Annotated in this window: 60 protein-coding genes and 1 CRISPR repeat array (1 of these 61 running past the window's edge); of the genes, 46 read left to right on the forward strand and 14 right to left on the reverse strand. The window is 56.9% G+C overall.

What is annotated here, in order from left to right; genetic code table 11:
• The first annotated feature begins 269 nt into the window (after window positions 1-269).
• The 4 genes from EPN93_16725 (at window position 270) to EPN93_16740 (ending at window position 2369) form a co-directional block, all read left to right on the forward strand.
• Window positions 270-1049 (forward strand): cyclase family protein, encoded by a 780-nt coding sequence (locus tag EPN93_16725; GenBank protein ID TAL31729.1) that lies wholly within the window; start codon window positions 270-272, stop codon window positions 1047-1049.
• A complete protein-coding gene (locus EPN93_16730) occupies window positions 1046-1498 on the forward strand; it encodes a DUF1801 domain-containing protein (protein ID TAL31730.1) in 453 nt (150 codons plus the stop codon). The genes EPN93_16725 and EPN93_16730 overlap by 4 nt, the downstream gene beginning before the upstream one ends.
• Before the next feature lie 191 nt (window positions 1499-1689).
• A complete protein-coding gene (locus EPN93_16735) occupies window positions 1690-2043 on the forward strand; it encodes an addiction module toxin RelE (protein TAL31731.1) in 354 nt (117 codons plus the stop codon).
• Window positions 2040-2369 (forward strand): helix-turn-helix domain-containing protein, encoded by a 330-nt coding sequence (locus EPN93_16740; GenBank protein ID TAL31732.1) that lies wholly within the window; start codon window positions 2040-2042, stop codon window positions 2367-2369. The genes EPN93_16735 and EPN93_16740 overlap by 4 nt, the downstream gene beginning before the upstream one ends.
• 98 nt (window positions 2370-2467) lie before the next feature.
• Here EPN93_16740 and EPN93_16745 read toward each other — a convergent pair whose 3' ends face one another.
• Window positions 2468-3592 (reverse strand): hypothetical protein, encoded by a 1125-nt coding sequence (locus tag EPN93_16745; GenBank protein ID TAL31733.1) that lies wholly within the window; start codon window positions 3590-3592, stop codon window positions 2468-2470.
• 294 nt (window positions 3593-3886) lie between these two features.
• On the opposite strand from EPN93_16745, the gene EPN93_16750 reads away from it, so the two are divergent.
• Together EPN93_16750 and EPN93_16755 are read left to right on the forward strand one after the other, a co-directional pair.
• Window positions 3887-4192 carry a hypothetical protein gene (locus tag EPN93_16750; protein TAL31734.1) on the forward strand — a complete coding sequence of 102 codons (306 nt, stop codon included), beginning with the start codon at window positions 3887-3889 and terminating at the stop codon, window positions 4190-4192.
• Window positions 4193-4285: 93 nt separating this feature from the next.
• The gene (locus tag EPN93_16755) at window positions 4286-5509 is read left to right on the forward strand and encodes an MFS transporter (protein TAL31735.1); all 1224 of its coding nucleotides are present in this window, start codon (window positions 4286-4288) and stop codon (window positions 5507-5509) included.
• Window positions 5510-5555: 46 nt separating this feature from the next.
• On the opposite strand, the gene EPN93_16760 is transcribed toward EPN93_16755, so the two are convergent.
• Together EPN93_16760 and EPN93_16765 are read right to left on the reverse strand one after the other, a co-directional pair.
• Window positions 5556-6980: an NAD-dependent succinate-semialdehyde dehydrogenase gene (locus EPN93_16760; GenBank protein ID TAL31736.1), complete on the reverse strand. Its 1425-nt coding sequence runs from the start codon at window positions 6978-6980 to the stop codon at window positions 5556-5558.
• 50 nt (window positions 6981-7030) lie between these two features.
• Window positions 7031-7384 (reverse strand): hypothetical protein, encoded by a 354-nt coding sequence (locus EPN93_16765; GenBank protein ID TAL31737.1) that lies wholly within the window; start codon window positions 7382-7384, stop codon window positions 7031-7033.
• A 158-nt stretch (window positions 7385-7542) separates the two neighbouring features.
• Between EPN93_16765 and EPN93_16770 the strand changes: the two genes are divergently transcribed.
• The 4 genes from EPN93_16770 to EPN93_16785 all read left to right on the forward strand — a co-directional run bounded on the left by EPN93_16770 (window position 7543) and on the right by EPN93_16785 (window position 11918).
• Window positions 7543-9288: a D-aminoacylase gene (locus EPN93_16770; GenBank protein ID TAL31738.1), complete on the forward strand. Its 1746-nt coding sequence runs from the start codon at window positions 7543-7545 to the stop codon at window positions 9286-9288.
• Window positions 9289-9351: 63 nt separating this feature from the next.
• A complete protein-coding gene (locus tag EPN93_16775; protein TAL31739.1) occupies window positions 9352-10101 on the forward strand; it encodes a hypothetical protein in 750 nt (249 codons plus the stop codon).
• A 10-nt stretch (window positions 10102-10111) separates the two neighbouring features.
• A complete protein-coding gene (locus tag EPN93_16780; protein ID TAL31740.1) occupies window positions 10112-11230 on the forward strand; it encodes a DUF1624 domain-containing protein in 1119 nt (372 codons plus the stop codon).
• Window positions 11193-11918, forward strand: a complete 726-nt coding sequence (locus EPN93_16785) for a lysine transporter LysE (GenBank protein ID TAL31741.1) — start codon at window positions 11193-11195, stop codon at window positions 11916-11918. Before EPN93_16780 ends, EPN93_16785 begins: the two co-directional genes overlap by 38 nt.
• 34 nt (window positions 11919-11952) lie before the next feature.
• Here EPN93_16785 and EPN93_16790 read toward each other — a convergent pair whose 3' ends face one another.
• The 3 genes from EPN93_16790 to EPN93_16800 all read right to left on the reverse strand — a co-directional run bounded on the left by EPN93_16790 (window position 11953) and on the right by EPN93_16800 (window position 17359).
• The gene (locus EPN93_16790; protein TAL31806.1) at window positions 11953-13434 is read right to left on the reverse strand and encodes a glycosidase; all 1482 of its coding nucleotides are present in this window, start codon (window positions 13432-13434) and stop codon (window positions 11953-11955) included.
• A 28-nt stretch (window positions 13435-13462) separates the two neighbouring features.
• A complete protein-coding gene (locus tag EPN93_16795) occupies window positions 13463-15745 on the reverse strand; it encodes a glycosyltransferase (GenBank protein TAL31742.1) in 2283 nt (760 codons plus the stop codon).
• 633 nt (window positions 15746-16378) lie between these two features.
• Window positions 16379-17359 (reverse strand): WYL domain-containing protein, encoded by a 981-nt coding sequence (locus tag EPN93_16800; GenBank protein TAL31743.1) that lies wholly within the window; start codon window positions 17357-17359, stop codon window positions 16379-16381.
• Window positions 17360-17564: 205 nt separating this feature from the next.
• On the opposite strand from EPN93_16800, the gene EPN93_16805 reads away from it, so the two are divergent.
• The 14 genes from EPN93_16805 to EPN93_16870 all read left to right on the forward strand — a co-directional run bounded on the left by EPN93_16805 (window position 17565) and on the right by EPN93_16870 (window position 30532).
• Window positions 17565-17945 carry a GIY-YIG nuclease family protein gene (locus EPN93_16805; GenBank protein ID TAL31807.1) on the forward strand — a complete coding sequence of 127 codons (381 nt, stop codon included), beginning with the start codon at window positions 17565-17567 and terminating at the stop codon, window positions 17943-17945.
• A 275-nt stretch (window positions 17946-18220) separates the two neighbouring features.
• A complete protein-coding gene (locus EPN93_16810) occupies window positions 18221-20587 on the forward strand; it encodes a CRISPR-associated endonuclease Cas3'' (protein ID TAL31744.1) in 2367 nt (788 codons plus the stop codon).
• Window positions 20577-21335, forward strand: coding sequence for a type I-C CRISPR-associated protein Cas5 (gene cas5c / locus EPN93_16815; protein ID TAL31745.1), 759 nt, complete (start codon window positions 20577-20579; stop codon window positions 21333-21335). Before EPN93_16810 ends, cas5c begins: the two co-directional genes overlap by 11 nt.
• Window positions 21332-23074, forward strand: a complete 1743-nt coding sequence (cas8c, locus tag EPN93_16820) for a type I-C CRISPR-associated protein Cas8c/Csd1 (GenBank protein TAL31746.1) — start codon at window positions 21332-21334, stop codon at window positions 23072-23074. The genes cas5c and cas8c overlap by 4 nt, the downstream gene beginning before the upstream one ends.
• An 18-nt stretch (window positions 23075-23092) precedes the next feature.
• Entirely contained in the window at window positions 23093-24004 is a 912-nt protein-coding gene (gene cas7c / locus EPN93_16825; GenBank protein ID TAL31747.1) for a type I-C CRISPR-associated protein Cas7/Csd2, read from the forward strand.
• A gap of 264 nt (window positions 24005-24268) precedes the next feature.
• Window positions 24269-24538, forward strand: coding sequence for a DUF4160 domain-containing protein (locus tag EPN93_16830; protein TAL31808.1), 270 nt, complete (start codon window positions 24269-24271; stop codon window positions 24536-24538).
• A gap of 15 nt (window positions 24539-24553) precedes the next feature.
• Window positions 24554-24820, forward strand: coding sequence for a DUF2442 domain-containing protein (locus tag EPN93_16835; GenBank protein ID TAL31748.1), 267 nt, complete (start codon window positions 24554-24556; stop codon window positions 24818-24820).
• A gap of 69 nt (window positions 24821-24889) precedes the next feature.
• A complete protein-coding gene (cas4, locus tag EPN93_16840; GenBank protein ID TAL31809.1) occupies window positions 24890-25525 on the forward strand; it encodes a CRISPR-associated protein Cas4 in 636 nt (211 codons plus the stop codon).
• Window positions 25509-26537 carry a type I-C CRISPR-associated endonuclease Cas1 gene (cas1c, locus tag EPN93_16845; GenBank protein ID TAL31749.1) on the forward strand — a complete coding sequence of 343 codons (1029 nt, stop codon included), beginning with the start codon at window positions 25509-25511 and terminating at the stop codon, window positions 26535-26537. Before cas4 ends, cas1c begins: the two co-directional genes overlap by 17 nt.
• A gap of 11 nt (window positions 26538-26548) precedes the next feature.
• Window positions 26549-26839: a CRISPR-associated endonuclease Cas2 gene (gene cas2 / locus EPN93_16850; GenBank protein ID TAL31750.1), complete on the forward strand. Its 291-nt coding sequence runs from the start codon at window positions 26549-26551 to the stop codon at window positions 26837-26839.
• 167 nt (window positions 26840-27006) lie between these two features.
• A CRISPR array of direct repeats spans window positions 27007-28230; the repeat unit is 32 nt; unit sequence GTCGCGCCCCTCGCGGGCGCGTGGATTGAAAC.
• A gap of 269 nt (window positions 28231-28499) precedes the next feature.
• Entirely contained in the window at window positions 28500-28742 is a 243-nt protein-coding gene (locus EPN93_16855; protein ID TAL31751.1) for a type II toxin-antitoxin system HicB family antitoxin, read from the forward strand.
• A gap of 449 nt (window positions 28743-29191) precedes the next feature.
• Window positions 29192-29536, forward strand: a complete 345-nt coding sequence (locus EPN93_16860; GenBank protein ID TAL31752.1) for a hypothetical protein — start codon at window positions 29192-29194, stop codon at window positions 29534-29536.
• The gene (locus EPN93_16865) at window positions 29533-30225 is read left to right on the forward strand and encodes a branched-chain amino acid ABC transporter permease (protein TAL31753.1); all 693 of its coding nucleotides are present in this window, start codon (window positions 29533-29535) and stop codon (window positions 30223-30225) included. The genes EPN93_16860 and EPN93_16865 overlap by 4 nt, the downstream gene beginning before the upstream one ends.
• A gap of 1 nt (window position 30226) precedes the next feature.
• A complete protein-coding gene (locus EPN93_16870; protein ID TAL31754.1) occupies window positions 30227-30532 on the forward strand; it encodes an AzlD domain-containing protein in 306 nt (101 codons plus the stop codon).
• Window positions 30533-30586: 54 nt separating this feature from the next.
• Here the strand turns inward: EPN93_16870 and EPN93_16875 are convergent, their stop codons facing one another.
• Window positions 30587-31429 (reverse strand): gamma-glutamyl-gamma-aminobutyrate hydrolase family protein, encoded by an 843-nt coding sequence (locus tag EPN93_16875; GenBank protein ID TAL31755.1) that lies wholly within the window; start codon window positions 31427-31429, stop codon window positions 30587-30589.
• 489 nt (window positions 31430-31918) lie between these two features.
• Here EPN93_16875 and EPN93_16880 point away from each other — a divergent pair, with 489 nt between their 5' ends.
• The 11 genes from EPN93_16880 to rseP all read left to right on the forward strand — a co-directional run bounded on the left by EPN93_16880 (window position 31919) and on the right by rseP (window position 41381).
• A complete protein-coding gene (locus EPN93_16880; protein TAL31756.1) occupies window positions 31919-33034 on the forward strand; it encodes an ImmA/IrrE family metallo-endopeptidase in 1116 nt (371 codons plus the stop codon).
• A complete protein-coding gene (locus EPN93_16885; GenBank protein TAL31757.1) occupies window positions 33031-33528 on the forward strand; it encodes a hypothetical protein in 498 nt (165 codons plus the stop codon). The genes EPN93_16880 and EPN93_16885 overlap by 4 nt, the downstream gene beginning before the upstream one ends.
• A gap of 85 nt (window positions 33529-33613) precedes the next feature.
• Window positions 33614-33850, forward strand: a complete 237-nt coding sequence (locus tag EPN93_16890) for a hypothetical protein (GenBank protein ID TAL31758.1) — start codon at window positions 33614-33616, stop codon at window positions 33848-33850.
• 306 nt (window positions 33851-34156) lie between these two features.
• Window positions 34157-35032: a 30S ribosomal protein S2 gene (gene rpsB, locus EPN93_16895; GenBank protein ID TAL31759.1), complete on the forward strand. Its 876-nt coding sequence runs from the start codon at window positions 34157-34159 to the stop codon at window positions 35030-35032.
• An 81-nt stretch (window positions 35033-35113) separates the two neighbouring features.
• Window positions 35114-35689 (forward strand): translation elongation factor Ts, encoded by a 576-nt coding sequence (gene tsf / locus EPN93_16900; GenBank protein ID TAL31810.1) that lies wholly within the window; start codon window positions 35114-35116, stop codon window positions 35687-35689.
• Between the two features lies 1 nt (window position 35690).
• Window positions 35691-36422: a UMP kinase gene (locus EPN93_16905; protein TAL31760.1), complete on the forward strand. Its 732-nt coding sequence runs from the start codon at window positions 35691-35693 to the stop codon at window positions 36420-36422.
• 25 nt (window positions 36423-36447) lie between these two features.
• Window positions 36448-37002, forward strand: a complete 555-nt coding sequence (locus EPN93_16910) for a ribosome recycling factor (protein ID TAL31811.1) — start codon at window positions 36448-36450, stop codon at window positions 37000-37002.
• A gap of 9 nt (window positions 37003-37011) precedes the next feature.
• The gene (gene uppS, locus EPN93_16915; GenBank protein TAL31761.1) at window positions 37012-37767 is read left to right on the forward strand and encodes a di-trans,poly-cis-decaprenylcistransferase; all 756 of its coding nucleotides are present in this window, start codon (window positions 37012-37014) and stop codon (window positions 37765-37767) included.
• Complete coding sequence (locus tag EPN93_16920) at window positions 37644-38639, forward strand: hypothetical protein (protein TAL31762.1); 996 nt, start codon at window positions 37644-37646, stop codon at window positions 38637-38639. The genes uppS and EPN93_16920 overlap by 124 nt, the downstream gene beginning before the upstream one ends.
• A 9-nt stretch (window positions 38640-38648) precedes the next feature.
• A complete protein-coding gene (locus EPN93_16925; protein ID TAL31763.1) occupies window positions 38649-39809 on the forward strand; it encodes a 1-deoxy-D-xylulose-5-phosphate reductoisomerase in 1161 nt (386 codons plus the stop codon).
• A 3-nt stretch (window positions 39810-39812) separates the two neighbouring features.
• The gene (gene rseP, locus EPN93_16930) at window positions 39813-41381 is read left to right on the forward strand and encodes an RIP metalloprotease RseP (GenBank protein TAL31764.1); all 1569 of its coding nucleotides are present in this window, start codon (window positions 39813-39815) and stop codon (window positions 41379-41381) included.
• 67 nt (window positions 41382-41448) lie between these two features.
• Here the strand turns inward: rseP and EPN93_16935 are convergent, their stop codons facing one another.
• The 4 genes from EPN93_16935 to EPN93_16950 form a co-directional block, all read right to left on the reverse strand.
• On the reverse strand, window positions 41449-42192 hold the full coding sequence (locus tag EPN93_16935; GenBank protein ID TAL31765.1) for a hypothetical protein: 744 nt from the start codon (window positions 42190-42192) through the stop codon (window positions 41449-41451).
• 102 nt (window positions 42193-42294) lie between these two features.
• Entirely contained in the window at window positions 42295-42906 is a 612-nt protein-coding gene (locus tag EPN93_16940; protein ID TAL31766.1) for a hypothetical protein, read from the reverse strand.
• The gene (locus EPN93_16945) at window positions 42885-43682 is read right to left on the reverse strand and encodes a 1,4-dihydroxy-6-naphthoate synthase (GenBank protein ID TAL31767.1); all 798 of its coding nucleotides are present in this window, start codon (window positions 43680-43682) and stop codon (window positions 42885-42887) included. Before EPN93_16945 ends, EPN93_16940 begins: the two co-directional genes overlap by 22 nt.
• Before the next feature lie 8 nt (window positions 43683-43690).
• A complete protein-coding gene (locus EPN93_16950) occupies window positions 43691-44377 on the reverse strand; it encodes a hypothetical protein (GenBank protein ID TAL31768.1) in 687 nt (228 codons plus the stop codon).
• A 218-nt stretch (window positions 44378-44595) separates the two neighbouring features.
• Between EPN93_16950 and EPN93_16955 the strand changes: the two genes are divergently transcribed.
• Entirely contained in the window at window positions 44596-46035 is a 1440-nt protein-coding gene (locus tag EPN93_16955) for an MATE family efflux transporter (protein ID TAL31769.1), read from the forward strand.
• Between the two features lie 371 nt (window positions 46036-46406).
• The gene (locus tag EPN93_16960; protein TAL31770.1) at window positions 46407-47612 is read left to right on the forward strand and encodes an ROK family protein; all 1206 of its coding nucleotides are present in this window, start codon (window positions 46407-46409) and stop codon (window positions 47610-47612) included.
• 5 nt (window positions 47613-47617) lie between these two features.
• Here the strand turns inward: EPN93_16960 and EPN93_16965 are convergent, their stop codons facing one another.
• Entirely contained in the window at window positions 47618-48142 is a 525-nt protein-coding gene (locus EPN93_16965; GenBank protein TAL31771.1) for an SET domain-containing protein-lysine N-methyltransferase, read from the reverse strand.
• A gap of 228 nt (window positions 48143-48370) precedes the next feature.
• On the opposite strand from EPN93_16965, the gene EPN93_16970 reads away from it, so the two are divergent.
• Entirely contained in the window at window positions 48371-49048 is a 678-nt protein-coding gene (locus tag EPN93_16970) for a hypothetical protein (GenBank protein TAL31772.1), read from the forward strand.
• A 26-nt stretch (window positions 49049-49074) separates the two neighbouring features.
• On the opposite strand, the gene EPN93_16975 is transcribed toward EPN93_16970, so the two are convergent.
• Both EPN93_16975 and EPN93_16980 read right to left on the reverse strand, forming a co-directional pair.
• Complete coding sequence (locus EPN93_16975) at window positions 49075-49692, reverse strand: aminoacyl-tRNA hydrolase (protein ID TAL31773.1); 618 nt, start codon at window positions 49690-49692, stop codon at window positions 49075-49077.
• A complete protein-coding gene (locus EPN93_16980; GenBank protein ID TAL31774.1) occupies window positions 49670-50047 on the reverse strand; it encodes an anti-sigma factor antagonist in 378 nt (125 codons plus the stop codon). Before EPN93_16980 ends, EPN93_16975 begins: the two co-directional genes overlap by 23 nt.
• A gap of 216 nt (window positions 50048-50263) precedes the next feature.
• Between EPN93_16980 and EPN93_16985 the strand changes: the two genes are divergently transcribed.
• From EPN93_16985 to EPN93_17020, 8 genes are all read left to right on the forward strand, one after another.
• Window positions 50264-51214 (forward strand): hypothetical protein, encoded by a 951-nt coding sequence (locus tag EPN93_16985; protein TAL31775.1) that lies wholly within the window; start codon window positions 50264-50266, stop codon window positions 51212-51214.
• Window positions 51215-51228: 14 nt separating this feature from the next.
• The gene (locus EPN93_16990) at window positions 51229-51693 is read left to right on the forward strand and encodes a hypothetical protein (GenBank protein TAL31776.1); all 465 of its coding nucleotides are present in this window, start codon (window positions 51229-51231) and stop codon (window positions 51691-51693) included.
• Between the two features lie 8 nt (window positions 51694-51701).
• The gene (locus EPN93_16995) at window positions 51702-52946 is read left to right on the forward strand and encodes a glycosyltransferase family 1 protein (GenBank protein ID TAL31777.1); all 1245 of its coding nucleotides are present in this window, start codon (window positions 51702-51704) and stop codon (window positions 52944-52946) included.
• The gene (locus tag EPN93_17000; GenBank protein TAL31778.1) at window positions 52943-54181 is read left to right on the forward strand and encodes a glycosyltransferase family 1 protein; all 1239 of its coding nucleotides are present in this window, start codon (window positions 52943-52945) and stop codon (window positions 54179-54181) included. Before EPN93_16995 ends, EPN93_17000 begins: the two co-directional genes overlap by 4 nt.
• The gene (locus EPN93_17005) at window positions 54168-54872 is read left to right on the forward strand and encodes a class I SAM-dependent methyltransferase (protein TAL31779.1); all 705 of its coding nucleotides are present in this window, start codon (window positions 54168-54170) and stop codon (window positions 54870-54872) included. The genes EPN93_17000 and EPN93_17005 overlap by 14 nt, the downstream gene beginning before the upstream one ends.
• Before the next feature lie 104 nt (window positions 54873-54976).
• Complete coding sequence (locus EPN93_17010) at window positions 54977-55183, forward strand: hypothetical protein (protein TAL31780.1); 207 nt, start codon at window positions 54977-54979, stop codon at window positions 55181-55183.
• Entirely contained in the window at window positions 55141-55416 is a 276-nt protein-coding gene (locus EPN93_17015; protein TAL31781.1) for a type II toxin-antitoxin system RelE/ParE family toxin, read from the forward strand. The genes EPN93_17010 and EPN93_17015 overlap by 43 nt, the downstream gene beginning before the upstream one ends.
• Before the next feature lie 5 nt (window positions 55417-55421).
• Window positions 55422-56240: the 5' portion of a methyltransferase domain-containing protein gene (locus tag EPN93_17020; protein TAL31782.1), read on the forward strand. It continues 135 nt past the right edge of the window; 819 of the gene's 954 nt are visible here — the first part of the coding sequence; the start codon lies at window positions 55422-55424; its stop codon lies off the right edge, out of view.

The following is a 56240-nucleotide window of genomic DNA, read 5'->3' on the forward strand; positions in this document are numbered from 1 at the left end:
GATGCTTATCTTAAAGAAGATATCGTTTCTCATGTTGATGCTCGTTCGCAGCATTCCGTATCCTCCGGAGAAAACGTGGAGCGTATGAAATGAATACGAAGGAGGGACGAAAATAAGAACATTTTCTCGTATTTTCATTGCGAAACGTCAGAAATCTGTTCAACCCGTGAAGGCGAATCGGCGGCTCCAGGTTTTAATTTGACTTTTCCGGAAGTATCCATTATTCAAGGAGTCGCGGACGCGCCAGCCTTTTCCGTGTGGAGGAGCAAATGTCAAAGAGACTCGTCGACCTCTCAATCGCGATCGAAAACGATATTCCATCGGACCCCCCCATGATGATTCCGAAAATCCAGTATGTATCTCACGACGAGGGGGCGGACCAGATGGGGTTTTTTTTCCCGGGCATCGATAAGCAAAAGGACCTTCCGGAGGGGAAGGGCTGGGCGATGGAGTTCGTGACCCTCTCGACGCACTCGGGGACGCACCTGGACGCGCCGTGGCACTACCACCCGAAAATGAGCGGGGGGCTCGATGCGCTAACGATCGACCAAGTGCCGCTCGAGTGGTGCGTGGGCAACGGCGTGAAGCTCGATTTCCGCGGTTTTTCCGACGGCCACCTGGTGACCGCCGCCGACATGGAGCGCGCGTTCACGGCGATGGACTACACGCTTCGCGAGGGGGACATCGTGCTCGTGAACACCGGCGCCGACAAGTACTGGGGGAAGCCGGAATACCTTGTCAAGGGATGCGGGATGGGCCGCGAGGCCACGCTGTGGCTGTGCGACCGCGGCGTACGGGTCGTGGGCACCGACGCCTGGAGCTGGGACCGTCCCCTTCCCCTGATCGCCGAGGATTTCAAGAACAGCCACGATTCGTCTATCATCTGGGAGGGGCATTTCGCGAGTATCGAGAAGGGCTACTGCCATATCGAGAAGCTCACGAACCTGGAAACGCTTCCGTCTAACGGCTTCACCTTTTTCTGCTTCCCGGTGAAGATCAGGAACGCGAGCGCGGGATGGATACGCGCGGTGGCGCTTGTTGATGAGTGATGCTACCCGGCCGATGCCGGCTCATGAAAGAAGCACGTTTCGCGGAGGAAAATAAGATGACCAAAAGCAAACCTGATTCCATCGAACCGGGTGGAGTCGATGAATACATAGCACAACACCCGGAAGAAGTTCGGGACAAATTGAATGAAATTAGGTCTGCAATCCAGGAAGTAGCGCCTGATGCTACTGAAACGGTTAGTTATTTCCAAATGCCAGGATATTCCTATAAAGGTTATGATTATAACGGAATGTTTGCTTGGTTCAGCTATAAGAAACCTAATGTGCGTTTGCATGTTCGTCCTCCAGTGATAGAAAATCACAAAAAGGAACTTACGGACTATACTACGACTAAAGCCATTGTTAGTTTTTCAGTAGACAAAGGGATACCAAAAGCATTGGTGAACAAACTAGTGAAAGCAAGCATAAAGGAAATGAAGGACAGGAAATAGTAATAATGATTTTCTTCCCTAACATTATATCGTAGAAGAAAAGACTGGTATCCCGCCGAACACCTCAGCCTCTATCTCTTCCATCGCCTTTTTTTCATCTCCCCATTTCCCATGAAAGACGCACGCACTGGAAGTATTCTGGGGTGGCTTTTTGCTTGACACCCTATCCAGTAGGGCGTATTCTTGCTTATATGGAACGCATATTTATCTTATTGCCTGAATTTGATAAAGCTTGTAAGCATATTGGAATTACAGATGAAATCATAAGAGAAATCGAAGAATATCTTTGCATTCATCCTGAATCCGGCAGTATAATTCAAGGAACAGGCGGGATTCGAAAACTCAGATGGGCTCTTCCTGGAAAAGGTAAAAGTGGTGGAGCAAGAATCATTTATATCGATTTTATAATACACAAGAAAATATATTTTATAACGGCCTACAGAAAGAATGACAAGGAAAACCTAACTAAAGATGACCGTAATATTCTAAAATCACTTATTGCAATCCTTGAAGAAGAACTATCGAAGAAAAAGGATAAGTCATGAAAAACCAGTCGCTTTTTAAAAGTATATCGAAGGGAATGAATGAGGCAATATCATATGAAAAAGGGAAAAAATTGAAAAATCTCTCTATTCATAAAGTTTCAATTGCTCCATTAACACCGATTTCAGCTAATAAAATCAGGCTATTAAGAATAAAACTAGGCATATCTCAAAATATATTTGCAAATATACTAGGTGTATCTATTAAAACAATTGAGGCATGGGAATCGGGAAGAAATATTCCCAATGGAACCGCTCAACGATTTTTAAATCTCATCGAAAAGGACAATAAATTCCTGGAGAAGTATGGAATTTTATCCATAAAATAGTACGCCCAGCCGTTATCTCTTCTATCGCCTTTCTTTATCCCCCCATCTCCACGAGAGGCGCACGCACTGGAAGCATCCTCCCAGTGCATGCATTATTCTCATTTCACGTCAAACTTGGTATATATCCCGAAATGATCGCTCGTATGGACACCGTCCACGATCTCATCCAGCACAACCCGGCTCTCGCGGGGAACCAGAACCGGCTTCACGCCGCCGCGCAACAGGATGTGGTCGATGCGCCGCTGCGCGTGATCCTCCCAGAACGAAAACTCGTCCATGAGCGACGGATTTTTGGGACGCGCGGCGTAGTGTTTCTTCTGGTTTTCGTTACGGACCGGGTCCCAGGTGAAGCCGGGCTTCCCGGGGTTGAGAGCGCCAAAGGTGTTCACGAAGCCTCCTTTTTCAAGGAGCTTCAATTCGGGCAGTTCGGCGATCGAGTTGAAGTCCCCGATGATGAGCGCGGTTGTGCCGGTCGCGAGCTCGTCCGCGAGGGCGAGCGTCTTTACCGCTTCGTCCATCCTCCAGGCTGCGCCCGCATCAATCTCCGCGATCGCGGATTTATACTCTTCGTCGGGGGATTTCATGGACGCCCTGAGCTCCGCGAGCTTCGCGCGCACGTCGGGGGCGTCCAGCGGCGACGCGTGCCAGTGCGTGGAGAATACGTACACCGGGCTACCCTTCACGGTTATCCGCGCCGCGATCACCTGGGTCGCGTCCTCGAAGTGGAAGGTGAAAAAATTTCCCACCGGGCCGCCGGAGAGCTGCAGGCGCTTCACGCATTCGAGCCTGAGTCCCTTCTTCGCGAGGAGGGCGTCCCCTTCGCGCAGGTTCCACGGGAGTCCCACCGCGCCCGCGCGCACGCCGCCCACGCCTACGTGCCAGATCGCGTCGCAGTCCAGGTCGCGCGCGAGGCGGTCGATATAGGCGGGAAGCTTGTTCGCCTCGTGCACCCCGATGACGTCCGGGTCGAGCGCCCTCACCTGTTTCAAAAGCGCCTGGTAGCGGACCTCGCGCGTCTCCGGGCTCTCGTATTCGCCCATGGTCACGTTGCCCTTGTAGTCGAGCCCCGACCAGATATTGATGTCGAGCACGCCGAGCGACGGCCTGTCCCATGCGGGACTTTCGGCCGCGCGCGAGCATGCGATCGAAACGACGCACAGCGCGAGCGCGAGCAGCGCGGGATGAAGGAATAACGCAAACAGTTTGTGATTGCCGAGTATCATTGCACGGTCCTCCCCGTATCTGGAATTGCGGCGGTGCCCGGATCTCGTCTCGCGGGCGGAATCGATCCTATGCGCACGCCCGTCGATTGTCAACTCAATACTGAGCATACGCTCAGTGGCGGGAGGGGAAAATCGGCGTCGCGCGGTGCGTCCTGGCGTCACCGTGCATGGATTTTTCGGGGACCGATACCGCGAGCTGCAGGACGGGCGTATCGGCCCCCCGCGATTCTTAAAACATATCCTTGATGAAAAAAGGCGTGACGGGAGGCGGGAGGCACGCTCCAATGAGGCGCCATGGACCCCGAATCCCAGTACCGAAAAACCCTCGCCGGCTTCTGCCGGGAGTTCGCTGTCACGGTCTTCGACTGGCCCGAATTCGGGCGCGAGAACGCCCTCATGCACGAGCTGGTGAGCGAGATCATGATGAGCGGGATTGTAGAGCGCGCGCTGGTGCTCAAGATGGGCGAGGCCGTTGCGCGATACGCCGCGAGGGTCGCCGCGCTCTATTCCCGCGACCCGCACAATTCGTTCCTGGGGGTGCTCAACCAGCGTATCATGAACCTGCAGGACCTTATCCGGACGCACCTGGCGGATTCGTAGAGGCGCGCCGGCGGCACGCCTCTATGAGCCGGGGTATGCTTTTTCTATTTCCCCTCCCTCGACGGGAGGGGCCGGGGGAGGGTGAAGCGCGTAATGGATGAAGCGTACATTATTCCCAACGCTGAAAAGATAATCGAGGAGCGTATGGCCCCTGAACGAAGAACATTCCTGCAGCTCCTTGTTTTTTCTAGCGGACTTTTCGCGGTCCAGACCTTCTGGGGCTTCAATTCGGCGACATTTCCCCTGTATCTCAACGAACTGACCGGGTCAAAGACGCTTACGGGCCTGGCCCTTTCCATAGGCGGCGTGTTCGGCGCGGTGATGCCCGTGATCGTCGGGGGCTTTTCCGACAGGACGCATACGCGGTGGGGAAAGAGAAAGCCGTTCATACTGGCGGGATGGGTGACGGTGCTGCTGTCCCTGGCGCTCCTGTACATGACGACGAGTATCGGCGCGGCGATGCTGCTCTCGCTCTTCCTGTACGCGGGGTTTTTTACGGCTATCGGCCCGTATTTTGCGCTCCTGCCCGACCTGACGCCGCCGGGGCAGCGAGGGATCGCGGCGGGGATGATGTTTTTAATGGGAGGAGTGGGCATACTCTCCTTCATGTTTTTCGGCGCGAGGAACTGGGACACGGCGCGCCACCTGCCGTTCGTCTGGGCCGCGATGGGAATCTCCGTATCGGCGGGCGTGATGATCGTGGGGACGCGCGAGCCCCCGGCCGGCGCGCCGTCCGTATTTGCCGAAGGGCTCCTGGGGGAAGCGTTCCGCAATCGCCCCGTCCTGATTTTTCTCGCCGCGATGACAAGCTGGTGGACGGGACTGTGGATGGTGATGGTGTTCTTCGTGATCGCCGTCAGGGACATGCTCCACGTCGATACCGGGGACGCGGTGATAAAACTGCTCTTCTTGATCGCCGTGTATGTGGCGTGCGCGCTGCCCGCGGGCATGATGGGGGATCGATTGGGCCACAGGCGCGTCACCGCCGCGGGCCTGGTCGTACTGGCGCTCTCGATGGCGATCATGGGATTTACCCGTTCCGTCTCATTGGTCTGGATCCTGCTTTTTTTCGCAGGCGGCGGGTATGCCGTCGTCCTCACCGTCGCGTATACGTACTATTTAAGGCTGATACCCGCGGACAGGACCGCGGGATACATGGGGCTTTACATGGCCTGTCAGAACGGCGCACTGCTCGCGGGCCCGGCCGCCGCGGGGCTGGTTATCGATACGATGGGCCCGCGGGCCATGTTCATCTGCGCGGCCGGTTTCATCGCGGCGGGACTGGCACTGTTCGTGATACGGAAGCCGCGCCAATAGGGCAACACCGACAAATGCAAACAATCCCGAGAGGCGATTCCCCGGGTCAGATATTCCCTATGGATATGTGCTTGGTTTCAAGAAACGCGTCGAGCCCTTCGCTGCCGAGTTCGCGGCCCCAGCCGCTCTGCTTGAATCCGCCAAAGGGGCAGTTGCTTGTCGTTGGCACCGCATCGTTCAGGCCGATTGATCCCGCTTCGAGCTTCTCGGCCAGGCGAATCGCCCTGTTTAAATTGCTCGTATAGGCGTACGCGGCAAGGCCAAATTCCGTGGCATTGGCCTTTTCGATCGCCTCGTTCTCGGAATCGAAGGGATATACCGCCGCCACCGGCGCGAAAATTTCCTCCCGCGCGCACAGGGCGCTGTCGGGTACGTCCGCGATGACCGTGGGTTCCAGGAAATTTCCCCGGGAGCCCCATCGCGCGCCCCCGCATACGACCCGCGCTCCACGGTTCTTCGCGTCTTCGATCAACCGAAGGGCGTTATCGACTCCTTCTTTATTAATGAGCGCGCCGATATCGACCCCCGCGTCCAGGCCGTTGCCCACCTTGAGACCCCTGGTTTTAGCCGCAAACGATTCGAGGAATCTTTCATAGACGGGACGCTCCACGTAAATCCTGTTCGCCGCGATGCACGATTGCCCGTTATTCCTGAACTTGGTTGTCATGGCCCCTTCGACGGCGCGATCGAAATCCGAATCGGCGAATATGATGAGCGGCGCGTTTCCCCCCAGTTCCAGGGAAAGCCTGGTGCATGTCGTCGATGCGCCCTGGATGAGCCTTTTCCCCACCTCCGTCGACCCGGTAAAGCTGATCTTTTTGCAAATGGGATTTTCCAGCATCTCGTCGCCGATCTCCGAGGCCTTTCCCACGACGACCTGGAACGCCCCCGCCGGGACGCCCGCCGCTTCCATGCATTTCGCCAGTTCGATCGCGCAGAGAGGGGTTTGGCTCGCCGGCTTGAGGAGGACGGCGCACCCTGCCGCGAGGGCGGGTGCGACTTTTCTCGCCGCGAGCACGAGCGGGAAGTTCCACGGGGATATGCATCCCACGACGCCGACCGGCTGCCTGATGACGATATTGCGCTTCCCGTCGGCCTGGTGCGGCACCACCCGCCCGTATCCGCGGCGCGCCTCCTCGGCGAACCAGCGGAAATGGTCGACGGTCATGGCCACCTCGGCCCTGCCCTGGGCCAGGGGCTTTCCGTTCTCCATGGTGATGACGCGGGCGATCGCGTCCGATCGCCTTTCGAGCTCGGACGCTACGGCCGACAGGAACGCCCCCCGCGCCAGCCCCGTAAGCGCGCTCCAGGCATGAAACGCCTTTTCCGCGATTTCCAGCGCGCCCCTGACGGCGGCGCGATCGATCGTCGCCACTTCCGCGAACGGTTCATTCGTCGCGGGGTTGATTATCGAAAGCTTGTTCGTCGAATCGATCCACGTCCCGCCTATAAATGGTCTATACGTTTCCATATGCTCCCCCTGGACTCATGACATCCTGAGTATCGGTGAAAATATATTCTTCATGCCCGCCCGTTTCTCCCGAACGCATACCGGAGGCTCGCGTAGAGCCTTCGCCGGGCGAGGTAGTCGGGATCGTATTCGTGCGCATATGCCTCGCGTTCAAAGAGTACCCGCATGTATGCCGCCATGAAATTCTTCCTTCTAATAATGTTCCAAAGGAAGGAACAAAGGTAGATAAAATAGAAAATCACTACCAGCATCTCGAGCTGCTGGCGCAGGTGGATGCGCTCGTGGTTGATCACCACCCGGTTTCCGTGCATTTCGGGCACGATGAATATGAAGGGGAAAAGGGTGATGCCCACGGCCTTGCCGAGGGTGAACACGTTAACCAAGAAACGGCTGTAAATGATCATGTGTGACTTCCCGCTCAGACCTATCGCGCGGGGAGCGTCGAATAGCAAGCCCTATTCCACGGGCGCAAATTAATTTGACTGGGCGGCGGTGGAGGCGTTATACAGGGGCAACACATCCCTCGGTTCGCGGGGGGACACGGACAATCGGAGGTATCGCGATGCTCGATCTGATTATTAGAAATGCAAGAATCGTGGACGGGACAGGCGCGCCTTCGTTTCCCGGCGATATCGGCGTGTCCCATGGGCGCATCGAGGAAATCGGGCCTCTTCAAGACGCGATCGCGGAGCGGGAAATAGACGCGCGCGGCGCTGTCGCGGCGCCGGGCTTTATCGATATCCACTCCCACGCGGACCTCGCGGTCCACCTTGACTCGCATGCCGATTTACTGGAGCCGCTCGTCATGCAGGGCATCACCACCTTCGTGGGGGGCAATTGCGGCTTTTCGGGCTCGCTGGCCGCGGGTCCTCACCGGGACAAACTCCTCACCTATCTGGAAAACCTTTCGGGACTCAAGATGGGGAATTCCGTCGGCTGGGAAAACCCTGCCGGGTTCATGTCGGCGATGGAATCGCGCGGCATGCTGCTCAACATGGCGCTCCTCGCGGGACACGGCACGCTGCGCATCGCCGCGAGTGGCCTGGTGACGAGGCTCCTTGAAGACGCCGAACAGCGGGCGATGGAGCGCTACCTGGAGGAATCGCTCGAGCAGGGATGCCTGGGGATGAGCACGGGGCTCCAGTATTTCCCCGGGCTGGAGAGCGACGCGGCGGAGCTCGACGGGTGCGGGAAGGTGCTCGCGCGCTACGGCGGGGTTTTCACCTCGCACCTGCGCAGTTACGCGCACACGATCGACCTCGCGCTGGACGAGGTCTTCGCGGTGGGAAGGAACCACGGCGTTCCCATCCAGGTCTCGCACCTCTACTGGCAGCCGTATACGAAGGGGATGGGCGCGCTCACGCGCGCCTTCGCGCGCGCGGGCTCGTTCGCGTACAACCGCCTTCACATTCCCATACCCATAGAGAAGACCCTGGAGGCCAAGCTCAAGCGATTCGACGAAGCCGAGCGCGAGGGCGTGCGCGTCCATTTCGATCTTGTCCCCACCGCACAGGGCTTCACCGAGCTCTTCGCCTTTCTCCCGCCGTACGTATCGGAGGGCGGCAAGGAGCAGGCGCTCGCGCGCCTCGCCGATAAAGCCTTCCGCGTACGCGTGAAGCGCGATATCGCGCGCACGGAACCCGCGTGGCCGCACCGCGACGGCGCGACCTGGTCCTTCAACTACATCAAGATGACGGGCTGGTCGGGACTGCGCGTCATGGCCGTCGCGGGCGAGGCGAACCGCTGGATGGAGGGGAAGACCTTCCCCGAGATCGGGGCCGCGACGAAGAGGCATGCCTTTGACGCACTGTGCGATCTGCTCATCGCGGAGCGCGGGGAGGTCATGGTGTTCCACACACCCACCGTGCCCGACGATCCCTTCATCTTCCGTTCGATGCGCTCCGGGTTCACGCACCCGCGCTCGGTGCCCGCGACCGACACGATCCTGCGTCCGTCGGGAAGGCCCGCGCATATTTTCTACGACTGCTTCCCGCGTTTCCTGCAGGTGTTCACGAGGGAAACGGGGCTCCTGTCGCTCGAGGAGGCCGTGCGCAAGTGCACCTCGCTTCCCGCCGCGTGCATGAATATCCCCGGGCGTGGAATTCTCAAAAAGAATTTTGCGGCCGATATCGTCGTCTTCGATCCGGACGCGATCGCCACGGACGCGGACTTCTATCGTCCGCGCGTGCATCCGCGCGGGATAGGGCACGTGTTCATCAACGGGACGCAGGTCGTATCGGACGGGAAGCCGGTGAAAAACGCGCTCCCGGGAAACATTATCCGGAGGGGCCAGGCGGCGCGTGCGTGATTTGGTTGACGATATCGGACCCCCGTGCTATTCGTGCGCATCAAAGGATTCGGGTGCCGATACATGAACAACGAGTTATCACTGCTGCTTGCGACCGCGGGCTCACTGGGCTTCATCCACACGATACTGGGGCCCGACCACTATATTCCCTTCATTATGATGGCGCAGGCGCGCGCATGGTCCGTGTCGCGGACCATGTGGATCACGCTCCTGTGCGGGATCGGGCACATCGCGGGCTCGGTGGTGCTGGGCGTGCTGGGGATCAGCCTGGGGCTCGCCCTCTCGGGGATCGAACAGTTCGAGGAGGCGCGCGGGAACATCGCGGCGTGGCTGCTCATCGCGTTCGGGTTCGCCTATCTCCTCTACGGGCTCAAGGCGGCGTACCGGCACCGCACCCACCGGCACGCGCACGAGCACGATCCCGGTCACGATCATAACGGCGCCGGCCACGATCACGGTCACGCGCACCTCCACCCGCATTCCCACGAGGGCGGGCACCTCCACGTCCATGACGCGGAAGGGAAGAAAAAGAACATCACGCCCTGGCTCCTCTTCACGATCTTCGTGTTCGGGCCCTGCGAATCGCTCATCCCCATCCTCATGTACCCGGCCGCGACGCGGAGCGGCACGAGCGTCGCCCTGGTGGCGCTCGTGTTCGGCGGCGCGACGATCCTCACGATGATGGGCGTGGTGCTCGTTTCGCTCTACGGCATTACGCTCCTCCCCGTGAAGAAATTCGAGCGCTACACGCACGCCCTCGCCGGCTTCTCGATCCTGCTCTGCGGACTGGCGATCCGCTTCCTGGGGCTCTAGGGCCCGTCCGGTGGACGCGCGCGGCAAAACCCCGCGGCTTCGTTCCCTGGACCTCCTGCGCGGCGCCGCGCTCGCGGGGATGCTCGTCGTGAACAACCAGGGGGACTGGGCGCACGTCGCCATGCCCGTGCGGCACGCCGCCTGGCACGGCATGACCCCCGCCGATCTCGTGTTCCCCTTCTTCCTGTTCTCGATGGGCATGGCAATACCGCTCGCGTCCGGCGCGACGGGCGGGAGAGTATCGGCCCCCCGAATCCTGAAAGTGCTCCGGAGGGCGGCGCTCATTTTCCTGCTGGGAATGTCGCTCAACGCGATGTCCGCACTTTCGCTGGACGCGATTCGCATTCCCGGCGTGCTCCAGCGCATCGCGGTCTGTTACCTTGCCGCGTCGCTCATCTACATGAAATTTTCCGCGAGGGCCGTGTGGGGCATGTGCGCGGGGACGCTCGCGTTGCACGGCGCCGTGCTGCTCTTCGCGCCGGTGCCTGGGTACGGCGCGGGGGAGCTCGATCCGCTGGGGAATATCTGCCGGTGGGCGGACATGCAGCTCCTCGCGGGTCACACCTACGGGGGGTCCATCGCGCCCGGCATGGACCCCGAGGGAATCGTGGGCACGCTTGGCGCGCTGGGGACGACGCTGCTGGGCGTGATCGCGGCGGGCATGGCGGGCGCCGATACGCGCAAGGCGGTACGGAAGCTCCTCATCACGGGGAAGCTCCTCGTGGTCGCGGGACTCGTGCTCTCCCTCCTGGTGCCGCTCAACAAGCAGATGTGGACGCCCACCTTCGCCCTCGTGACCGGCGGCATCGCCTTCATCGTGCTCGCCGGCTTCCAGCTTTTCGCGAATACGGAAACCCCGCGCGCGTGGGAAACGCCGCTTCTGGCCCTGGGGACGAACCCGCTTGCGGCCTACGTCATGTCCTCGGTGTCGGGCGCGCTCAGCGTGAAGATCGCGCTCGCGGGCGCGGGGGGCGCGCCCGTCCCGCTCAAGGCGATGGCGTATAACGCTCTATTCGCCTCCTGGATGGAACCGTTCGCCGCGTCGCTCGCGTACTCCGTGTGTTTCATGCTCTTGTGGACAGGGGTGATGCATGTATTGTACAGGAAGCGCATCTTTATTCGTCTTTAATGGAAGGTGTGTGACTTCAATGGAAACCGGGACGTCAAAAAAACCGCACCCTTCTTCGCAGAGGAACGCGATCCTTAAAATAGTGCTCAGCGGTGTAGGTTTCGGGATGGTCATTCAACTGGCCATAGGGCCCGTCTGCCTGTACGTGTTCCAGGGGGGAACCGACCGCGGGTTCTGGTATGCCGAGCGCATCGTGCTCGCGGTGGCGCTGGTGGACGCCCTGTATATCGTCGCGGCGCTCGCGGGAATCTCGATTCTCTTGCAGGGGCCAAGGACCGGGAAGATGCTCAGGGCGCTTGGGTCCCTGGTGGTATTTATCTTTGGATTGAATATCGTCGTATCCGAACTCTTCGCAATGAATATCCTTCCGGCGATCGGCGTCTTTGGCGGCGCCCTGACCGGGAACCCGTTCTATAACGGTTTGATCATCACCGCATCGAACCCCCTGACCATCCTGTTCTGGTCGGGCGTGTTTTCTTCCAGGGTGTCGGAGGGCGGGTATTCCCGGAGCGAAACCGTTTACTTTTCGGCGGGATGCATCCTGGCGACGCTGCTGTTCCTGACGGGAGTGGCGTTCGCTTCAAGTATGGTTAAATCTTTTCTGCCCAATGCCGCTGTCACGTATCTGAATATCGCGATGGGAATCGTGCTCCTGGTTTATGCGGTGAAGATGCTCGCGAAAAAGTGATGCCCATATGCAGTGGCACGTCCTGGCGCCCTCCTCATTCCATCGCCCCCAGGAGCTCGGCCAGCCTTACGGTCGCGAAGCTGGTGGCATAGTCGCTCATCGCATAGGGGATGACGAGCTCCCGGCCGTGCAGAAGCGCCCCGCACGTATACACGACATTCGGGACGTAGCCCTCGCGTTCGGCCTCGTTCGGGGCCAGCAGCGGTTCCCGGAGGCGGCCTATTACCCGCGAGGGGTCCTCGAGGTCCAGCAGGAACGCGCCCAGGCAGTACTTCCGCATGGGGCCCACGCCGTGGCTCAGCACCAGCCATCCCGCCTCCGTCTCAATGGGAGAGCCGCAGGTGCCGATCTTCACAAACTCCCATGGCTGCTCGGGACGGAGCAGCGGCAGGGGCGTCTGCCAGAAGTGGATGTTGTCGGAGTACATCAGCAGAATGTTCTCGTCGTCCTGGCGCGAAAGCATCGCGTAAAGGCCGTCGATTTTGCGCGGGAACAGGGCCATGCCCTTGTTCTGCACGGCGGGACCGTTTAGCGTGATGAACTTGAATCGGACGAAGTCCTTGGTCTCGAGGAGCTGCGGGATGGTGATCCTGCCGTCGTACGCGGTGTAGGTCGCGTAATAGGTGTAACCGCCGTCGTCGTCGCGGAACCGGACGAATCGCGCGTCCTCGATGCCGTTGCTCTGGCTTGGAACCGAAGGGAAGAGGACGCGCTGCGAAACCTGGCTGCCGGGATCGAAGCTTACCTCGTAGTTCGATTCGGCCAGCAGGAGTATGCCGCGGGCGGCGACGTCGGCCGGGCCGTCGAACGCGCCCGAGCGCCGGCGCTCCGCTTCCGTCAGGACACGGCGCAGGTCGTCCAGGACGAAGGTCTCGCCGAGCTGGTCAAGCACGCGCCGGCAGAATTCATTGTGCATGCCGGCTTCCTGGAGCTTGCGGGCGAACAGAGGTTTCTCGTAGGGCGCCTTAAGCACCCGCTCCGGCTCTGCGACGAACGGAACGGAGGGGGTAAGGGTGATGCGATGCCGCGCGCTCACGGTGCCGGTGCGGAAGGTGATCGAGGAGATATGTCCCTCGCCGGTGGCCCTGAGGCTCAGGATGAAACGGAGTGAGCCCGGGGGAAGCCCCGACTGGTCGGGATGCGGTACGATGGAAGGATTGAACAGCGCCGCGGACTCCGGGGAATACTCGTGGGAGAAATAGGAACCGATAAGCGCCTGGCGTTCGGGGGAAATAGCCTGCCCCGACCCCAGGAGCCCGCTCACCTGCGCGAAACGGTGTCGAAAAATCCGCTCCACGCTTTCATGCCGGTTTTCAAACTCGCCCAGCACCTGTTCGAGCAGCCGGACCGCTTCCTCTTCAGTGAGGGCCATGACGCGGGCGACGATCCTTCGCGCGATGTCATCCCTAACCGGGAAAAAGGGGCGCATGAGCACCCGGGACCGGTCAGGGGTCAGGGTCGGTCCGATACGCTGTGCGTGAACGGTGCGGGAAGCCGCCGATTCCGTACCATCCATTTCACCCGTGGTATATGCCTTGTTCATTTTATGCGCCCGGGGTTTCCTTGAAGCTGGTGAGCGCGCCCTGGAGCGTCTGCATTTCCGCAAGCGCGAGCAGGAAGGCAAGGGTCGATTCGGCCCCCTGGTTCTGGCTCACCCGGTCCACATGCAGGCCGTCGCGGCAGCCCCCCGTGCTCGGATCGTACAGGGCAAGCCCCAGGTCATTGCGTCCCAGAAACCATTCGAAGGCCCGGCGCGCTTCATCCGCCCAGAACGAATCGCCAGTGGCGTAATAGGCCTCGATGCAGGCCGATACGGTGGCCTGAGCCTCGATGGGCTGCTGGTCGAAGAGAGCGCGTTCCTGGCCCCGGGGGAAAAATCCGTTCGACCCCACCGCGCGGAACGAACCGGCATCGGATGTTTGTATCCCGATAAGCCAGCGCAGCGTGGAAAGGCCGGTTTTCAGCGTCGCCGTGTCCTCCATTGATCGCCCGCTGAGAATGAGCGCGTGGGAAAGCCTGGCGTTCGCATAGGTAACCGTGTCCTCGAACCAGTCCCAGGCCCCCGTTGCCGCGTCCGCGTGGCGCTGCATCAGCTTCATGGTGAGCGTTTCCCGTATCTGCTCGGCGCGTCGGTCGCCGCTCAGCCGCCTGAGATATTCGTCGATACCGATAAGCGCATACGCCCACGCGCGCGGCGAGGTGAACCCGGGCGCGGGGGGAAGGGCCTGTTCGAAAAGTTCCGCCGCGAGCATATGGAGCCCGCTCTGGGCGGCATGTCCCATACAAAGTCCCAGCGCCCAGAGGGCGTGGCCGTGGCAATCCTCCGACCCGGTTTCATCGAGCCATTGGCGGTCGAAGCTCATGAAATTACGGAATCGTCGGCTCTTCCGGTCGAAGGCATGATTCAAATACGCCGCATAGGTCGCGGCGAGCTCGCTCACGCGCGGGGAGCCGTGACCCGAGCCCTGCAGCAGCAGGGCAAGCACCAGCGCGCGCGCGTTATCGTCCGTACAGTAGCCTTCGGAGAAATTCGGAACGGTGAAGCTGGCGTGCTGGAATATTCCGGTAGAATCGCTCATGCGAAACAGGTGGTCGAGCTTCAGGGGAGGCAGCTGGCCCGGCTGCTCGTCAAGGGTTTTTATAGGGGATGATTTCCGCCCGATGAAGCTGTGATCCTGACCCGCCTGGTGAAAGGACTGCATATAAAGCTGGGCGACACGGCTCCACACCATGTCGCGCCCCATTCGGTAGGCGTTTTTCCGCATCGAATGGCGCAGCGGCTCGTCGTGGAGAAGGTCGATGACGGCGCGCGCGATTGCCTCCGGGTCCCGAAACGGCACCAGCTTGCCGCGATCCTCGGCAAGCAGTTCCGTCGCGTGCCAGTAGGGCGTCGATACGACCGCGTTGCCGGCGCCGAACGCATACGCCAGCGTGCCCGAGGTTATTTGCGTTTCGGTAAGATAGGGCGTAATGTAGATGTCCGCCGCGCCGATAAAGCGCATCAGCTCATCCAGCTCCACGAAGCGGTTGAAAAAAACGACATGCTTCGACACGCCAAGGTCCTTGGCCATCCGCTCCAGGCTCAACCGGTACGATTCGCCTTCGTCGCGCAGGAGGTTCGGGTGCGTCTGGCCCACCACGATGAACACCGTACGGGGAAATTCGGCGATAATGGCCGGCAGCGCGCGAAGGGCGTACTCGATGCCCTTGTTCGGCGAGAGAAGGCCGAAGGTGAGCAGTACCTGCCTGCCCGCCACGCCGAACTCGTCCTTGAAAAAATTGGGGTCGGCGAAGGGCATGTCGGGGATGCCGTGCGGAATAAGGTCAATCTTGTGCGCCGGCGTCTCGTACACGTCGAGCAGAAAGCGCCGGCCCTTATCGGCCATGACGATGAGCCGCGTCGAAAGCCTGATCAGTTCGTGCATGACCCGCCGCTGGTCGGGGTTGGGGTCGCGCAGGATCGTGTGAAGCGTGGTCACGATGGGCATATGCAGCTCGTGGAGCAGGGCGAGCAGGTGGCTTCCCGCCACCCCGCCGTAGATACCAAACTCGTGCTCGACACAGAGAACGTCCACATCGGTGATGTTGAGGAAATCCGCCGCGCGCAGGTAGGACGGCAGCTCCTGTTCGGCGATCTCGAAGCGCACCTCGGGAGGATAGTCGTATCCGCCCTCGATGTCGTTGACCGGTACGACGAGGCACTGCGCGGACGGGTACTCCCGGGCGACCGCCGTGCGCAGATCCGTCGTGAAGGTGGCTATACCGCATTTCCTGGGGAGATAATCTCCCAGGAAGGCTATTTTACGAATGTCCGATGATTTTTGCATTATTCGAATGCCGTCCTTTGCCGGTTGCTAATCGCCTGCAGTGCTGTCAGGAAAAGCTGGGTTGGGGAATGGAATAATTAGTTACCTTCTTCGGTCGCGATACGTGAGACAAACTTCCAAAGGTCATAGATTCTTGTTATTCTATATTCCCCGTTCGGCCGAACGAGGGTCCTGCCTGTTCAAAAATCGTTTCCTTCCGGTATTTTGAATATAAGCTGGAGATGGTTGTAAGTCAACGCATAATTTTATCAGATCCAGATACCGTGTAATGACACGAAGGCGCGGAGTTGGGCGGGATGAAATGAATACGCGCGAAAATACGGCCGTTTCTCGTATACAGGACATACCCTCCACACTTTCCATGGGCCTCCGTGATGACCGAACGGACATATCGGGGGAGGCTCACAGCGATATCATGCTTCATGGTAGCGGTACCTGCCATTTCTCTATTGATGTATCACTAAGAACTGCTGACACCTATTAGTACGAGCGAAGGGTGAAAAACAACGATAGAATTTTTCTCCGGGAAGGATGTTTTCTCCAGCACCGGCCGTGATGATCCGCAGGATGGGTGCATCGAAGAGGAGAATAAGCAGATGAACGGAGCAAAAGAAACGCCTTGGCGGACCCTCATTATCCGTAGCTTCCAAGCGATTTCATCAGCTCCGCTTTAATGCTCGCTGCAAGTTTCTCAGGTTCGATCGCACGGGCATCGGCTCCCCAGGAGAGTACCCAGCGCTTGACTTCGAAAAGCGATGTGGCGGGAAAAGAGAGCACGAGGCTGCCGTCCGCGCGAAGGTCCACCTCCTGTCTGGGATGCCAATTCCGTTCTTGTACGTACGGAGATTGCGAGGAGTTGAACAGAACGCGCACGGTGAAGGGCTCGCCCTCGTCCATTATGCCGAAGCTTTCCCCAAGAAAATTCCGGAAGTCGAATCCGGCGGGGATCTCGTAGCGCCCGTCGCATACGCACGCCTTTTCTATGCGGGACACCGCGAAACGCAGTACTTCGTTTCTCCGTGAGCACCACGCGATGAGGTACCATTCCCCCCGGAACGCGGCGATGTGGTAAGGGTGCACTACGCGTTTCGTAATCTCTCCGTGCGCCTTGCGGTGTTCTATTTCGACGGCGTTCCGTCCGCGAAGGGAGACCGCAAGGGTTTCCCATACTTCGGGATCGATGGTCGCGGCGCTATCGGGAATGAACGAGTACTCCGTGCCCAGCCATGACGGGCTTACACGCGTATCGTCCGGCAAAAGGGACGCGAGTTTCCTGAATACGGCGTCCAGCGTGGAATAGAGCGGGGTCCCCGCGTATTGCGCAAGGGCCTTTTCGGCTACACATAACGCGAACAGGTCGCTTTCGCTCACATTGATGGCCGGAACCATGTAGTTTGGCTGTGTGTAATAATACCCTCGTCTCCCCTGGTCGTATTCGATTGGGGCATCCAGCATGTCGCGCATGTACTCGATATCCCGCGCGATGGTGCGCGCGTTCGCCTCGTATTCGCGCGCCAGCGTGGCGCAATTGGGATAATCGCCCCGGCGGACGCGTGTGTCGATGAAGATCAACCTGCGGAACTGGGGTTTGAATTTTTGCATGGTTTCCTCCATGCACCGTTTTGTGTACGCATCAGTGGATTTCTATCAAACAAAGAAAAAATATTCAATAAATAATACTACCGAACGTATAAGTAACGTTCCCTTCGGCTCCGCTCAGGGAACGGGTGGGGACTGCGCTCAGGGAACGGGGGGAGGCTCCGCTCGTTGAGCGGAGTCGAAACGTGCGGAGTTCCAAGGAGAAAAACCAATGCCCTACATGTACATTCTCGAGTGCTCCGACGGAACATATTACACGGGCAGTACCTGGAATCTTGAAAAACGTTTGATAGAGCATAATGCAGGAATGGGCGCTCACTATACCGCGAAACGCCTCCCGGTGGTACTGGCATTTTATGAAGAGTTTAATCGGATAGATGACGCCTTTTACCGGGAGAAACAGGTACAAGGGTGGAGTCATAAAAAGAAACACGCGCTCATTGAGCAAAACTGGGAAAGGGTGCATGAACTGGCGGAATGCAGAAATGAGACTCATTGCAGGAACGCTCCCTTCGACTCCGCTCAGGGAGCGGGTGGGGGCCCTGCTCAAGGGGTGGCTGAGAATGCCGGGCAGAGAGTGGTTAATAAGACCGTGCGTTGAGCGGAGTCGAAACGCTCGGAGTCGAAGCAAGCGGAATTAGTGGAGGATTTTCTAGCTCGAAACAAATGTGTAGGTCTCTATTTGTCGTAGGCGATATGGTACTTTGTGTGCATGTCGTCAATTGCAGGCGGGGGAAAGGCTGGAATGATGAAAGAGGAACTCCCCATGTAAGTGAAACCTGCCTATCATAACAGGAATATTTGTATTGATTATTTATATGTTTATTGAGGTACTATGATCATACAAAAAGAATCGGTATGGCCGAGTCAACGAACATGAACCGCCGCGCCTCCGCCACTGTGCAGATAGCCCATGTAAAGCGTGATGACACGGGGGAATGGAAAACCCAGACGCTTAGAGAGCATTTGGATGGAGTTGCGATCCTTGCGAAGGGATTTGCGGAGGCGTTTGGGAGCGGGGACTGGGCGGAGGTTGCGGGATATTGGCATGACCTTGGGAAGTACCTTCCGGAATGGCAGAAATACATAAGAAAGGAAACGGGATATGATGAAGGTGCATATATTGAAACACAGAAAGGCCGTCCAAACCATAGCACTGCCGGTGCGGTTCTTTCTTTCAAGCTTTTTGAGGAAGCCGTTAAAAATCGCGAGAAAGCAAAGACTATCGCGCGAATAATTGCGTATCTTGTTTCAGGTCATCATGCAGGTTTGCCTGATTGGTATCCGGATTATGCAGGAGGTGATCTTCAGAATCGTATTTTTAAGGATGGTGTTTTATGGACAGAAGAGCTAAATAGAATAAAGACTGAACCAGATAGCAAGGAATTCATCGAAAAGAACCTTCCTGTTACGTCACCCCTCGGCATTCCCGATCCCATGACACAGAAAGAAAACTTCCATCTCTGGATTCGGATGCTCTTTTCCTGTCTTGTGGACGCGGATTATCTTGACACCGAAGCATTCATGAAGCCCGAACGGGCGGAGTTGAGAGGGAAATATCCAACACTTAAGGAATTAAAGCATCGGTTCGATTCTTTTATGGATAATAAGAGAAGAGAAGCAAAAGACAATTCCATAAATTGGGAAAGAAATGCTATCCTTCAGTCTTGCAGGGAAAAAGCAAAAATTGAACCAGGGATATTTTCTCTGAATGTCCCGACCGGCGGAGGGAAAACCCTTTCTTCAATGGCGTTTGCACTGGAGCATGCAATAAAACATGATAAACAACGAATTATCATGGCGATACCATACACCAGCATTATTGAACAGACCGCAAAAGTCTATAAGTACGGCACTGATGATGAAAAAGAAATTGAAAAAGTGTTAAAAACAGGCACTTGGCTTTTTGGTGAGAATGCAGTTCTTGATCACCATAGCAATATCGATCCTGATAAAGAATCTCCCGCAAGTATCCTCTCGACGGAGAACTGGGACGCGCCTGTAATTGTAACAACCAATGTCCAACTGTTTGAATCACTATTCGCGAGCCGCCCGTCGAACTGCCGGAAGCTCCATAATATAATCAATAGCGTAATTATTTTGGATGAGGCCCAGATGCTTCCGCCGGAATACCTGAGGCCGATTCTTTCCATGCTTCAAGGGCTCGTCGATCATTTTCGTGTGACGGTAGTTTTATGCACCGCCACCCAGCCCACACTTGAAGGAAAAATCGGCTCACAAGGTACCGCGTTTCAAGGGTTGAAAAGTGTTAGGCCCATCATTGATGGGCCCGAAGTGCTTTCCAAATCATTCAAAAGAGTGACGATTGAACCGCCAACAGACTTGAATAGCCGATCTTCTTGGGACGACGTTGCCAACGAGCTTAACCATTACCCACAGGTAATCTGTATTGTCAACAAGCGCAATGACTGCCGGGACCTCCATGCGCTTATGCCGGAAGGAACGATCCATTTATCCGCGCTTATGTGCGGGGAAGAGCGTAGTGAAATAATTTCTAATATAAAAACTGCTTTGAGGGAAGGGAAGCCGGTCAAGGTTATAAGCACTCAACTTGTGGAAGCTGGCGTGGACATTGATTTCCCCATAGTATATCGGGCCCTTGCCGGTATGGATTCCATCGCTCAGGCGGCCGGACGCTGCAATCGTGAGGGAAAACTTAACGCTATGGGGGAGCTTGGAAAGGTTGTGGTCTTCAATCCTCCAAAATCGGCGCCCGTTGGATTGCTTCGAAAGGGGGAGGACGCCAGCAAATCTTTACTCAGACAGCGAAGTAAGATTGAGCTGAAACCGGAATTGTTCACGGAATATTTTAATGCTTTCTATGCCGCCGTGAACGATTTCGACAAAGCGAAATTCAAAACGTGTTTGGTGGATGAATCGGAAGAATTTAAATTCCAATTCCGCACCTTTGCTCATGAATTCCGATTGATAGACGATCAGGCACAAAAAGGAATTATTATCTGGTACGAAGGTAAAAATCATAGTAGCTTGAAATTGATTGATGAGCTGAAAAATTACGGTCCAAGTCAGAGTTTGGCTAGGAAGCTGCAAAGATTTACTGTGACTGTTCCCATCCGGATATTGCAAAAACTTGTTAATGAAGGCTTTGTGAGCGACGAAGAGTCGAATGGCTACTTTGTGCAGACGAGTGATGGGTTGTATAAAAAAGGTCTTGGTCTAATGTACGATATCGAGACCGACTCGGCATTGAATGTCGTTTGATGATTTCACGGAGGGAATATTGGAAAGGGAATATTTTAACAAAATCTTCTGCCTTGAGGTGTGGGGAGACTATGCGTGTTTTACGCGCCCCGAGATGAAGGTCGAGAGGGTGAGTTATGATGTTATTACGCCCTCAGCGGCACGGGCTATTTTCGAGGCAATCTTTTGGAAACCGGCTGTCGAGTGGCGGATTAAGAAAATTGAGGTGTTGGCTCCCATTAAATGGATTTCAGTTCGGCGAAACGAGGTTGGCGTTGTTATGAGCGACCGTTCAGATGGAATTTTTATTGAAGATAATCGGCAGCAGCGAGCTGGATTGTTACTTCGAGAAGTCAGGTATCGACTGCATGCGGAATTGGTTTACATACCTCCGAACAAGCGCAAGATAACGCCAGGGCGGACTCCTGATTTTCTGATCAATGAAGATGAAAAGAACGAATTGCGAACGGATGAAAATCCAGGAAAATACAACGGCATATTCGAACGGCGCGCAATAAAAGGGCAGTGTTTCAATCAACCTTATCTTGGCTGCCGGGAATTTAGCGCCGGTTTTCGATTGGTTGAAAATATTGAGAAAGAACAAAAACTGAAACCTGCGCTAAATGAACCTTCACGCGATCTAGGATTTATGCTCTATGACATGGATTTTACCGACACAAACGATCCCAAACCCGCTTTTTTCCGAGCACGGATGGATAATGGTGTGATTCAAATTCCGGACTGGGAAAGCGAGGAGGTAAGGAGATGATTCTGCAGGCCTTGTATGAGTATTATCAGAGGAAAGCTGCTGATCCTGAGAGTGATATTGCGACGGAGGGATTTGAAAAGAAGGAAATCAAATACATTATAAAAATCAGGGAAGATGGTTCATTTAATGACCTGATCGATACCAGAGAAAATAAAATTGGTCACTTCTATATCCTTCCGAAATCAGTAGGTCGTTCCGGATCAAATTCATGGCAAACGGCCTTTTTACTCTGGGATCATTATGGCTATGTCCTGGCATTTCCTAGAGACGATACAATAAAAGCTATAGATATGGCAAAAAAACAAAATGAGGCATTTATTAATAGAATTAGGAACCTTCCAGGGGAAGTTAGGGTAGATAAAGGGATCAATGCAATACTCAATTTTTACAATAAAAATCAACAGGAGAAAGTAATAAAACATCCTCTGTGGAAAGAGTGTTCGAGCATTCCTGGATGTAATTTAACTTTCCAGTTGGAAAGTGATCAATGCTTGGTATCAGAAAGAGAATTACTTGCAAATTTCATTTCAAACAGTATTTCGCAAACAAACCAAGAAGAAGCCAACAAACCGCCTATTGAGGGATATTGTCTAATCACCGGCAAGAAAGGTGTTATAAAACGAACCCACACCGCAACACCGATTCCTGGATCGAAAAGCAATGCGAAAATACTGGCTTTTCAAAAAAATTCAGGTTATGATTCCTACGGAAAAGAACAAGCTTATAACGCTCCGGTCTCCTTGCAGGCCGAAGCCGCATATTCGACTGCTTTAAAAACGCTTCTGGATAAAAATTCACAAAATAAACTCTTAATAAATGATATAACAACCGTCTTTTGGGCGGAAAAAAAACCAGCCATGTATGATCTTGAGGAAAATTTCAAATGGCTGATTGATGATTCTCCAAAAGACGATCCGGACAAGGGTGCTCGCGCAGTTAAAGGCTTGTTTGATTCGGTGCTTTCGGGAAAACGGACGATTGATGAAGGAAACCGATTTTATGTGCTCGGCCTTTCCCCGAACTCTGCAAGAATCTCGGTGCGCTTCTGGAAGGTCGGAAAAGTCAGCGATTTTGAAGATAATATAAAACAACATTTTAATGACTTCGAGATTGTTCGAGGACCTCAAGAGCCTGATTATCTGCCACTCAGTAAAATACTGCGAGCCACGGCTTTGGAATACAAGATAGATAATGTACCTCCCAACCTTGCTGGAAAAGTGATAGAGAGTATGCTAGACGGAACTCCCTATCCGGATTCACTACTTAATTTGGACATGAACCGTATCCGTGCCGAACGCGTAGTAACGAGGACGAGAGCGGCGATACTTAAAGCATATTTTAATAGATATAACCGTTTTTATAATAAAAATGAAAAGGAGGTTCTTATGAGTCTTGATAAAGTAAAAAACGATATCGGATACCGACTCGGCAGGCTTTTTGCGGTTATTGAAAAGATCGATGAAGAAGGTGGGGCAGGGACGGTTCGAGAACGGTTTTACGGAGCAGCATCAACCAGTCCAGGAACGGTTTTTTCAAGATTGTTGACCCTTAAAAATCATCATCTTGCGAAATTGGACAATGTAGGAAGAAGAGTGAATTTTGAAAAAGAAATCTGCGAGATATGTGATGAAATTCAGGACTTTCCTTCACATCTAATAATGAAAGAGCAAGCGCAATTTGCAATTGGTTACTATCACCAGCGTCAAGATTATTTCAAACCAAAATCAGACAATAAATAGGAACAGAGGAGGATGCAAATGAATACAATTGATAGAAGACATGATTTCGTTCTTTTTTTTGATGTAAAAGATGGCAATCCGAATGGGGATCCAGACGCGGGTAATCTACCGCGTATTGATGCTGAAAATGGTATGGGTTTGGTTACCGATGTCTGTTTGAAAAGAAAGGTGCGAAATTATGTTCAATTAATCCAGACAAATAAAAAGGGCTATGAGATATTTGTAAAGGAAAGAGGAATTCTGAATGATTTAATCGAGAAAGCATACTCTGATTTAAAAATCGATCTTGAAAAGCCTCCTGTCAACACTGAGGATGGGAAAAAACGTAATGGATCTGGAATCGCACAAGGTAGCGAGATTTCCAAAGGACGTGAGAAGATGTGCAAAGACTACTATGATATACGATCATTTGGTGGAGTGTTGTCAACAGGTGCAAACGCCGGCCAAGTAAGAGGGCCTATTCAATTTACTTTTGCTCGTTCCTTGGAGCCTGTTGTCGCTTTGGAACATTGTATAACAAGAATGGCGGTAACACGTAGAGAGGATTACGAAGAAAAAGGAAAAGATCGTGAAATGGGCCGTAAGTTCACCGTTCCCTACGGTCTTTATCGTGCTCACGGATTTGTTTCCGCTCATCTCGCAGCTCAGACTGGTTTTTCACAGGATGATCTTGATCTTTTCTGGAAGGCGCTTCAGGAGATGTTCGAGCACGACCGCTCCGCGGCGCGCGGTTTCATGTGTACGAGGGCGCTCGTCGTCTTCGAACATGCTACTGCGCTCGGGAATAAGCCCGCCCACACTTTGTTTGATCGGGTGAGTTGGAAAAGGATTAAGGACGGTCCGGCGCGGGACTTTACAGATTACCAGATTCTTCTCGATGGTCAGCCCGTGAAGGAGATATATTTAAAAGTTCCTGTGGCTAATCAGTAAAACTTTGCTCCTTTCGACTTACACCGACTACGCCTGGTCTGAACCGCTTAGGAATCTACCAGACTGCTCATCGAGCGGAGTCGAGATGAGCAGTCTGAATCAGCGGAAACATGAAGATTAAAAGTAAATCTGCAAATTTAATCGAGAGAATCAGCGATGACTTCTGAAATCTCTCACAGGACCACGCAGAATGCCGCATCAAGGGACGCCACCGACTATAGCGAGGGCTGCCGGCAACTGAAGCCCAGCACAGGAGAATACGATATGCCTGTCATTTCAATGTTTTACGGGATCATCGTCCGAATGTTCAACTTCGACAATCAAAAACATCATACTCCTCATATTCATGTCGAATATCAGAACGAATCCGCCGTGGTCGCTATAGAAAGCGGCGAACTACTACAGGGAGACCTTCCTCCGCGCGCGAAAAGGATTTTATTCGCATGGATGGAAATCCACAGGGAAGAGTTGATAGCTGACTGGCGCCTTGCGGTCAACGGCGAGCATCCCTTCAAAATACGGCCGCTGGACTGATTAGGAGGAATAATCATGAGAAAAATATCCGATGTTGCAATTAGTGGCCACAATGGGTTGCTCGTCCGTTTCGCTGACGGAGATGAAAAAATATGTGATATCGCCCCGTTTCTTGAAAGAGGAGATTTCCAGGAGCTGAAAGATCCTTCGCTGTTCAAGACCGCGAAGTCCATCACGTGGGGCGTTGAATGGGACAATGGGCTTGATTTAAGCGCCGATACGCTCGACGCGATCGGAAAGCCGGCGGAAAATGCAATTAGCGGGGAAAGGCAGAAACCTTAAACTACCTCCCACAGCCGCCATTATGCAATTGAGAAGGAAGCCGGGATATTGGGAAAAACGAATTCAATAATGTTTCCCGAAGAAGACTACATCCAGCTCTCATCGATACAGCATTATATCTTTTGCAAAAGACAATGCGCGCTCATCCACGTTGAAGGCCTGTGGGCGGAGAACAGATTCACCGCGCGTGGAAAAATCATGCACGAGCGCGCAGATTCCGGCGACGACGAAACCCGTGGGGATATGCGCATCGCACGGAGCCTGAACATCTATTCCAAACGCCTTGGCCTTTCCGGCAGGGCGGACGTGGTCGAGTTCAAAAAGGAGGGTGGGACGGAGCATCCCTTTCCCGTGGAGTATAAATCGGGACAACCCAAGCGCGATATTTGCGACCTCGCGCAGATTTGCGCGCAGGCCCTTTGCCTGGAGGAGATGACGGGCTTGCCCGTCCGGGAAGGGGCGATTTACTACGGAAGGCCCCGCAGGAGGCTCGCGGTCGAGCTTGACGACGCGCTCCGCCGCGAGACGGAGGACATTATCGCGGCCGTTCATCGAATGATTGAAACCAGGACGGTGCCGGCCGCGAAGCGCGAGAAAAAATGCGACAGCTGCTCTCTCCTGGAGCAGTGCATGCCCGGTATCGGCGAGAAACGGCTCGCAACCTATATCAGGGGGTTGTACACGATCGATGAAGAGACATCTTAACACGCTCTATATCACCTCTCCAGACGCGTACATACATAAAGAGGGTATGACGTTCGTCGTTGAAATCGACGAGAAAAAGGTTCTTCAGGCGCCGGTGCAGACGATCGAGAACATCGTCTGCTTCGGCTTTAAGCCGGTGACGCCCGCGCTCATGGCGTTCTGTGCCGAGAACAATATCGGCGTATGCTATCTTTCCATGCATGGACGGTTTCTCGCGCGCGTATACGGGGAACAGCACGGTAACGTCCTCCTGAGAAAAAAACATTACTCGATGTCCGATTCCGAAGAACAATCGCTTTCGGTGGCGCGGAACATTGTCGCGGCAAAGATCGCAAATTCGAGAAATATACTTCAACGTCATATACGCAATCATGGGGAAGACGAGGGCGGCGACATGTGTGCGGGAGTTCGCTCACTGGCCCGTACGATGAAACTGGTAGAGGGGGCGCACAGTCTGGACACCCTGCGCGGTTTCGAGGGAGAGAGCGCATCGGCCTACTTCGGGTGTTTCAACGAACTCATTACTTCGCAACGGGAAGATTTTCAGTTCAAAGGACGTTCCAGGCGGCCGCCGCTCGACAACATTAACGCGCTTTTATCTTTCGTCTACATGCTTCTTGTGAACGATATCCGCTCCGCGCTGGAGACTACCGGGCTTGACCCGCAGGTGGGATTCCTGCACCGCCTGAGGCCGGGAAGGCCGAGCCTCGCGCTGGACATCATGGAGGAGCTGCGTGCCTATATTGCCGACCGCGTCGTGCTCAATCTTATTAATTTAAAGCAGCTCACAAAAGAGGATTTCGAGATGCGGGAAACCGGTGAGATACGTATCGGCGACAAGGGCAGGAAGGAGGTGCTCATCGCTTATCAGAAACGGAAGGACGAGGTTATCGAACATCCGTTCCTGGGCGAGAAGACGACGATAGGCCTGGTCCCGCATATCCAGGCGATGCTGCTCGCACGCTATGTCCGCGGGGACCTTGTACAGTATCCGCCTTTTTATATCAGGTAGGAGGATAACTCATGCTTGTACTGGTGACCTACGACGTATCGACGCTGGACGCGAGAGGAACAAAAAGACTCCGCAAGGTAGCTAAAACCTGCGTCAACTTCGGTATCCGGGTGCAGAAATCCGTATTCGAGTGCAAACTCGATCCCGCGCGGTGGGAATTCCTCAAGGACAAACTGCTTAAAGCCTATGATCCCAGGGAAGACAGCCTCAGGTTTTATTTTCTGGGAAGCAACTGGAAAAGACGCGTGGAGCATCACGGCCTCTCCTCTTCCGTCGAGCATGACGAACCCATGATAGTTTAACGCTAACCATAAGTGATCGCTGAAATGCAGGGATGTTAGCGGGGCAGTTTTCTTCAATAAAGAAGGCCGCTCACATGGTCTTTGAAAACTCCATCACATGCAATTTACAGAACGATTGGCGAAATCTGCTTGTAACTACTGGATATTTCAGGGATAATTCTTGAACAGTCGCGCCCCTCGCGGGCGCGTGGATTGAAACTTAATAGAATAACGTAATTGCACTCAATTTTAAAAGTCGCGCCCCTCGCGGGCGCGTGGATTGAAACAATTTCCGCCGGGGTGATGCGCCCTTTTGCTTTTTGTCGCGCCCCTCGCGGGCGCGTGGATTGAAACGTATGCGTGGTCACGATGCTGAAAGGACGGTTACTGTCGCGCCCCTCGCGGGCGCGTGGATTGAAACAAAAAACCAGCCGCTTGAATTTTTACCGAAATGGTCGCGCCCCTCGCGGGCGCGTGGATTGAAACTCCTCCAATGATACAACATATGGTGCAAAAAAATGTCGCGCCCCTCGCGGGCGCGTGGATTGAAACACCAATAGAAACAGCAGCTGCGGCCTTAGCCGCAGGTCGCGCCCCTCGCGGGCGCGTGGATTGAAACCATATCACCTCTCTTATATTACCAAGATAACTATGTCGCGCCCCTCGCGGGCGCGTGGATTGAAACCTTGATGTTCTTGAATTTCCCCACGTATACCATGTCGCGCCCCTCGCGGGCGCGTGGATTGAAACACCCTGAGGGTGTCAATTACAGACATTTCCCCCCCGTCGCGCCCCTCGCGGGCGCGTGGATTGAAACAGTGATTTCTCATCGGGCATGGAGGCTGTCAACCGTCGCGCCCCTCGCGGGCGCGTGGATTGAAACTTTATCCGCGCGAGTTTGTCGAGATAGTACTCAAGTCGCGCCCCTCGCGGGCGCGTGGATTGAAACATAAATGAGAACCTATAACCTTGACCCCATAATGTCGCGCCCCTCGCGGGCGCGTGGATTGAAACCAGGTAATGACCGGGTATCCTGCGCAGCATCGAGTCGCGCCCCTCGCGGGCGCGTGGATTGAAACTTGCGATATAGTGTCGCCATGTCAGTCCACCAAGTGTCGCGCCCCTCGCGGGCGCGTGGATTGAAACATGACGCTTTCTCCTGTAGTTTCTCCTTGTAGGCTGTCGCGCCCCTCGCGGGCGCGTGGATTGAAACCATCATATATTTCCTTTTGTAATCGATCGGGATGGTCGCGCCCCTCGCGGGCGCGTGGATTGAAACATAAAGAATAGGCAAATCCAAATTATGAAATTCTAGTCGCGCCCCTCGCGGGCGCGTGGATTGAAACACCCAGCATGTATTGCTGGTTTACCGACCCGATAGTCGCGCCCCTCGCGGGCGCGTGGATTGAAACACTTAAATTGAACAACATATATCACGTATTATGAGTTTTTGAAATTAAATGTCGAAATAAGTTGTTGTATTTGTGCGAAAACCATTCTTCTCTTGTTCATGCTATTAATTCTCCTCCGCCCTTTGTTTTATGCTGTTTCGGAAAATTCATCATAAAACAATGCTTGGAAATTAATAGCTTTTTTATTTTCCCCCGCTATCCTAGGAGACAGCAGTGAATTTTTATTAATGGGGCATATACAAAAGCTTATCACCGATGGAGGCTATCCGATGAAACACCTTCAACACACAATCAAAGCCGTCATCACCGATGGCGACGAATACGGCTATGTCGGGAGCTGTTTCGGTCTCCCGGTCGTTACCCAGGGCTCTACCCTCGACGAGGTGGTAAACAACCTCAAAGAAGCTATTGAGCTTCATCTTGAAGGAGAAAATCTTACGGAAATGGGGTACGCCCATAATCCTTCGATAATTATCACTTACGAGCTAGCGCCAGGGTATGCCAAGGCTTAGGCGTCTCTCCGGGCAACAGGTGATAAAGATTCTGGAGCGGTTCGGTTTCCAGCAGGCGTCACAGTATATTGATCCCGAATTGCTCAAAAAGGAACTATACACGGATTGATGCGAGGAGGCACATGCCCAACCGCTTTCTCATCAACCGTGCACCCTCCCGTACTCGTCTTCCCCCTCCTCCGATCCACCGCCGTCGCGCCCGGAATTAAGCACGTCGTCTCTGGTAATCTCCACGCGCTCATGCCAGTCTCGGACCGGGAGAGGGAGTGCGCGAACACAAGACAGGTGAACGGGAGGAACATCACGGCTTCGGGGATATGGGCCCAGCACGCCTGCACGATGTCGTTGGTCGTAGTGCCGGGATGATGGTTCGTGATTATCGGTCACCACCACGAATTTGAATTGACGTTTCGACAAGATATTCAAAATTATCAGGGCGGAGGACTGCCATGGACAAAAAAATCAGGAAAGACCTGGTACTGATACTTTCGATAATGCTCCTCTTTTCCCTGTCGGCAGTCGTCTTTTCTAACTTCCTGCCGGGAACCCAGGAAACAGGCCAGCAGGTCGTACGATTCATCCTGACGCTGGTCCTTGTCGTCTTCGCGCTTCGAGGAGCTGCCTGGGCCTTATGGATATTGAGCATACTCGCCGCCGCGGGCGGGGCGCACATAGTGGTCTCGTCATTGTCGTCTGTCTCGGAAAATACCTTTGGTGCCGTGTTCGGTATTGTCATGGGAGCCTGGTTTCTTTTCGCCGGCGTCTATCTCGCGGTCACAAGAAACAGGGGATGACTTCCTCCGGTTTAAAACTGCAAGGGCTGAAATCCGGGATCACGGCGGGGATTCCCGTATTTATCGGGTACTTCCCGATCGCGGTGACCTTTGGCCTTCTCGCGGTATCCGCCAGACTTTCCCTTGCCGAGACCTTTGGGTTTTCTGCAATCGTTTTCGCCGGGGCGAGCCAGTTCATGGGCCTCACGATGGTCCTCAACGGGACGGGCGCGGGGGAGATCGTTCTCGCGACGTTTCTCCTCAATTTCCGGCACTTCCTCATGAGCGCATCCCTGTCCTCGCGGACCTCGTTCAGGAAGGGAATAATTCCCTTCATCGCGTTCGGGATAACGGACGAGACCTTTTCGGTCTCATCGATGCGGGAAGAGGCGCTCTCCCATTCCTTCGTGCTGGGACTCAACTTCACGGCATATGCGGGTTGGCTCTCGGGCACCGTCGCGGGATTCGTCGCGGGAAATTTCCTGCCGCATAATTTACGGGAGGGCATGTCGATCTGCCTTTACGCGATGTTCGTCGCCCTGCTGGTCCCGGCTGTGAAGAAATCCTTCAGGGCGGGAATACCGGCCCTCGCCGCGGGGCTGTGCAATTCGCTGCTTGCCTGGTGCGCTTTTTTCGGCTCCGGCTGGAACATCATCATTTCGATTCTCGTCGGGTCGGCCGCGGGGATGATTCTTTACCGGGGGGAATGACATGGAGATAATCATCCTGGTGCTCGCGATGGGCGCGGTCACCTATCTTCCAAGGCTCCTGCCGTTCTACTTCATCGATGTTGAAAGGATCCCGGCGAGGCTCAAGCTGTTTCTTTCTTTTATCCCCTACGCCGCGCTGGGGGCGCTGCTGCTTCCCGGGGGCATGTACGCCGTGGAAGGCAGGCCGCTCGTGTCCGCCCTGGGCATCGCCGCCTCTGCCGCCGTCGCGTGGTTCAACGGTAATCTCATACTCACGGTGATTTTGTCGGCGGTTGCGACTTCCATCATGATCGCTGCGGGTCTTTGAGTCGGGTCACCCGCCCGCGCGCGCCTTTCCGGAAAGGTAATGCGCATTCCCCGATCAAGGCCTTTTCCGCACCTCTTCCACGAACCGCGCAAAGATCGCGTCGAATCGCGTGTCCTCGCTCCTGAGCATCTCGGGATGGAACTGCGTGCCCAGCAGGAATTGCACACCCGTGCCCTCTATACCCTCCACGAAGCCGTCGGAGGAGCGGGCTGATACACGCATCCCCTGCGCGACGCGCTTCGCGCCCTGGTGATGATAGGTGTTGACCCTGAGCGTGTCCGTGCCCAGGAGCCCGGCGAGCACGGTCCCGCGCTCGAGGCTCACCTCGTGGAAGCAGGGCCGCGCGTGCTTGTAGAACCACAGGTCGAGTGACTCGCGGTGGGCGACCGGCGTGCCGGTCTTGTAGTAGGCGGGTATGTCCTGCCAGAGCGAACCCCCGTAAAACACGTTCAGCATCTGCATCCCGCGGCAGATGCCCAGCACCGGGAGCTTCTTGTCCCGCGCGTACGCGAGCGCCCTGAACTCGAGCTCGTCCAGCCTCGCGTCGCTTCCCTCGCACTTCTCGGCGCGCTCCTCGCCGTAGCGCGCGGGCTCGATATCGAAGCCCCCCGGCACGAGAAGGCCCGCGGCCGTCGCGAGCTTCGCGTCCGCATCGGCGGGCGAATCATTGACGGAGATGCGCACCGGCCGCGCCCCGTGGGCCTTGAGCGCGTCGCAGTAATCGCCGTTAATATCGACCCCCCATTTAAAGAAGAGGGACTGGATTTTCCCGTAGGTGACGGCGACGGGCAGAGCGCTCGGGTCGGGCGCTTCGGTCTTGCACCCGGCGGCCGGGAATAAAATCGATGCGATGAAAAGAAGCGGAAGCAGTCTGCGGTTCATGGGCGTGTCCTCCATGGCGTGTTGATCGGCGATGCCCGCCTGCAAATCCCGGGCCAGCTAGGGGAAGAAGGCGCCAGGGAATCCGCGCGGGGCGTCGATTCGTGCGTCGGCGTTCCAAGGATGAGCATGGCCCGTTTGGGACGGCAGGGCAAGTCAAATTCATACAGGAAAATTCCGGGGTCTTGGTGAAGGCGCGGATTCGAATCCGCGCCTTCACCAAGACCCCTTCGTCACCTCTTCAATCTCATCCCATCTCCACATCTCCTATGAAAAGCACCCGCGGAAGAAGGTCGTTTTAAGAGTACAGGCGGAATGGTAGAAGCGACTCTCCCTGCCTGCCGCGCGCACGCTATGGCGGAGCCATCTAGATGCCACTTCTCTATGGCCTCTTCGGTGAAATACTTCCCCTGTCCTAATAACCTTACAATAAATCAATATTGACAAATATTGTAGTGTTTTTTATACTATATATACTTACTATCTGGTTGGAAGAAGGAGTGTGATATGGAACGTGGTATCTTATCCGATAATCTACGGCGTCTGCGGTCCATCAAGGGCATAAATCAGACCGAGCTTGCGAAAAAAGCGGGCCTCAGCCGTCCGTCCTATGTCGCCATCGAGAAAGGCGACACCGATCCCCGTTCAAGCACCCTCATGAACATCGCCGGTGCGCTGGAAGTGTCACTCGCCGATCTCTTCCGTCCCCTCCCTTCCCTTAAAAGGGTGCGGTTCCGTATACGCAAGACCATGACCAAACGTGAGCAAAATCAGCGCGACCAACTCATCCAGGACGTCGCCGTCTGGCTTTCGGATTATAATGAGCTGGAGAAAATACTCGGGCATGGTCGTAAATACCTCTTCGAGAGCTATGCCGGTCGCGACCCCGTCCAGGCGGCCTCCTTTGCCAGGGAGAAGCTTAAGATCGGTGAAAATGAGCTCATTCGAGACGTCTGCGGTCTTGCGGAAACCGCGGGCATCAAAGTCAATCTATCGAAAGCGGGATTTAAGAAATTTTTTGGGATGTCCGTATCTGTCGACAACGGTGGGCCCGCGGTCTGCGTCAAGGTCGGGGATGATGTGAGCGTTGAGCGCCAAATCTTCACCGTCGCCCATGAGATGGGCCACCTCCTTCTTCACCGGAATTCATACAAGAAGGATGAAACCAGTGAGAACGAAAAAGAGGAAAGGAACGCCGAGCGTTTCGCGTCCCATTTTCTCATACCCCAATCCGTCTTTGACAAGGAATGGCAGTCTGCCCGTGGCCTTCACCTGGTCGATCGCGTCCTTCACGTCAAGCGTATCTTCCGTGTGAGTTACATGACTGTGCTTATACGCCTGGTAGAATGTGGATATGCTGACCTTGCCATTATTCCTGCTTTCAGATTCGAGTATAACCGTCTCTGTGGCCACGACCTGAAGAGTCACTATGAGCCGGAAAGCTACTCCGAGACCGAGCCCGAGGGCCTTGTTAAATCAGATTTCATGGACGACCGTCTCTACCGTCTGGTGCGTGAGGCATACGAGAAAGAACTCATCTCCCTCGACAGAGCGGCCGAAATTCTCAGGCTTTCGGTAATCGAAATGCGCGAGCTCAACAACTCGTGGAAGATGGCCGTGTGAAGATCAATATCGATAAGGCGGTCATCACGGATGCCAACATCCTCATCGATTATATCGAGGCCGGGAAAAAGGTGATCTCCCTTTTTGCCGCATCGGTTAAGTCGCTCTATGTCCCGCTTCCGGTTTTGAAGGAGGTTCCCGGGCTAAGTATAGCCGAGGCGAAGAAACTCGCCATCACGGTCCTTGATGTCGAGATGGATGTGCTTAATGAAGCGGCATGGATCAAGACCGGTTGCTCATTTAATGATAATATTTGTTTTCTGACTGCGAAAAGTGAAGGTTTGATATGTGCAACCAATGATAAAAGGCTTCGTAAAACGTGCGAATCAAGTGGAGTTCAGGTTTTATGGGGTTTGCAGATCATGATATTTCTGGTGCAACAGGGAAAGTTGACCAAGAGAGAAGCAATGGATATTGTCATGAAGATTGGGAAGATAAATAGTAATATTACTTTGGATTTAGTAGAAGACTTTGAAAGTAAAATAAGCGGCTGATTACGGATTGGAGTGACTTATTGGCAAAATATCTTGACAAATCGCCCCCCATTCAGTTTCTTGTTCATAACTGTTTTGTCAGACCATGAGGATTGAACGCGGCACACTCGGCTACTTTATCACCTTTCTGATCCTGGGAGGGGTACTGGGTTCCGCGCTCGGGACGCTTGTCGTGAAGCTCGCACCGTCGCTCGCGGCGGTCAACGCGAACCTCACCGGCGCCCTGGCCCTCAACCTCGAGATCGTGAGCTTCGGCATCAAGGTAACGCTCGCCTCTCTCGCGGGAATGGTGCTCGGGATCGTGATCTTCCTGAGGGTCTAACACGGCAGGGCCGCACCTGCGGCTATCTCGCGCCTCCTTCGTCGTACCGGGAAGCGCATACGTTTAAACCGGCATTGCGCCGGTTGCCACATGCCCGAGTAAAGTCCGTACGCATCTGGCGAATCGATCTTTAGGTCACCTATGGGGAGGGTTAACGCTCTACGGGGACCGGAAGCACAGCACATCAACATGTGGGGTGCGGAGGCGCGCGTTTCATTTCGTTGCGCCCAAAACCGCATACCGGCTTATGAGTGATACTTGTCCCTCGCGCGGCGCGGGAAATCTTATGAAATGGGGGTACTATCATTGGCAGTAGTATCTATGAAAGCTCTATTGGAATCGGGCGTGCACTTCGGCCACCAGACGAGGCGGTGGAATCCCCGGATGGCGCAGTATATCTTCACCGCACGTAATGGGATCCATATTATCGACCTGCAGAAAACCATGCAGCGTTTGAAAGTGGCATACCAGGGTATGAAGGAAGTCGCCGCGAACGGGGGCAAGGTCCTCTTCGTGGGCACCAAGAAGCAGGCCCAGGCGGCCATCGAGGAATACTCGAAGAAATGCGGCATGTTCTACGTTGCCGAGCGCTGGCTTGGGGGGCTCCTCACGAATTACCACACGGTGAGCCATTCCATCCAGAGGCTCAAGAACCTCGAAAAGATGTCCGAGACGGGCCAGTGGGACGCCGAGACGAAGAAGGAGATTCTGGACCTCTCGAACGAGCTCAAGAAGAAGCAGAAGGTGCTCTCCGGCATCAAGGACATGGGCAAGCTTCCCGACGCGCTCTTCATAATCGATCCCAAGCGCGAGGCGATCGCCGTCAACGAGGCGAGGAAGCTCGGTATCCCGATCTTCGCGGTGGTTGACACCAACTGCAATCCCGACGAGATCGATTTTCCCGTTCCCGGCAATGACGACGCCATAAGGGCGATATCGCTCTTCCTGGACGCGATGTCGCGCGCGATCATCGAGGGCCAGTCCGGCGGACAGTCCGAGGCCGAGGAAATCCTCGAGATGGCCGCAGAGGTGGAAGAGGGAGCAGGAGAGCCCGCAGCAGCCGCGGCCGCCCCGCCCGAGAAGGAAGAGGCGCCCACCGAGCTCAAGAAGGTCACCGAGGCGAAGGAAGAGTACCGTCAGCGCTACGAGGACGAGTTCAGCGCCGACAAGGATAAGTGGTAGGCTGCCGGCGCCTTTCAAGGCGTTCGGGTCCGATAATTACCTAATACAAGGAGAATCACCGTGGCTGATGTAACACCCGACATGATAAAAGAACTAAGGGAGAAAACCCAGGCGGGGATGATGGACTGCAAGAAGGCCCTCACCGAATGCATGGGCGATCTCGAGCAGGCCGCCGACTACCTTCGCAAGAAGGGCCTGGCGTCCGCGAACAAGAAGGCGTCCCGCGAGGCGCGGGAGGGCATGATCGCCACCTACATCCACAACAACGCCAAGCTGGGTGTCCTCATGGAGCTCAACTGCGAGACCGACTTCGTCGCGCGTAACGCGGATTTCCAGGAACTGGGCAAGGACCTCTGCATGCAGGTCGCCGCGTCCAACCCGCTGTACGTCGACGTGGAGGACGTGCCCGCCGCCGAGATCGAGCGGGAGAAGGACATTTACCGCGAACAGATGAAGGAATCGGGCAAGCCCGCGAACGTCGTCGAAAAGATCGTCGAGGGCAAGCTCACCAAATTCTACGCGGAGGTGTGCCTCCTGGAGCAGGAGTACATCAAGGACCCCAAGGTGAAGATCCGCGACCTCATCAAGAACAAGATCGCGACCTACGGCGAGAACATCACCGTGGGAAGATTCACGCGCTACAAGATAGGGAAGTAGGATGGCACCGGACGGAGCTCCGGGCAATCCCGGATATTCCCGGATACTGCTAAAGCTCAGCGGGGAGGCGCTCGCGGGCGACGAGAAGGCGGGCATAAACCCGGCGGTCGTCGCGCGCATCGCCCTCGAGATTGCGGAGGTCCACCGGACGGGCGTGCAGATCGCCATGGTTATCGGCGGGGGAAACATCTTCCGCGGAACCACGGGCAAGGCGCTCGGGATGGACCAGGCGACCGGGGACTCCATGGGCATGCTTGCGACGGTCATCAATTCGCTCGCCGTGCAGGACGCGCTCGAAAAGAACGGCGTCCCCACGAGGGTGATGACCGCCGTCGAGATGCGCTCGTTCGCGGAGCCCTACATCCGCCGCAAGGCGATCCGCCACTTGGAAAAGGGGCGCGCGGTGATCATCGCCGCGGGCACCGGCAACCCGTTCTTCACCACCGACACCGCCGCGGGTCTCAGGGCGATAGAGGTGGGCGCACAGGTTTTATTGAAGGCGACGCGCGTTGACGGCGTGTACGACAGCGATCCTGAAAAAAACCCCCGGGCCGTGAAAATTGCTTCCATCGGGTACCGGGAGGTGATAGAACGTCAGCTCAGGGTAATGGACCTCACAGCGATCTCGCTGTGCATGGACAACAAGCTGCCCATCATCGTCTTCAACCTTTTCAACCATGGCTCCATCCGCCGCATCGCGGCGGGAGAGGAGCTTGGAACCAGAATATCCTGATGCATGAACGCTGGGGGAGAATATGATAGATGAAATAATCTCCGACGTGGAGGGGCGGATGAAGAAAAGCATCCAGGCCCTCGAAAAGGACTTCGGGGCCATCCGTACCGGGCGCGCGAATCCCGCCATCTTCGACGGGGTCAGGGCCGACGTGTACGGTTCCATCATGCCGCTCAATCAGCTCGCCACCATTTCGTGCCCCGAGCCCAGGCTGGTCGTCATCCAGCCCTGGGACCGCAGCACGCTCGGGGCGATCGAGAAGGCCATTTTGAAATCGGACCTCTCGCTCAACCCCAACAACGACGGCAACCTGATCCGCATACAGATCCCGGACCTTACCGAGGAGCGCCGCAGGGAATACGTCAAGCTCGCCCGGCAGAAGGCCGAGGAGTGCAGGGTTTCGATCCGCAATGTGCGGCGCGACGGGAACGAAATGGTAAAGGAACTCGAAAAGAGCAAGGACATCTCCGAGGACGATTCCAAGGGTGCGGCAGGTCGCATACAGAAGCTCACCGATAAGTACACGGAAGAAGTCCAGAAGACGGTCGACAACAAGGAAAAGGAGATCATGCACGTCTGATACGCGTGCATGATCCCCTCCCGTCAAGGAACCCGAAACCGCGTGGCACACAGGGACTACCAAAGCCTGCTGGACAGAACGAGGATTCCCTCGCATGTCGCCATAATTATGGACGGTAACGGGCGATGGGCCACGCGGCGCGGTCTCTCGCGCCTGGAGGGACACCGGCGCGGGGCGCAGGTGGTCGAGTCGCTCATGGACGCCGCGCTCGAGCTTGGCATCAAGGTCGTGTCCCTGTACGCGTTTTCGACCGAGAACTGGTCCCGCCCGCGGGAGGAGATCCGGGGGCTCTGGAAGCTCCTGGAGCTCTTCTTCGAATCCAATATCGAAAAGCTCAAAAAGCGCGGAATCCGGGTAAGGCACACCGGGAGCGAAAAGCACCTTCCCGCGGATACCCTTGAGGTGATCCGGCGCGCGGTGCGGGATACGCGAAGGAACAAAAAAATAGTCCTCAACTTCTGCCTCAACTACGGCGGGCGCCAGGAGATCGTCGACGCGGTGAACGCCTGGGCGGCGAAGCGGGGAGATTCGGAAAAGATGACTGCGGAAAAAATGCGCCGCCATCTTTATTCCCCGGACCTTCCCGACGTCGACCTGCTTATCAGGACAAGCGGGGAATACCGCCTGAGCAACTTCCTGCTATGGCAGCTCGCCTACGCCGAGCTTGTCTTCGTGAAGGTGCTCTGGCCGGATTTCGGCGCGCGGCACCTGTACCGCACCATATACGAATACCAGAACAGGGAAAGGAGATTCGGGGGATTATGAGCGAAACAGCGAAGCGCATTGCGAGCGCGGTAGTGGCACTTCCGGTATACCTCTACGGGTTCGCGACGGACCAGTTTCAGTACATTCCCATACTCGTCATTTCGACGATCATTTCGCTCGGCTGCCTCTGGGAGTATTATCAGATTGCGGGGAAGGATGAAAAACGGAAACCGTTCATCGCCGTCGGAATGATAGTGGGCACGCTCGTCAATATCATCATGTACCTGTACGCGTTCGGCAAGGTGCTGGGGTATTCGGCCTATATCCAGAATTTCGACGCCCGCGTGCTTCTGGCGATTCTTACCCTGGGGCTGGCAGCGCTGGTCACGCTCCAGATTTTCAAGCGTCCCATCGAGGGAGGGATATATTCCCTTGCGGTGACCGTATTCGGCGTCATATTCCTTGTTTTTTCATTTTCCCATATCATACTCCTCAAGTCGCTGCGTGACGGCTTCTACTACATCCTCATCCTGAATGCGGCCGTGATGCTGAACGACACCTTCGCGTATTTTGGCGGGGTGAATTTCGGAAAGCACAAGGCCGGCTTCGCGGTGTCTCCCAACAAGTCGTGGGAGGGTTACTTCTCGGGGCTCCTGGGAACGGTCCTCGCGATGATACTCTTCAGCCAGGGCATCGAGGCGTTCGCGGGGAAGGAGCTTTTTACCACGATTGAAGCGACCCTCCTGGGCATCGCCCTCTCGGTGATCGGCAATATCGGCGACCTCGCGGAATCGGCGATCAAGCGGGACGGCGCCATCAAGGATTCCGGCTCCCTCATCCCGGGGCACGGAGGCTTCTGGGACGTATTTGACGCGCTCGTCTTGACGATGCCGCTGTTCTATTATTACCTCGTACTTACCGGCGCACAGTAAGCGCGGCGGATGTCACGCACCGTAACCATCCTGGGCTCGACCGGATCGATAGGCGTATCGGCCCTCCGGGTCCTGGGGCATTTCCGGGACGAGTTCAGGGTACTGGGCCTGAGTTGCAACCGGAACCTCGAGCTTCTGGCGCGTCAGATACGCGAGTTCTCCCCGCGCGCCGTCGCGGTAGGAGCCCCGGACCTGGTTAAAACGGCGCGATTCTCGGCCCTCCGTGAAACTTTTCCGTCCGTGGAGTTTCTTACCGGTCCTGAAGGGATTCGGGAGCTTGCCTCCCGGGAAGCAGATATCCTGGTGTCGGCGCTCGTGGGCGCCGCGGGGCTGTTGCCGACGCTGGCCGCCCTGCCGCATGTGAAGCGCGTAGCACTGGCGAACAAGGAGACCCTGGTGATGGCCGGGGAGTTATTTATGAAGCGTGTCGCCGAATGCGGCGTCGAGCTCATTCCCGTCGACAGTGAGCACAGCGCGGTGTTCTCACTGCTTGACCGGGTCGGGAAGGAAGACCTGGCGCGGATCGTGCTCACGGCGTCGGGGGGGAGCCTGCGTGACCGTCCCGCCGCGGAGCTCGCGAGCGTGACTCCCGCCGAGGCGCTCGCGCATCCCACGTGGAGCATGGGGAGCAAGATCACCATCGATTCGGCGACGATGATGAACAAGGGGCTCGAGGTGATAGAGGCACACCATCTTTTTGGAGCCGCGTACGACATAATCGACGTGGTGCTGCATCCCGAGAGCGTTGTACACTCGATGGTGGAGGCGCGGGACGGCGGCATCTACGCATTCCTGAGCGTGACCGATATGGCCCTCCCCATCATGAACGCGCTCATGCACCCGGAAAAGCGCGCCAACCCGTTCGGGCGCCTGGACCTTGCGGGCGTGGGGCGACTTACATTCGGGCAGTGTGACAGTATAAAATTTCCCGCGCTGGAACTCTGCTACCGGGCGGGACGCGCGGGCGGGACGCTCCCCGCGGTGCTCAACGGCGCCAACGAGGTGGCGGTCGGGCTTTTCCTTAACCACGAGATCCGCTTCACGGATATCGTGAGGACGGTGGAGCGGGTAATGGACGAACATGTCCCGGAGAGCGGAACCGGGATCGAGGACATCTTTCGCGCCGACGAATGGGCGCGGGAGAGAGCATATACAATCGCGAGAGGTTAAGAAATGGCAACACTTACGTATATACTCGCTGCCGTGGTGCTCCTGGGGCTGTGCATCTTCGTGCACGAGCTGGGACACCTGCTTGGCGGCAGGCTGGTCGGCATCCGGGCGAGGATATTCTCGATCGGCTACGGGAAGGGAATTTTGAAAAAGGAGATCGGCGGCACGACCTACCAGGTCACGCTCATCCCCCTGGGCGGATACTGTGCGTTCTACGGGGAGGACCCGTCGGAAGAGCGCAAGGGCGAGGCATACGAGTTCCTGAGCGCCCCGCCGCTCCGGCGCATCGTCCCGGTCGTCATGGGACCGCTCTTCAACCTGTTTTTCGGCATCGTGCTTTTTTTCGTCATGAACATGGCGGGATATTCGGTTGAAACGAACCGCGTCATCATCCCGGAAGAGTTTAAGTCCGGTGACTATGTCTCCCCGGCGCACACGGCGGGCATCGTGAGCGGGGACAGGATCGTGGGAATCAACGATAAGAAGATCGCCGGGTTTTCGGACATCCAGAGCGCGATCGTGTTTTCGAACGGCGAGCCGGTCCGCATAAAAGCGGAGCGCGCGGGCGAATCGAAGGAATACACGGTAAAGCCGCAGAAGTTTTCGGAAAAGGGATATTACACGATAGGTGTGATGCCCTACGGCGAACGGGTGCTCGTGGTGCGGGTGCTCGACAGCGAGGCGGCCGCGAAAGCGGGCCTGGAGCAGTTCGACGAGGTGAAATCGATCGACGGGAAGGCGGTGAAGTCGCCTGCCGAATTCACCGACTACGTGCGCGCGCACGCGGACAAGCCCCTCATGCTCAAGATCGTGCGCGCGGGTCGCGATCATGACATACTGGTGACGCCGCGCTCCCGAGAGCTCCTGCGCATAAAGGATTTCGTGGACGACAGGTTCCCGGCCGAAAAGCGCGACGTGACGGTGGACAAGCTCGACCTCGTGAAAACGGGAATCTCCCGGGGAACGGTAAGGCTGAACGGCGAAACCGTGTCCTCGATCGAGGCCTTCGAGAAGAAGCTCGCGGGACTCAAGGGAACGACGGTGCGCATCGAAAACGCGGGTGGCTCGTACCGCGGCGTGGTCGCCTACGAACGGTCGGGATTCGTGGGAATCGAGACCGCGATCGCGCCCGAGATGACGGATCTCAAGTACGGCCTTGCCGAGGGTTTCGTGAAATCGCTCACCGATCCCTTCGACTTCATCGTGATGAACCTCAAGGGCATGGGCATGCTCTTTTCCGGGGAGCTTGACGTGCGTCAGAATCTTTCGGGGCCCATACGCATCGCGAAGATCGCGGGCGATACCGCGTATTACCGCGGCATCTCGGCCTTCATCGTGCTCATGGCGAAGATATCCATCATCCTCATGGTGATGAACCTCCTCCCGATCCCCGCGGTGGACGGGAGCTTCATCCTGTTCTTCCTGTTCGAGGCGCTGGTGGGCAAGCCCATAAGCCAGAAGGTGATGGAGCGCATCCAGTTCGTGGGAGTGGCGCTTCTCATCGTGGTGGGGGTGCTCGTCATATTTAACGACCTGAGCTTCCTGCCATTCTTCCAGAACATGTTCAACTGACGCGTAGTCCACACCGTAGAGACGTCCCGCCGGGACGTCTCTACGGTGCGACCGGCCGGCGAATCGGCTAGAGAATAAGCGGCAGCTTCTCCAGCAGCGCTTTCATGATGGTTCTGCACGCCTCTTCGAACGCGCCCAGATTCCCGTAGGTTTCGCTCCCCTTCGCGTCCACGATGTCGGACACCCCGCGCAGGATCACCAGGCGTGTCCCGTTCTTCTTCGCCACGTGCGCGATGGCGCTCGATTCCCAGTCGCCCGCGACCGCGCCGTATTTCCGGACAAGCCCGGGGATGTTTTTGGGGTCGATATCCTGGTCGGCGGAGACCACGATTCCCCTGGATATCTCCGGGTCCAGGATGATCGGGGCCTCGGGCGAGGAGCTGTAATAGTCGATCGCCTCGGCGCCGTCCCCCATGAGCTCGTGGATGTCATAGGTGACGGTCCTCGTGACAAGCAGTATCTGCCCCTTGCGCGCCTTCCCGGCGAATCCGCCCGCGGTCCCGATATTGACGAGCAGGGTGGGATTCCACCTGGTTATCGCGTACTGGGTCGAGGCCGCGGCGTCTATCTTCCCCCATCCCCCGTGGAAAAAAAGCACCTGTCTGGCGGCGCCGTCCCCGCCCGTGATCTCGCGAAAGAAATATTCGCCGTATGGGGTTTTCTCGAGCCGGGAGGGCGGGGGGGAAAGGACTTCCTTGAGGGCGGCCCATTCGGCGTTCGCGGAGACCAGTATCACCACGCCCGGGGATTTCGAGGGCGCGCACGAACACACGGCCAGGGCCGCGATGAGAAACGTTAGGCGATATTTCATGACGATGCTCCTGTTCGGGCATCGCGATGCGGCGGACGCCCGTTGATTGTATGCCGCGGAAATCTTGAAATCGCCATCGAATCGCCGGGACCGATACGCCCGTCATAATTCGGGGAGCACCTTGTCCGCGATAAAGTCCGCGAACGCGCCGCGGAGCCTCCTGATATTGGCGACGATATTGAAATCGCTGGAATGGTCCGGGGTATCGCTCACGAACTTGAACAGGTGACAGCGCGCCCCGTAGAGCCGCGCCGCCTGCACGACCGCGGCGCCCTCCATGTCGGCGAGCTGGGCGAGGAGGGAGACGGCGCGGCGCTCCTCCTCCGTCACCATGGGCCGGTCCTGGGTGGCGAGCGTCGCCCCGGCGACACCCTCAAGCGTGTCGGGAAGAAGCGTCCGCAGGCCCCTCCCGATGAGCTTCGGCCGGTCGGGCTCGACCGCGCGGGTAACCTGGTATATCCCGCCCAGGGGTAATTCGCGCGTGAGCGCGCCGGCCGCGCCGGCGTTGAGAATCACCCGCGCGCCGTGATGAACGACGAGCTCGGCGGCGGCCATCGCCGCGTGCGCCTTGCCTATCCCTGAAATGACGAGCGTATGCGTTCCGCCCGCGTAGACGCGGAAGGGCCGCTTGATCAAGAGCTTCAGGCCGAGCGCGCGGATGAGCGGCTGCGCCTCGAGCATGGTCGCCATGACTATTCCAGTATTCCCCTGCAACGCGCCATCTCCTCGAGCGCCGTGACCGCTTTCCTTCCCTCGTCCCCGAGGTCCAGGGTGAAATCGTTCACGTAAAGCCCTATATGCTTGTCGATAACCTCGTCGTCCATTTCCTGCGCGTGCGACTTCACGTACGCGCGCGAATCGGCAGGATGCGCGCGCGCGTATTCGACTGAGGCCCGCACTATCGCGCCCATGTCGCCGCGCATCGGTGCGAGATCGTTCCTGACCGCGATGCAGCCCAGGGGGATGGGGAGCCCGGTCTCACGCTCCCACCATTCGCCCAGGTCGATCACCTGCACAAGATCATACAGGGGATAGACGAATCGTCCTTCGTGGATTATGAGCCCGGCGTCGAATCGGCCCTCCGCCACACCCGGCATGATCTCGTCGAAACGCACCGCGGTGACTCGTCCCGCACCCGGCATCCAGAGGCGAAGCAGCATGTATGCCGTCGTGTACCATCCGGGGATCGCGATATGGGCGCGTGCCAGATCGATGCCGGGCGTTCGGGAAACCACGAGCGGACCGCAGCCGCGTCCCAGCGCTGATCCCGAATCGAGGAGCGTGTAGCGGTTTTTCAGGAGCAGCCACGCATGGAAGGAGAGCTTGGTGACGGCGTGCCTGCCCTCCAGTGCGCGACGGTTGAGATCCTCGACGTCGCTTATGGCGACGGTGAACGCGAGGCCGCGCGTGTCGATCTTCCCGTGTACGAGCGCGTGGAAGGCAAAGGTGTCGTTGGGACAGGGGGAAAGTGCGATATCGACGGTTTTCATGGCGCGTTTCAGGCGGACGCGCTGGTGTTTTCCCGGTAGTGACGCACGGTTTCCGCGGTGAGCGGGATGAGGAGCGAGGCGGTTGTGGTAACATCGTCGCACGAAATTACGAACGTGGAGAGCTCCACCCCCAGGCCCCTGAGTATCATCGCGATGAGCACGAGACCCACGCCGGCGCCCTCGTTTTCGGGGTTGTCCGCGTTCATGAGAAAGTACTCCGAGATATCGTTGCACACGCGCGCGTCCTCGAGTTTCTTACGCACGGTCTTGAGCTCGGAGGGCGTCATGGGAACCGGGTTGGTCACCCTGAGGCTCAGGATGTCCTCGTCGTTCACGATGAATTCGATTTCGGCGGTGATGTTTCTCTTGCGCGCGATGCGCGACAGGTTTTTCGAGTCCTCACGCGAGATCTCGAGCTTGAACAGCTGGAGTGCCATGTGGTAATCGATGAGGCTGTCCGCCTGGTTTTTCGGGGTGTAGTTCTCGAAATAGATGTTCTTGTAATTGGCCTTGACCGCGTTGATTATTAGTTCCTTCAGGCAGGTGTATATGGGGCTCAACAGGACCAGGCAGTCGCGCTGCCGAAGCATCACGGCGAGGAGCTTTTTCATCCGGTTTTCACTCGTGGAGGTGACCGCGTAGGTGATGAGCCGGATGCTCTGGTTCGCCTTTATATGTTCAAGTACCGCTTTCATGTGGGGACGTTTCGTTCGATGATATGTCTTTACCGAAAAGAGCTCCCGCCTTTTCAGGCGGGTGGGTGAATGAGAATCCCAGTACACTTTACAGACGGTTACTTTTACTATGAACACTATTCATTTGTCAATGGAAAAATCTGCTTGTACACCTTGCCCGCCGGTAGACATACTTGCCGTTCATTTTTACATTAGAATCGGGCCTGGGGGCACACGGCATGAAAATCGCGCTCGGTGAGCGGTGGGGAAGGGAAGGTGGATACCGGGAGCTCCTGGTACTCGCGCTCCCGCTCGTGCTTTCGACCGCCTCGTGGTCGATACAGCTTTTCGTGAACAGGATGTTCCTTGCCTGGTATTCCAGGGAAGCCATCGCCGCGGTGGTACCCGCGAGCATACTCAACTTCTCGACGATGAGTATATTCATCGGTACGGCGAGCTACGTCGGGATAATCGTCGCGCAGTATTTCGGCGCCCGGCAGCCGGGCCGGATCGGGGCGACCGCGTGGCAGGGCGTTTACGTCGCGCTCATAGGGGGCGTCTTCCATGCGCTCATGATACCCTTCGCCCCCGAGATATTCGGCGCTATCGGCCACGACCCGGCCGTGCAGGCGTACGAGATCGAATATTTCATGATAATAAACGCGGGGGCGTTCTTCGGGATCGCCTCGTCGGCGTTCGCGGGATTTTTCACCGGGATCGGTAAGCCGTGGCCCGTCATGTGGGTCAATGTAGCCGGGACGGGGGTCAACATCCTCCTTGATTACCTGCTCGTATTCGGCAAGGGCGGTTTCCCGGAGCTTGGCGTCAGGGGCGCCGCTATCGCCACTGTCGTCGCCGGCCTTTCCTACTGCGGTCTCTACGTCGCGCTCCTTGCGAAACGGCATTACCGCATAACGTACCGGAGCCTCGCGGCATGGAGGCCGGACGGGGAGCTCTTCGGCAGGCTCATGCGATTCGGGCTGCCCAGCGGCGTGCAGTTTTTCGTGGATATCGTGGGCTTCAACATCTTCCTGCTCCTCGTAGGGCGGCTGGGCACCGACAGCCTCGCGGCCACGAACATCGCCTTCAGCATCAACACGCTCGCCTTCATGCCCATGATCGGGATCGGCATCGCGGTGTCCGTGCTCATGGGACAGTACCTGGGCGCCGACAATCCCGCGTTCGCCGGTCGGAGCGTCTGGTCGGGCTTTCATCTCACCCTGCTCTACATGGGAACGATCTCCCTCGCGTACGTTCTCGCGCCCGGCGTGTTCATATGGCCCTTCGCCGCGAACGCGGAGGTCGGGGAGATGGGCGCGGTCTACGCGACGGTCGCGGTACTGCTTCGCTTCGTGGCGGTCTACAGCGTGTTCGACACGCTCAATATCGTGTTCGCCTCGGCGCTCAAGGGAGCGGGCGATACGCGCTTCGTGATGTACATGCTCTGCTGCGTCTCGCTGTGCGTGCTCATCGTCCCCACGTACCTGGCCCTCATCGTCTTTCGCGCGGGGATATACACGGCCTGGTACATCGCGTCGGCATACGTGATCCTGCTCGGGTTCGCGTTCCTGCTGCGCTTCATGGGCGGAAAATGGCGCTCCATGAAGGTGATAGGCGAGCCGCACCCGGCCATAGTCTCGAGCCATCCTGCGGTGCCGGCAACCGAATTCGAGCCCTGAGGGGAGAGGGGGTCCGATACATCCGTCCGGCGTCCATTCCGGCCCCATCCTGTATCGGCGCAGCCCGCTTCGCGAAATACCGGACGCCGTTCCCCTTGACCGTCCCGTTGAATCCCGGGAATATTTCCCCGCAATGGAAAAATTACATACCCCGGCAGCCGCCCCTCGCAATAATCTGAAAATTTCAGTATTATATTTTCGTGAAACGGGAACCCGTTACGTCGGCGCACCACATCATTTGCTCCGCCCGGGAAAGGGCCGATTCGCTCACGGGCGTTTCCGTGCGATAACGCCTGCCGGGGCGATTAACCATTGACATTTAAATCGGTCGCCGATAAATAGGGCTCACCCCAGGATGAAGGAGCAGACTTATGGCGTACGGCGTGAATATCGACCTCAGGAAAACCAATAAGCGCAACCTCATCATCGACCTTTTCCGGAGGAACGAATACCTGTCGAAGATCCAGGCGAAGAAGCTTTCCGGGTATTCCATGGATACCGTGCTTTCAATTTTCGACGGGCTCGCCAGGGACGAGCTGATCGTCCCCTCCGAGGGCGCACAGAAGCCGAAAGGCCGCAAGGCGGTCTTCTTCCGCCTGAACGGCGAAAAGCTCTATTATCTGGGCGTCACCTTCAACCAGGCCAGGATACTCAGCACGCTCGTCGATTTCTCGAACCGTGTCCGCGACACCGCAACGACCGAGCTCGCGCTCGGGATCGGGAGGGAGCAGTTCCTGGAAATTTTTCGAAGGCACCTCGGGGAATTTTCCGCGAGGCTCGCCGGCGTGGCGGGCCGCATCAGGAATATAGGCTGCTCGATCCCCGGCGATATAGACGCGGCGACCGGCGTTCTGCGCAGCTACGTGTTCATGCCGTTCCTCGAAGGGGTGAATTTCTGCGACATCCTTCACGAGTTTTTTCCCGAAAGGGAGATCGAGGTCGAGCACAATATCAGGAGCATGACCTCGTATGTCCTGTACAGCTCGGACCTGGTGCGGAGGTACCGGAAAATCCTTTTCGTCTCGGCGCGTTCCGGGGCCGCGAGCGGTCTCATCCACCACGGCGAAATCGTAACGGACCGCGGGGAGATGGGCCACGTGCGCGTATCGGACGAGGACCGGCGGTGCGCGTGCGGCAGGCGGGGCTGCCTGGACCTGTACTTTTCCCACCAGAGCATATCGGAGGCGATATCGTCACTGGGGGCGGGGAGCGGCGCCGCGGCGGGGCACCACGATCTGCAGGAGATAATTTCCCTGTACGGGAACGATGCGCCCGGCGTGCGCGCCATGATGGATGAGCGGCTGCGTTATTTTTCGTCCGCGCTGCTGGACATGGTGAACATCCTGGAGCCCGACCTCGTGATCCTGTCGGGCGAGCTCCTGGAGGCCTACGGCGACCCCGTGGCCCGCATTCGCGCCGCGCTCGCGGTCGAGTACGCGGATTCGGGATCGGTGACGAACCTGAAAAACGCCGAAATTATATTCATGAAAACGGGCATAGAGATCGCCGCGACGGGCGTCTGCTATCACCTCATCAATAAGCACTGGGGCTACGTGGAGAACGGCGACCTGGCGTGAAGCGGTCAGCCCGCCTTGCGGCGCGCGATTTTCGCGCGGTGAAGATGATGGTGGAAGTGGTGTTTATACACCGGCTGGAGTTTTTTCCAGTCGTCGCGCGAGAGCCTTCCCCGGCACTCGCGTGATCCGCACATGCACTGGAAATCCCAGTCGCGCCCGGTGCAGTCGGTCGCGTAGTCGTAGGTAATCTCCTCGCCGGGTACGATATCGCGGCGCGCCACGAGCATCTCCCCCTCGTACCAGCAGTTGGGATCGCAGGAATGGTTCATGAAATTGGAGTCGTCCGTGAGCACGTCCTCGATCCCGACGTAGCCGGAGAAGAGATCGGCGCCCACCTGGTAGCAGTAGTTCAGGAATATACGCCTCTGCCCGTCCGGGAGCTTCTGGATATCATCCCAGGACAGGTATATCTGCCTGTTGCTGTCGCCCTCGTGCTGCATCCAGATGAATTCCCTTTCGAAAATGGGTTCCTCGGCGTAAAGCCCGAACTCGCTTCCCTTTTTCCTGCGGCTGATCTTTGCGCTCAGCATGTGGTGGTGCTCCCGGATGAAGTGCGCCGGACCCGGCAAGGGGACGGCGAAGCAAGAGACATAATTCTAATCGTAACCGTCCATCGATGCTTGCAAAAAAACGTGTAAAATTGCAAGACATTTTTGGAAAATTCTGGTTGAAGGATGGGATCACGGGGGCCATTTTATTTGGCCCTCTTGAGGTTTTCAGAAATTCGAAGTATATTTGAAGGCAAATAGTCTAAGGCCATGAACGAATCTCACTACACAATGCCCGAGATGCTCCATTTCGACCTTGACGAAATACGCCGCTATCTCGACGAGAAATCCGCGCCCTGCTCGGAGGCGGAGCTGTTGCGCGCGCTCACGCGCGACGAGCTTCCCGGCATGAGCCAGGACCTGTTCGTGATGCACTTTTCCCTCTACCATGCACTCTATCTGGTCAGGGAAGCCGTGGGCGGGGAGGGGCTGTATCTGCACCTCGATCCCATGCGGATTCGCCTCCTGCCCGTTCCGGAGGACGGCATTTGCCGCCACTACAATCCCGATGCCGGCGCGTACTGCGGGGACCGTGCCGACGATTCCGGGTACTGCGCGGGACATCGCCTGCTGCACCCGGAGGGCTTGTCGGGCCTTTCCTACGATTGCGTGCGCGAGTTCTATCTGAACCCAGGGAACATCCAGTTCGGAAGAAGCGATCTGTTGAAGAGACTGCTGAATGGTGTGTTCGTGTACGCGTTCAAGCGGGGGGAGATCGAGAGGGCGCTCGGGGTATTCGGGCTGTACCGGCCTTCAAAGAGCCAGGTGCGCCGCCGCTACCGCGAGCTCGCCAAAAGATACCACCCCGACCTGCATACCGAGGGCGAATCGAGGATGAAGGAACTGAACAGTGCCTACGGGGTGCTGAGCGAGGTCTTTATCTTGTAGCAAATGCGCGGCGGCTTCCGTCGGGTTTACGGGTTCCCGTCTCCCTGCTCCTCGTCCGGATCGTTCCTGTCGATGAGGGCGACGATTTCATCGAGCACCTGCGGGGCGAGCCGTTCGATCCCGGCGCGCTCATCCGCGGTGAAATCCGCGAGCAGGTAGTCCGCTACGGGAATCTCCGGGTTCGCGGGCCGCCCCACGCCGATGCGCACGCGGTGAAAATCCCCCGTGCCAAGCTCCTGCATGATCGACCGGATGCCGTTGTTACCTTTATGGCCGCCCCCGAATTTCGCGCGGAAGACGCCGAACGCAAGCTCGATCTCGTCATGGATGACGATCAGGTTGTCGGGCGGTTCCTCGTGCCAGGCGAGCGCCTCCCTGACGGAACGGCCGCTCAGGTTCATGAAGGTCTGGGGAAAGACGAGCAGGCATCGTTCGTCGGCGATGCGGCCCGAGCCCGTGAGTGCGCCAAACTCCTTCCTGGACGGGGCGATCGAGTACCGGGACGCGAGCATCTCCCCGATCATGAACCCGATATTGTGACGGTTATTGCGGTATTTTTTCCCGGGATTTCCCAGACAGGCGATTATCTTCATTGCAGGTGTGGTATGGACGGCCTTCGGCTTATTGCCGGGCGATGCGGGCATCCATGTATTCCAGCGCTTCCTTTTGGGTGGGGTGGAGCGAAAGGTAGTTGGATACCTCGGTGATGGTGAAAATCTTCATGATGTCCTCGTGAACCCCGAAGATGACGAACGCGCGGTTTTCCCGGTTGAAGTTCTGGTTGAAGCGCAGGAGCAGGCCCAGTGTCGCGCTGCAGATGAAGCTTACCTCGGAGAAATCGAGGACGAGATTTGTCCGCTCCTCCATGAGGCGCTCGATCTCCTCGCTGAAAGTCTGGATGTTCTCATTGGTTAAAGAGCCCTCGACGCGGAGGAGCGCATATTTGTCGGTGATCAATCGTGATGTCTTCATAATCTCCGGAACGCGATTAGTGCACATTGATACCCCCGGCGCCGGGCGGCGCGCCTAAATCCAGGAAACCTGCACACTCCTCACTTTCTTATACCCGAGAGTCAGTGGACGTCAAGATTTTTTTATATGGTCCGATAGGTCCCCGGCGGGTATCCGGGACGCTGAATGGCGTTCGGGATAAATATGTTGACAATTACGTGCCTGATTCTAACGTTGCAGTGTCAACCGGACCTGAGGTAAACGATGAGATCTGCCAGAATCGTTTCTCCCGGAAAGATAGAAATCGTCGAGGAGAACACACCGGAAGCAGGGGAGAAGGTGCTGGTGCGCCTGAAAAAGGCGGCCCTGTGCGGTTCCGACCTCCCCTATTTCAGTAAGGCCTACAATCCCGCGCACTATCCCTTCCCATCCGGGTACCCCGGGCACGAATGCCTGGGCGTCGTCGAAAGGCCCGGCGCGAGCGGGTTCCGGGCCGGCGATCTCGTCATGTATTATCCCACCGCCCTGGACGCGTTCAAGGAATTCCATGTCGCCGATCCGGGACGGCTGCAGAAGCTCCCCGCGGGACAAAATCTCGATGTCCTGCTCATGACGCAGCTCCTGGGCGCCGTGGCGCATTCCGCGTTCAGGATCGACCGGCCGTACAACAAGTCGGTCCTAGTGATGGGCGCGGGTCCGGTGGGACTGTTGTTCATATCGCTCATGAAAAATTTCGGGGCCAGGCGGATTATCGCCGTCGATCCCCTGGACTACAGGCTGGAAGCCGCGAAAAAAATGGGCGCGGATATCGCGCTCAATCCCGCATCGTGCACGCCGGCGACCGAGGTCGCCTCGCTCACCGCGGGCGCCGGCGCGGACATCGTGATTGACGCGTACGGGCAGGATACGGCGGTCATCAACGCGTGCTTCGACCTGGCCTGTCACAGCGGGCAGGTGGCATTTTTCGGCATTTGCCTGGAGGAGCGCCCGGGACTCAATTTCAACGTGTTCTTCCGCAAGGAGCTCCGCATGGTCGCCTCCGTGGGCCCGGACCTTTCGGTCGATTATCCTTACGCGCTCGACATGATACTGAAAGGCGCGGTGGACGTTTCGCCCCTCATCACCCACGTAATGCCGTTCGAGCGGATACAGCAGGGTTTCGAGACGGCGGTCGCAAGGGCGGACAGAGTTATAAAGCTGATTCTAGATTTTTAACCAGGAATAGAGATATGCAACGTTCACGATTTTCAGGGTACACCGCGTGCGCCGCGGCGCTGGCGCTGGGTGCCCTCTTCGTATATTATGCCTTCCTGAATGTTTCCGAGCACGAAATCATTTCGCTGGAAAGCCTGAGTCTCAGCGCGTATTCCGCGATAACGATCCCCATCGCCATGGTAGCCCTGCTCCTGTGCGGCACCGGCTTCTGGGTGGGGTGGACGATATTAACTATTAAGGTGGCACCTCCTATGCCTGAAATTGTGGAAAAGAAAGACTTTGCCAAGATCAAGGCCCTGATCCTCTGCCTGCTGGTCCTGGCCATATCGGCATCGTTCGTCTACGGGCTGTACATTCGCAGCTACTGGGCGCTCGCGCTGCCCGCGGCCGCGGTGACCCTCGTGGTGCTCGGCATGGTATTCTGGGTCGGCATCGCGATCATCACGGCGCGAGCGACCCTGCCCGAGGGCAAGAAGTAATCCATGAGATGAGGATTCTGTTTCTCTGCTACAGGGGGAACCCCTTCTGCGGCGGGCAGGGGATTTACCTCTACCATCTCACGAAGGAACTCGCGAAGCTGGGCGCCCAGATCGACGTGATCGTGGGGCCGCCCTACCCCGAGCCCATCGAGGGATGGGCGCGGGTGTACAGGCTCGACAACCTGAACCTGTGGGCGGAGCGCACGCGGAGGCTCCCCTACGAAAAGCTGGTGCGCGTTCTCTCTCCCTGGCATTTCACCGACTACATGCTCACGCGCTTCCACGTTTTCCCCGAGATGGAGACGTTCAGCATGCGCGCCTTCTTCCTCCTGGGGAACCTGCTCCGCGAGCGTCGCTATGATATCATACACGACGTGCAGTGCCTCGGCTGGGGGCTCCTCCCCATGAAGGAGTACGGGATGCCCATAGTGACGACGGTGCACCATCCGCTCTCGCATGACCGGCGGGCGGATTTCATGATTGACAGGAACATGTGGGAAAAGTTCTGCACCGTCATGTTTTACCCGCTCACCATGCAGAAGACGGTAATCAACCGGCTCGACCGTGTGATCACGTCTTCGCGGAGCGGCATAAAAGACCTTGGGTCCGAGTTCGGGGTAAGCCCCGGAAAAGTGTCCGTGGTGTACAACGGGATGGATGTCGAGGGTTTCAGGAACACGGGAGAGAAACGCGAAGGGCGTATGCTCCTCTTCGTGGGAAATACCGAGGACCATAAGAAAGGCATGCGCTATCTCTTCGAGGCGCTCAGCCTTCTCCCGGAAGACGTGACCCTCACCATAGTGGACGAGGGGCCGCCCCGGCGCCTGAGCGCATGGACCATCATCACGGAGATGGGGCTCGAAAAACGCGTGCGGTTTACCGGGAAGGTAGATATATCGGCCCTCGTGAGCCTTTACTCGAGGGCGACCGTCCTCGTGATGTCGTCCCTGCACGAGGGATTCGGGCTCCCGGCCGCGGAGGCCATGGCGTGCGAGACGCCGGTGGTCGCGACGACGGCAGGCGCGCTGCCCGAGGTGGTGGGGGACGACGGCGCGGGCATCCTGGTGCCGCCACGGGACGGTAAGGCGATCGCCGACGCCGTCATGAAGCTTCTGGGCGACGGGAAGCTTCGACGCGAAATGGGAAAGAAGGGGCGCAAGCGCACGGAGGAAAAATTCGCGTGGCCGGTGGCGGCGAAGAATACCCTGCAGGTCTACCGTGACGTGATCGAGTCGTATAGGAGGGCCGTATGAAGATTTGTCTGTTGAGCTATCGGGGCAATCCCTACTGCGGGGGGCAGGGCATTTATCTCATGTATGTCGCGCGCGAGCTCGTCAAGATGGGTCACGAGGTTCATGCGATCGTGGGGCCGCCGTATCCGTTCGAGATGCCGGGCGTGACGCTGCATCGTATAAGCAATCATAATTATTTCAATATAAAAAAGGATTTTATCAAGCCCCATAAGCCCTTCGCGACCTTCGAGCCCCTCAACTTTTACGAATTCTGCGCCTCCAAGTTCGGAATATTTCCGGAGATCGAGACATTTTCGATCCGCGCATTTCTCAAGCTGAGGGACCTTCTCAAGACGCACCGATTCGACGTCATCCACGACAACCAGTGCCTGGGATATGGGTTCCTCCTGATCAACATGCTGGGGGTTCCCTTCGTATCGACGCTGCATCATCCGCTCTCGATCGACCGGAGCACCTGGTTCGAGTACCCTTCGAATTTCGCGCTCAAGATGAAGCGGATCCTTTATTACCCGCTCATCATGCAGACGATCGTATCGAACCGCATGCACAAGATCATCACCGTGTCGCACGATTCGGCCCGGGAAATCAACAAGGCGTTCGGCGTACCCATGGAAAACCAGAGCGTGGTGTACAACGGTATGGACTCGAGCATCTTCTATCCCCTCAAGGGTGTGAAGAAGAAAAGGAACAGCCTCATTTTCGTGGGAAACGTGGAGGATCGCAAGAAGGGGGTGATCTACCTCCTCAAGGCGATGACGCTCATGAAACACCGGGCGCATCTCACCATCGTGGACGGGGGCGCACCCAACCGCAATTACGTGCCGCGCTGGATCGAGCGCTTCGGGATCGCGGACCGGGTGACCTTCACCGGGAAGATACCGCTCACGCGCCTGGTCGAGCTTTACGCCCAGACCGAGATCGCGGTGTGCCCTTCCCTGTACGAGGGCTTCGGCTTCCCGGCGGCGGAGGCGATGGCCTGCGAGGTACCGGTGATCGCCGCCACGGGCGGGGCGCTTCCCGAGGTCGTGGGCGAGCACATGAAGACCGGCTACCTGGTCCCCCCGCGCGATCCCGAGGCGATCGCGGAGGGGATCGATTTCCTGTTCGACAATCCCGCGATCAGGAAAAAGATGGGCAAGGACGCGCGCGTGCGCGTGCTCAAGGAATTCACGTGGGAAAACGCGGCGCGCGAGATGGTTGAGGTCTACCGGGAGGTCATGAGTGCTCACGGTTGATTTCGACCTCCTGGGTGTGAAGAAGGGCCAGCTCGCGCTCGACGCCGGCTGCGGCACCGGGAGGCACTCCTTCGAGTTCCTCGCGCGCGGCGCGGAGGTGCTCGGCATGGACATGGACATGGAATCGGTGCGCAAGGCGCGCTACACGATGGCCGTCATGATGGGAAACGGACAGGCGCACCCCGAGGGACGCTGCCAGGTGCACCTGGGCGACGCGCTCAGGCTGCCGTTCAGGGACGCGACCTTCGACCGGATTATCTGCTCGGAGGTTATGGAGCACGTGGACGACGACGAGCTCGCGGCGCGCGAGCTCACGCGCGTGCTCAAGCCGGGCGGCCGGATCGCGGTGACGGTTCCCACGTACATAAGCGAATGGATGTTCGACGCGCTCACCTACGAATACTTCACCTCCCCGGGCGGGCATGTGCGGAAGTACGTCCCCCGAAGGCTTGTCGCGATACTGAACCGCCAGGGGCTCGACGTCTACGCGGTGGATTTCAGGCACGCCCTTCATACCGTGTACTGGATGATCCGCTGCGTCGTGGGGCTCCACCTGGAGAACCAGCCGCTCACGCGCGGCTACCGGACGTTTCTCACCTATGGAATGGGCTCCCGCTTCATGGAGCGTTTCGAGGGCCTGCTGGATAATCTCTTTCCCAAGAGCGTGATTCTCTACGCGGTAAAAAAATAATTATTGCATTGCGCCCGGAACCGCTGTTTATTACAAACTGGCTCAGGGTTTCATCCATATGAAGAGTTCTTCCCCGTCTTGACTGACGGGTTGTGAGGTTTGACATGCCGGTAAAAAAAATTTCAATCCCCGAGGACGTGATAATAGGAATGTTGAGATCCGTTCCTGAAAGCTCATTGGTGGAAATTTTCTGGAAGGCGGTTGTCAGGGAAGATACCGCGCCTTTGAATTCAGCCGAAAAGCGTGCCGTAAAAGACGCCCTTGACGCATATACGCATGGAACCACAACCAATTGGAAAAGCGTTCGATAGAATTTACCAGGCGAGCAGTCAGGGAATATAAGAAGCTGCCGGAAGGGTATAAAGCCCTTATCGATCTTGCCTTGGGAAAACTGGAAAACGGCGGACTGCTCGATCTCAAGCCGGTCATTGGGGAAAAGGATACCTTCAGGATCAGGATCGGAAAATACAGGATTCTTTTTATCCTGAGAGATAAGATCGCCATAGTTGTTAAAATTGGCTCCCGCGGCGATGTCTATAAATAATCTGGATGACAGAAATGAACATACGTGAACTGCAGAAATCGCTTGAAGAATTCATATTCGTGGGCCAGGCGCACAAGCTGGGGGTGTTCGATTCGCTCGCGGAAAACCCAGAGAGCGCCGCGGGCCTCGCCCGGCGCATGCGCTGGGACGCGCGGGCGACGCTCGCGCTCCTGGACGCCCTGGACGAGATGAAATACCTGAAAAAATCGAAGGACGTCTACAGCGTTCCCGCGGGCGTAATTAAAAGGCTCGTCGAACGGGAGGGAAAACAGTACGAGGGGGACTTCTGGCAGTTTCTCTATTACCTCGTGAATCCCTGGCGTACGCTCGCGCACGTCTTGAAAACCGGCATGCCCGACAGGCAGAGCTACAAGGATTTTTCCATGGCCGATTTCATCCGCGGAATGGATTCGCCCTGGAAAAAGGCGGTCGCGCCGGAAATAGTCGACGCCTGCCTGAAGCTCGCGCCCCACGCGAAGAGCGCCTGGGACATAGGCGGGGCGCCGGGCACGGTGGCCCGCGAGTTCGCGCTGCGGGGGATCGATACGCTTATCTTCGACCTTCCCGAATCGAACGCCGTGATGGGAACCGAGCTTACCCGGCTCGATCGCGTATCGGTGAAGGACGGCGACGCGACGAATTCTCTGCCGGAGGGAACGTGCGACATCGCCTTCCTGGGAAACCTTTGCCACGGGCAATCCCCGGAAGACAACCGGAAGATACTCCGGATGTGCATGGAGCGTCTCAACCCGAAGGGGATCGTCGTGATCTTCGACAACCTCAAGGGCGAGGACATGCGCGCCGCCACGCTCGCGCTCCACATG

The organism is Spirochaetota bacterium, from assembly GCA_004297825.1.
Lineage (GTDB): Bacteria > Spirochaetota > UBA4802 > UBA4802 > UBA5368 > FW300-bin19.

What these genes read in the sequence shown, in the direction of transcription:
- EPN93_16920 (TAL31762.1), top strand. Translation starts at nt 37,644, where the DNA reads ATGGCAGCTCGCCTACGCCGAGCTTGTCTTCGTGAAGGTGCTCTGGCC.
- EPN93_16950 (TAL31768.1), bottom strand. Translation starts at nt 44,377, where the DNA reads ATGAAAGCGGTACTTGAACATATAAAGGCGAACCAGAGCATCCGGCTC.
- cas8c (TAL31746.1), top strand. Translation starts at nt 21,332, where the DNA reads ATGATTCTGCAGGCCTTGTATGAGTATTATCAGAGGAAAGCTGCTGAT.
- EPN93_16725 (TAL31729.1), top strand. Translation starts at nt 270, where the DNA reads ATGTCAAAGAGACTCGTCGACCTCTCAATCGCGATCGAAAACGATATT.
- EPN93_16980 (TAL31774.1), bottom strand. Translation starts at nt 50,047, where the DNA reads ATGTGCACTAATCGCGTTCCGGAGATTATGAAGACATCACGATTGATC.
- EPN93_16955 (TAL31769.1), top strand. Translation starts at nt 44,596, where the DNA reads ATGAAAATCGCGCTCGGTGAGCGGTGGGGAAGGGAAGGTGGATACCGG.
- EPN93_16960 (TAL31770.1), top strand. Translation starts at nt 46,407, where the DNA reads ATGGCGTACGGCGTGAATATCGACCTCAGGAAAACCAATAAGCGCAAC.
- EPN93_17010 (TAL31780.1), top strand. Translation starts at nt 54,977, where the DNA reads ATGCCGGTAAAAAAAATTTCAATCCCCGAGGACGTGATAATAGGAATG.
- EPN93_16860 (TAL31752.1), top strand. Translation starts at nt 29,192, where the DNA reads ATGGACAAAAAAATCAGGAAAGACCTGGTACTGATACTTTCGATAATG.
- EPN93_16740 (TAL31732.1), top strand. Translation starts at nt 2,040, where the DNA reads ATGAAAAACCAGTCGCTTTTTAAAAGTATATCGAAGGGAATGAATGAG.
- EPN93_16985 (TAL31775.1), top strand. Translation starts at nt 50,264, where the DNA reads ATGAGATCTGCCAGAATCGTTTCTCCCGGAAAGATAGAAATCGTCGAG.
- cas5c (TAL31745.1), top strand. Translation starts at nt 20,577, where the DNA reads ATGTCGTTTGATGATTTCACGGAGGGAATATTGGAAAGGGAATATTTT.
- EPN93_16990 (TAL31776.1), top strand. Translation starts at nt 51,229, where the DNA reads ATGCAACGTTCACGATTTTCAGGGTACACCGCGTGCGCCGCGGCGCTG.
- EPN93_16870 (TAL31754.1), top strand. Translation starts at nt 30,227, where the DNA reads ATGGAGATAATCATCCTGGTGCTCGCGATGGGCGCGGTCACCTATCTT.
- cas7c (TAL31747.1), top strand. Translation starts at nt 23,093, where the DNA reads ATGAATACAATTGATAGAAGACATGATTTCGTTCTTTTTTTTGATGTA.
- EPN93_16890 (TAL31758.1), top strand. Translation starts at nt 33,614, where the DNA reads ATGAGGATTGAACGCGGCACACTCGGCTACTTTATCACCTTTCTGATC.
- EPN93_16805 (TAL31807.1), top strand. Translation starts at nt 17,565, where the DNA reads ATGTACATTCTCGAGTGCTCCGACGGAACATATTACACGGGCAGTACC.
- EPN93_16875 (TAL31755.1), bottom strand. Translation starts at nt 31,429, where the DNA reads ATGGAGGACACGCCCATGAACCGCAGACTGCTTCCGCTTCTTTTCATC.
- EPN93_16970 (TAL31772.1), top strand. Translation starts at nt 48,371, where the DNA reads ATGAACGAATCTCACTACACAATGCCCGAGATGCTCCATTTCGACCTT.
- EPN93_16925 (TAL31763.1), top strand. Translation starts at nt 38,649, where the DNA reads ATGTCACGCACCGTAACCATCCTGGGCTCGACCGGATCGATAGGCGTA.
- EPN93_16745 (TAL31733.1), bottom strand. Translation starts at nt 3,592, where the DNA reads ATGATACTCGGCAATCACAAACTGTTTGCGTTATTCCTTCATCCCGCG.
- EPN93_16800 (TAL31743.1), bottom strand. Translation starts at nt 17,359, where the DNA reads ATGGAGGAAACCATGCAAAAATTCAAACCCCAGTTCCGCAGGTTGATC.
- cas1c (TAL31749.1), top strand. Translation starts at nt 25,509, where the DNA reads ATGAAGAGACATCTTAACACGCTCTATATCACCTCTCCAGACGCGTAC.
- EPN93_16905 (TAL31760.1), top strand. Translation starts at nt 35,691, where the DNA reads ATGGCACCGGACGGAGCTCCGGGCAATCCCGGATATTCCCGGATACTG.
- EPN93_16765 (TAL31737.1), bottom strand. Translation starts at nt 7,384, where the DNA reads ATGATCATTTACAGCCGTTTCTTGGTTAACGTGTTCACCCTCGGCAAG.
- EPN93_16945 (TAL31767.1), bottom strand. Translation starts at nt 43,682, where the DNA reads ATGAAAACCGTCGATATCGCACTTTCCCCCTGTCCCAACGACACCTTT.
- EPN93_16865 (TAL31753.1), top strand. Translation starts at nt 29,533, where the DNA reads ATGACTTCCTCCGGTTTAAAACTGCAAGGGCTGAAATCCGGGATCACG.
- EPN93_16855 (TAL31751.1), top strand. Translation starts at nt 28,500, where the DNA reads ATGAAACACCTTCAACACACAATCAAAGCCGTCATCACCGATGGCGAC.
- EPN93_16965 (TAL31771.1), bottom strand. Translation starts at nt 48,142, where the DNA reads ATGCTGAGCGCAAAGATCAGCCGCAGGAAAAAGGGAAGCGAGTTCGGG.
- EPN93_16975 (TAL31773.1), bottom strand. Translation starts at nt 49,692, where the DNA reads ATGCCCGCATCGCCCGGCAATAAGCCGAAGGCCGTCCATACCACACCT.
- EPN93_16880 (TAL31756.1), top strand. Translation starts at nt 31,919, where the DNA reads ATGGAACGTGGTATCTTATCCGATAATCTACGGCGTCTGCGGTCCATC.
- EPN93_16935 (TAL31765.1), bottom strand. Translation starts at nt 42,192, where the DNA reads ATGAAATATCGCCTAACGTTTCTCATCGCGGCCCTGGCCGTGTGTTCG.
- rseP (TAL31764.1), top strand. Translation starts at nt 39,813, where the DNA reads ATGGCAACACTTACGTATATACTCGCTGCCGTGGTGCTCCTGGGGCTG.
- EPN93_16790 (TAL31806.1), bottom strand. Translation starts at nt 13,434, where the DNA reads ATGGATGGTACGGAATCGGCGGCTTCCCGCACCGTTCACGCACAGCGT.
- EPN93_16755 (TAL31735.1), top strand. Translation starts at nt 4,286, where the DNA reads ATGGATGAAGCGTACATTATTCCCAACGCTGAAAAGATAATCGAGGAG.
- EPN93_16830 (TAL31808.1), top strand. Translation starts at nt 24,269, where the DNA reads ATGCCTGTCATTTCAATGTTTTACGGGATCATCGTCCGAATGTTCAAC.
- EPN93_16995 (TAL31777.1), top strand. Translation starts at nt 51,702, where the DNA reads ATGAGGATTCTGTTTCTCTGCTACAGGGGGAACCCCTTCTGCGGCGGG.
- EPN93_16770 (TAL31738.1), top strand. Translation starts at nt 7,543, where the DNA reads ATGCTCGATCTGATTATTAGAAATGCAAGAATCGTGGACGGGACAGGC.
- EPN93_16760 (TAL31736.1), bottom strand. Translation starts at nt 6,980, where the DNA reads ATGGAAACGTATAGACCATTTATAGGCGGGACGTGGATCGATTCGACG.
- EPN93_16750 (TAL31734.1), top strand. Translation starts at nt 3,887, where the DNA reads ATGGACCCCGAATCCCAGTACCGAAAAACCCTCGCCGGCTTCTGCCGG.
- EPN93_16810 (TAL31744.1), top strand. Translation starts at nt 18,221, where the DNA reads ATGAACCGCCGCGCCTCCGCCACTGTGCAGATAGCCCATGTAAAGCGT.
- EPN93_17000 (TAL31778.1), top strand. Translation starts at nt 52,943, where the DNA reads ATGAAGATTTGTCTGTTGAGCTATCGGGGCAATCCCTACTGCGGGGGG.
- cas2 (TAL31750.1), top strand. Translation starts at nt 26,549, where the DNA reads ATGCTTGTACTGGTGACCTACGACGTATCGACGCTGGACGCGAGAGGA.
- EPN93_16775 (TAL31739.1), top strand. Translation starts at nt 9,352, where the DNA reads ATGAACAACGAGTTATCACTGCTGCTTGCGACCGCGGGCTCACTGGGC.
- uppS (TAL31761.1), top strand. Translation starts at nt 37,012, where the DNA reads ATGATCCCCTCCCGTCAAGGAACCCGAAACCGCGTGGCACACAGGGAC.
- EPN93_16835 (TAL31748.1), top strand. Translation starts at nt 24,554, where the DNA reads ATGAGAAAAATATCCGATGTTGCAATTAGTGGCCACAATGGGTTGCTC.
- tsf (TAL31810.1), top strand. Translation starts at nt 35,114, where the DNA reads ATGATAAAAGAACTAAGGGAGAAAACCCAGGCGGGGATGATGGACTGC.
- EPN93_16735 (TAL31731.1), top strand. Translation starts at nt 1,690, where the DNA reads ATGGAACGCATATTTATCTTATTGCCTGAATTTGATAAAGCTTGTAAG.
- cas4 (TAL31809.1), top strand. Translation starts at nt 24,890, where the DNA reads ATGTTTCCCGAAGAAGACTACATCCAGCTCTCATCGATACAGCATTAT.
- EPN93_16795 (TAL31742.1), bottom strand. Translation starts at nt 15,745, where the DNA reads ATGCAAAAATCATCGGACATTCGTAAAATAGCCTTCCTGGGAGATTAT.
- EPN93_16785 (TAL31741.1), top strand. Translation starts at nt 11,193, where the DNA reads ATGTATTGTACAGGAAGCGCATCTTTATTCGTCTTTAATGGAAGGTGT.